Source organism: Virgibacillus oceani, assembly GCF_014638995.1.
Lineage (GTDB): Bacteria > Bacillota > Bacilli > Bacillales > Amphibacillaceae > Virgibacillus_E > Virgibacillus_E oceani.
On sequence record NZ_BMFR01000002.1, the window covers coordinates 1 to 44,128 of the forward strand.

The 44,128-nt window shown below is 37.2% G+C and carries 43 protein-coding genes, 2 riboswitches and 1 other annotated feature; of the genes, 20 read left to right on the top strand and 23 right to left on the bottom strand.

The window, feature by feature from the left end; all coding sequences use genetic code 11:
* Positions 1–490: 490 nt before the first annotated feature.
* Positions 491–892 (bottom strand): rhodanese-like domain-containing protein, encoded by a 402-nt coding sequence (locus IEV74_RS03500; RefSeq protein WP_308418966.1) that lies wholly within the window; start codon positions 890–892, stop codon positions 491–493.
* Between the two features lie 16 nt (positions 893–908).
* Between IEV74_RS03500 and IEV74_RS03505 the strand changes: the two genes are divergently transcribed.
* Positions 909–1,667, top strand: a complete 759-nt coding sequence (locus tag IEV74_RS03505) for an FG-GAP repeat domain-containing protein (protein WP_188453970.1) — start codon at positions 909–911, stop codon at positions 1,665–1,667.
* Between the two features lie 216 nt (positions 1,668–1,883).
* Here the strand turns inward: IEV74_RS03505 and leuS are convergent, their stop codons facing one another.
* Positions 1,884–4,298 carry a leucine--tRNA ligase gene (gene leuS, locus IEV74_RS03510; protein WP_188453971.1) on the bottom strand — a complete coding sequence of 805 codons (2,415 nt, stop codon included), beginning with the start codon at positions 4,296–4,298 and terminating at the stop codon, positions 1,884–1,886.
* Positions 4,299–4,375: 77 nt separating this feature from the next.
* Positions 4,376–4,591: a binding site (T-box leader), on the bottom strand.
* Between the two features lie 138 nt (positions 4,592–4,729).
* On the opposite strand from leuS, the gene mnmM reads away from it, so the two are divergent.
* From mnmM to IEV74_RS03530, 4 genes are all read left to right on the top strand, one after another.
* On the top strand, positions 4,730–5,296 hold the full coding sequence (gene mnmM / locus IEV74_RS03515) for a tRNA 5-(aminomethyl)-2-thiouridylate-methyltransferase MnmM (RefSeq protein ID WP_188453972.1): 567 nt from the start codon (positions 4,730–4,732) through the stop codon (positions 5,294–5,296).
* A 170-nt stretch (positions 5,297–5,466) separates the two neighbouring features.
* The gene (locus tag IEV74_RS03520) at positions 5,467–6,255 is read left to right on the top strand and encodes a transporter substrate-binding domain-containing protein (RefSeq protein WP_188453973.1); all 789 of its coding nucleotides are present in this window, start codon (positions 5,467–5,469) and stop codon (positions 6,253–6,255) included.
* 61 nt (positions 6,256–6,316) lie between these two features.
* Positions 6,317–6,961 (top strand): amino acid ABC transporter permease, encoded by a 645-nt coding sequence (locus IEV74_RS03525; protein ID WP_188453974.1) that lies wholly within the window; start codon positions 6,317–6,319, stop codon positions 6,959–6,961.
* Positions 6,958–7,686, top strand: coding sequence for an amino acid ABC transporter ATP-binding protein (locus IEV74_RS03530; RefSeq protein WP_308418967.1), 729 nt, complete (start codon positions 6,958–6,960; stop codon positions 7,684–7,686). The genes IEV74_RS03525 and IEV74_RS03530 overlap by 4 nt, the downstream gene beginning before the upstream one ends.
* Positions 7,687–7,729: 43 nt before the next feature.
* Here the strand turns inward: IEV74_RS03530 and IEV74_RS03535 are convergent, their stop codons facing one another.
* Positions 7,730–8,794 carry a tetraprenyl-beta-curcumene synthase family protein gene (locus IEV74_RS03535; protein WP_308418968.1) on the bottom strand — a complete coding sequence of 355 codons (1,065 nt, stop codon included), beginning with the start codon at positions 8,792–8,794 and terminating at the stop codon, positions 7,730–7,732.
* Positions 8,795–8,868: 74 nt separating this feature from the next.
* Here IEV74_RS03535 and IEV74_RS03540 point away from each other — a divergent pair, with 74 nt between their 5' ends.
* Complete coding sequence (locus IEV74_RS03540) at positions 8,869–9,396, top strand: gamma carbonic anhydrase (protein ID WP_188453975.1); 528 nt, start codon at positions 8,869–8,871, stop codon at positions 9,394–9,396.
* A 55-nt stretch (positions 9,397–9,451) separates the two neighbouring features.
* Here the strand turns inward: IEV74_RS03540 and IEV74_RS03545 are convergent, their stop codons facing one another.
* Both IEV74_RS03545 and metK read right to left on the bottom strand, forming a co-directional pair.
* The gene (locus IEV74_RS03545; RefSeq protein WP_188453976.1) at positions 9,452–9,616 is read right to left on the bottom strand and encodes a hypothetical protein; all 165 of its coding nucleotides are present in this window, start codon (positions 9,614–9,616) and stop codon (positions 9,452–9,454) included.
* A gap of 115 nt (positions 9,617–9,731) precedes the next feature.
* Entirely contained in the window at positions 9,732–10,931 is a 1,200-nt protein-coding gene (metK, locus tag IEV74_RS03550; protein ID WP_188453977.1) for a methionine adenosyltransferase, read from the bottom strand.
* A gap of 134 nt (positions 10,932–11,065) precedes the next feature.
* Positions 11,066–11,173, bottom strand: a riboswitch (SAM riboswitch).
* A 186-nt stretch (positions 11,174–11,359) separates the two neighbouring features.
* Between metK and pckA the strand changes: the two genes are divergently transcribed.
* The 4 genes from pckA (at position 11,360) to IEV74_RS03570 (ending at position 15,820) form a co-directional block, all read left to right on the top strand.
* Positions 11,360–12,952, top strand: a complete 1,593-nt coding sequence (pckA, locus tag IEV74_RS03555) for a phosphoenolpyruvate carboxykinase (ATP) (protein WP_188453978.1) — start codon at positions 11,360–11,362, stop codon at positions 12,950–12,952.
* A gap of 250 nt (positions 12,953–13,202) precedes the next feature.
* Entirely contained in the window at positions 13,203–14,201 is a 999-nt protein-coding gene (locus IEV74_RS03560; protein WP_188453979.1) for an ABC transporter substrate-binding protein, read from the top strand.
* 13 nt (positions 14,202–14,214) lie between these two features.
* On the top strand, positions 14,215–15,024 hold the full coding sequence (locus IEV74_RS03565; RefSeq protein WP_188453980.1) for an ABC transporter ATP-binding protein: 810 nt from the start codon (positions 14,215–14,217) through the stop codon (positions 15,022–15,024).
* Positions 15,014–15,820 carry an ABC transporter permease gene (locus IEV74_RS03570; RefSeq protein WP_188453981.1) on the top strand — a complete coding sequence of 269 codons (807 nt, stop codon included), beginning with the start codon at positions 15,014–15,016 and terminating at the stop codon, positions 15,818–15,820. Before IEV74_RS03565 ends, IEV74_RS03570 begins: the two co-directional genes overlap by 11 nt.
* A gap of 64 nt (positions 15,821–15,884) precedes the next feature.
* Here the strand turns inward: IEV74_RS03570 and ytkD are convergent, their stop codons facing one another.
* The 9 genes from ytkD to IEV74_RS03615 all read right to left on the bottom strand — a co-directional run bounded on the left by ytkD (position 15,885) and on the right by IEV74_RS03615 (position 25,130).
* Positions 15,885–16,370: an RNA deprotection pyrophosphohydrolase gene (ytkD, locus tag IEV74_RS03575; RefSeq protein ID WP_188453982.1), complete on the bottom strand. Its 486-nt coding sequence runs from the start codon at positions 16,368–16,370 to the stop codon at positions 15,885–15,887.
* A 29-nt stretch (positions 16,371–16,399) separates the two neighbouring features.
* Positions 16,400–16,936 (bottom strand): hypothetical protein, encoded by a 537-nt coding sequence (locus tag IEV74_RS03580; RefSeq protein ID WP_188453983.1) that lies wholly within the window; start codon positions 16,934–16,936, stop codon positions 16,400–16,402.
* Between the two features lie 285 nt (positions 16,937–17,221).
* Positions 17,222–17,548 carry a hydrolase gene (locus tag IEV74_RS03585; RefSeq protein ID WP_188453984.1) on the bottom strand — a complete coding sequence of 109 codons (327 nt, stop codon included), beginning with the start codon at positions 17,546–17,548 and terminating at the stop codon, positions 17,222–17,224.
* Between the two features lie 118 nt (positions 17,549–17,666).
* Positions 17,667–18,497 (bottom strand): ABC transporter ATP-binding protein, encoded by an 831-nt coding sequence (locus tag IEV74_RS03590; protein ID WP_188453985.1) that lies wholly within the window; start codon positions 18,495–18,497, stop codon positions 17,667–17,669.
* A gap of 247 nt (positions 18,498–18,744) precedes the next feature.
* Positions 18,745–20,205 (bottom strand): o-succinylbenzoate--CoA ligase, encoded by a 1,461-nt coding sequence (locus IEV74_RS03595; RefSeq protein WP_188453986.1) that lies wholly within the window; start codon positions 20,203–20,205, stop codon positions 18,745–18,747.
* 121 nt (positions 20,206–20,326) lie between these two features.
* Positions 20,327–21,145, bottom strand: coding sequence for a 1,4-dihydroxy-2-naphthoyl-CoA synthase (gene menB / locus IEV74_RS03600; protein ID WP_188453987.1), 819 nt, complete (start codon positions 21,143–21,145; stop codon positions 20,327–20,329).
* 46 nt (positions 21,146–21,191) lie between these two features.
* Positions 21,192–22,010 (bottom strand): 2-succinyl-6-hydroxy-2,4-cyclohexadiene-1-carboxylate synthase, encoded by an 819-nt coding sequence (gene menH / locus IEV74_RS03605; protein WP_229683048.1) that lies wholly within the window; start codon positions 22,008–22,010, stop codon positions 21,192–21,194.
* The gene (menD, locus tag IEV74_RS03610; protein ID WP_188453988.1) at positions 22,000–23,742 is read right to left on the bottom strand and encodes a 2-succinyl-5-enolpyruvyl-6-hydroxy-3-cyclohexene-1-carboxylic-acid synthase; all 1,743 of its coding nucleotides are present in this window, start codon (positions 23,740–23,742) and stop codon (positions 22,000–22,002) included. The genes menH and menD overlap by 11 nt, the downstream gene beginning before the upstream one ends.
* 2 nt (positions 23,743–23,744) lie before the next feature.
* Entirely contained in the window at positions 23,745–25,130 is a 1,386-nt protein-coding gene (locus IEV74_RS03615; RefSeq protein WP_188453989.1) for an isochorismate synthase, read from the bottom strand.
* 152 nt (positions 25,131–25,282) lie between these two features.
* Between IEV74_RS03615 and IEV74_RS03620 the strand changes: the two genes are divergently transcribed.
* Positions 25,283–26,209, top strand: coding sequence for a 1,4-dihydroxy-2-naphthoate polyprenyltransferase (locus IEV74_RS03620; RefSeq protein ID WP_188453990.1), 927 nt, complete (start codon positions 25,283–25,285; stop codon positions 26,207–26,209).
* 12 nt (positions 26,210–26,221) lie between these two features.
* Positions 26,222–26,605 (top strand): hotdog fold thioesterase, encoded by a 384-nt coding sequence (locus tag IEV74_RS03625; protein ID WP_188453991.1) that lies wholly within the window; start codon positions 26,222–26,224, stop codon positions 26,603–26,605.
* Positions 26,606–26,806: 201 nt separating this feature from the next.
* Here the strand turns inward: IEV74_RS03625 and IEV74_RS03630 are convergent, their stop codons facing one another.
* The 3 genes from IEV74_RS03630 to IEV74_RS03640 all read right to left on the bottom strand — a co-directional run bounded on the left by IEV74_RS03630 (position 26,807) and on the right by IEV74_RS03640 (position 34,135).
* Positions 26,807–27,394: an ECF transporter S component gene (locus IEV74_RS03630; protein WP_188454286.1), complete on the bottom strand. Its 588-nt coding sequence runs from the start codon at positions 27,392–27,394 to the stop codon at positions 26,807–26,809.
* Between the two features lie 181 nt (positions 27,395–27,575).
* A riboswitch (FMN riboswitch) is annotated at positions 27,576–27,719 on the bottom strand.
* A gap of 327 nt (positions 27,720–28,046) precedes the next feature.
* Entirely contained in the window at positions 28,047–32,375 is a 4,329-nt protein-coding gene (locus IEV74_RS03635) for a S8 family peptidase (RefSeq protein ID WP_188454287.1), read from the bottom strand.
* A gap of 701 nt (positions 32,376–33,076) precedes the next feature.
* Positions 33,077–34,135 (bottom strand): M20/M25/M40 family metallo-hydrolase, encoded by a 1,059-nt coding sequence (locus IEV74_RS03640; protein ID WP_188453992.1) that lies wholly within the window; start codon positions 34,133–34,135, stop codon positions 33,077–33,079.
* 156 nt (positions 34,136–34,291) lie between these two features.
* Between IEV74_RS03640 and IEV74_RS03645 the strand changes: the two genes are divergently transcribed.
* Both IEV74_RS03645 and IEV74_RS03650 read left to right on the top strand, forming a co-directional pair.
* A complete protein-coding gene (locus tag IEV74_RS03645; protein ID WP_188453993.1) occupies positions 34,292–34,846 on the top strand; it encodes a thioredoxin family protein in 555 nt (184 codons plus the stop codon).
* 103 nt (positions 34,847–34,949) lie between these two features.
* Positions 34,950–35,951 (top strand): potassium channel family protein, encoded by a 1,002-nt coding sequence (locus IEV74_RS03650; protein ID WP_188453994.1) that lies wholly within the window; start codon positions 34,950–34,952, stop codon positions 35,949–35,951.
* Here the strand turns inward: IEV74_RS03650 and IEV74_RS03655 are convergent.
* Complete coding sequence (locus IEV74_RS03655; RefSeq protein WP_188453995.1) at positions 35,940–36,344, bottom strand: YugN family protein; 405 nt, start codon at positions 36,342–36,344, stop codon at positions 35,940–35,942. The genes IEV74_RS03650 and IEV74_RS03655 overlap by 12 nt on opposite strands.
* A gap of 114 nt (positions 36,345–36,458) precedes the next feature.
* Here IEV74_RS03655 and yugI point away from each other — a divergent pair, with 114 nt between their 5' ends.
* Together yugI and IEV74_RS03665 are read left to right on the top strand one after the other, a co-directional pair.
* Positions 36,459–36,845: a S1 domain-containing post-transcriptional regulator GSP13 gene (yugI, locus tag IEV74_RS03660; RefSeq protein WP_188453996.1), complete on the top strand. Its 387-nt coding sequence runs from the start codon at positions 36,459–36,461 to the stop codon at positions 36,843–36,845.
* Between the two features lie 216 nt (positions 36,846–37,061).
* A complete protein-coding gene (locus IEV74_RS03665) occupies positions 37,062–38,231 on the top strand; it encodes a MalY/PatB family protein (protein WP_188453997.1) in 1,170 nt (389 codons plus the stop codon).
* A gap of 36 nt (positions 38,232–38,267) precedes the next feature.
* Here IEV74_RS03665 and IEV74_RS03670 read toward each other — a convergent pair whose 3' ends face one another.
* Positions 38,268–38,843 (bottom strand): superoxide dismutase family protein, encoded by a 576-nt coding sequence (locus IEV74_RS03670; RefSeq protein ID WP_188453998.1) that lies wholly within the window; start codon positions 38,841–38,843, stop codon positions 38,268–38,270.
* Positions 38,844–38,929: 86 nt separating this feature from the next.
* Positions 38,930–39,127, bottom strand: coding sequence for a hypothetical protein (locus tag IEV74_RS03675; RefSeq protein ID WP_188453999.1), 198 nt, complete (start codon positions 39,125–39,127; stop codon positions 38,930–38,932).
* A gap of 131 nt (positions 39,128–39,258) precedes the next feature.
* Here IEV74_RS03675 and kapB point away from each other — a divergent pair, with 131 nt between their 5' ends.
* Complete coding sequence (gene kapB, locus IEV74_RS03680) at positions 39,259–39,654, top strand: kinase-associated lipoprotein KapB (RefSeq protein ID WP_188454000.1); 396 nt, start codon at positions 39,259–39,261, stop codon at positions 39,652–39,654.
* Positions 39,655–39,681: 27 nt separating this feature from the next.
* Here kapB and IEV74_RS03685 read toward each other — a convergent pair whose 3' ends face one another.
* From IEV74_RS03685 to IEV74_RS03695, 3 genes are all read right to left on the bottom strand, one after another.
* Complete coding sequence (locus tag IEV74_RS03685; protein WP_188454001.1) at positions 39,682–40,863, bottom strand: cation:proton antiporter; 1,182 nt, start codon at positions 40,861–40,863, stop codon at positions 39,682–39,684.
* Positions 40,864–40,869: 6 nt separating this feature from the next.
* Positions 40,870–41,358, bottom strand: a complete 489-nt coding sequence (locus IEV74_RS03690; protein ID WP_188454002.1) for a cation:proton antiporter regulatory subunit — start codon at positions 41,356–41,358, stop codon at positions 40,870–40,872.
* 77 nt (positions 41,359–41,435) lie between these two features.
* Positions 41,436–41,699 (bottom strand): phosphocarrier protein HPr, encoded by a 264-nt coding sequence (locus IEV74_RS03695; protein ID WP_188454003.1) that lies wholly within the window; start codon positions 41,697–41,699, stop codon positions 41,436–41,438.
* Positions 41,700–41,947: 248 nt separating this feature from the next.
* Between IEV74_RS03695 and deoD the strand changes: the two genes are divergently transcribed.
* The 3 genes from deoD to IEV74_RS03710 all read left to right on the top strand — a co-directional run bounded on the left by deoD (position 41,948) and on the right by IEV74_RS03710 (position 44,013).
* A complete protein-coding gene (deoD, locus tag IEV74_RS03700; protein WP_188454004.1) occupies positions 41,948–42,655 on the top strand; it encodes a purine-nucleoside phosphorylase in 708 nt (235 codons plus the stop codon).
* Positions 42,656–42,771: 116 nt separating this feature from the next.
* On the top strand, positions 42,772–43,365 hold the full coding sequence (locus tag IEV74_RS03705) for a biotin transporter BioY (protein ID WP_188454005.1): 594 nt from the start codon (positions 42,772–42,774) through the stop codon (positions 43,363–43,365).
* Positions 43,366–43,539: 174 nt separating this feature from the next.
* The gene (locus IEV74_RS03710; RefSeq protein WP_188454006.1) at positions 43,540–44,013 is read left to right on the top strand and encodes a divergent PAP2 family protein; all 474 of its coding nucleotides are present in this window, start codon (positions 43,540–43,542) and stop codon (positions 44,011–44,013) included.
* Positions 44,014–44,128: the final 115 nt, after the last annotated feature.

Below are 44,128 nucleotides of genomic sequence, written 5' to 3' on the forward strand. Positions count from 1 at the left end.
CGTTCGTCCTGAGCCAAGATCAAACTCTCCAAAAAAGTTTGAAATAAGATTGACACCAATCAACCTTATCTTAGCTTCAAAAAATTTAAATCAGGGTTAAAAGGTTAACAATAGACAAAATCTATCATCTGCTTTTAATCTGTTTTATTCGAAAAACATGAATGTTTTTCTTGACATACTGGTTGTTTTGTTCAGTTTTCAAAGAGCAAATTTTATCATCAATTAAAGACAACTTAACTATCATACCAGCTTAAAGCATCAATTGTCAATAACTTTTTAAAAAAAGGAATAAATAGTGTGCTGCATATTTCGACAGCATAAATATTATATCATCCTTGATAATCATTGTCAATCACACAAAAAGCCATCAATTTTTCCAACTGCTTTTTTCGAACAGCAAGATACATATTACTATCTTATAAAATTAAAGTCAATAACATTTTTATAAAGACATGACTATCAGTACATTAAAAACAAAACAACCGATATATTAAAGAACGATCTCGTCATCCCAATTCAGCATACCCCCGGTCATGTTGGAAACCTTAAACCCATGTTCATCCATAAAAGTTGCTGCTTTCATACTTCTTCCACCAGATCTGCATACAAGAACATAGTGTTTATCCTTATCCAAATTGTTAATAGAATGTGGAATCTTATGTAAAGGGATATGTTTAGCATCTTTAATCATCCCCTGTGCTACTTCATCATCTTCTCTGACATCAACAATGACCACATTTTTATCTTCTTTCACTAATTGCTGTAATTCATTTGGCAGTATTTCATTAATTTGAGGCATTTCATTCATCCTTTCAATTCTAGTTTCTTCAAGTTTAATCATACGTACCTCAAGAATATCTTGCAAGTAAATGGCACATGATAACTGTACCATGATTGGAGGTTATTAAATGAGAGCCCTATTACTATTGCTTATATTTCTAACAACTATATATTGTAATATCACTGTTTTTGCAGAGGTGAAAGATAATCCTAATAAAAAGATACTTGCAGCATACAAAGAGGATGTAACAGGAGACGGTCTTAAAGAATTAATCGAATTATATGGCGTTTTATTTAGCAATGATAGTAATTATCTCCATAATACATGGGCCATCGTTAATGGACCAGGAAAATTGAAATGGAAGTTAACATATGAAGGCGGTTATGATCCCAAACTTCAATTCATCGATTTGGATCATGATGGTGTAAAAGATATTTTTTATCAAAGTGCAACTGGGGGAAGCGGAGGATTATATTACTATCATTTACACACATTAAAAAATGAAACGCTTAAAGAGCTCCCACTTCCTGAATCCAATAATGTGCATGGAGAATTTCAAAAAGATTTTAAAGCGGCATTAACAATTGAGTCTTTAAAGGAACCTATTCTAATAGATGTCAAAAGCCGGGCTAATGAATACATTCGTTTAAGTATTTATGATGATAATGGAAATCTTTTAAAGCAAACAAACTTAATGGTGGATCCAATCGCCTTTTTTGAGCCTGCCCTTATAAGTAAAAGTAAGGGATATGGATTAAAAAGCTATCAGCAAATCAGCGGTGCCTACCATGCAGATCAACTAGGTACAATTGAAAGCCTCTGGTATTTTGAAAACGGGAAATGGATCAAATTGAAAACACAGTGGGTTCCATCTGGACATTCATAATAGATAATAGAGGCAAGGGGTATAAATTGAATACTAATTGTTTTTAGTGTAAACCGTAAAAATAAAACCGCATGAAATCAATGTTTTTAAATTGACTTCATGCGGTCTATTGATTTTTGTCCTATCTTCTTTGATAAATATAATTTAGGTGGTTATTAAACAAGGAAACGTATTTCGAGTTCTGTATACATATATCGTGATTGACCAAATTATTATTTAATTAGCTACAATATTTACTAATTTACCAGGTACAACAATTACTTTTCTAACTGTTTTTCCTTCCAGCCATTCTTGGATTTTATCATCAGCAAGTGCCTTCTTCTCAAGATCTTCTTTAGAAATATCTTTAGCAACACTTATTTTTGAACGAACTTTGCCCATAACCTGAAGAACTATTTCTACCTTATCTTCTACTAATTTAGACTCATCATAAATTGGCCAAGGTTCATAGCTGATCGTATCTGAATGTCCCAGCATACGCCACAACTCTTCGCTAATATGCGGTACAACTGGTGAAAGCAGCTTAACAAACCCTTCTGCGTATTCTTTAGGGAGTGCATTTGCTTTATACCCTTCATTGATAAAAACCATCATCTGTGAAATTCCGGTATTAAAATGCAAATTTTCAAAATCCCCAGTTACCTTTTTCACAGTTTCGTTGTAGACTTTATCTAATGAATTATCCTTACTTCCTTCGACTATTTTCTCGGCAAGTACACCATCTTCATTAACGATAAGCCTCCATACACGATCCAGAAAACGACGTGCTCCATCCAGACCATTTGTTGACCATGCAACCGCTGCATCTAAAGGTCCCATAAACATTTCATATAAACGAAGTGTGTCTGCACCATGGGATCTAATAATATCGTCGGGATTTACAACGTTGCCCTTTGACTTACTCATCTTTTCGTTTCCTTCTCCTAAAATCATGCCCTGGTTAAACAATTTCATAAAAGGTTCTTTTGTTGGGACTACACCGATATCGTATAAAAATTTATGCCAAAAACGTGCATACAGCAGATGAAGTACTGCATGTTCGGCTCCGCCAATGTAAACATCTACTGGTAACCAATTACTTAACGCCTCTGGATCAGCAAGTTTTTCCGTATTATCTGGATCAATGTACCGCAGAAAATACCAGCAGCTTCCTGCCCATTGCGGCATTGTATTCGTCTCACGGCGCCCTTTCATTCCGGTTTCAGGGTCAACCACATTTACCCAATCACTATTTGCAAGCGGGGATTCGCCCGTTCCAGAAGGTTTAATTTCAGTCATTTTTGGCAATTCAAGCGGGAGATCCTTTTCCGGAATAGTGCTCATTGTCCCATCTTCCCAATGAATAACTGGAATCGGTTCACCCCAATAACGTTGTCTTGAAAAAAGCCAGTCACGAAGCCGAAAAGTGGTTTTTTTAATGCCTTTACCGTTTGTTTCGAGCCATTCAATCATCTTTGTAATTGCTTCATCTTTCTTCATACCATTTAGAAAATCAGAATTCACATGTTCCCCGTCACCTGTATATGCTTCCTTAGTGACATCGCCGCCTGCGACAACTTCTATAATAGGAATCTGAAATTTACGGGCAAATTCATAATCACGTTCATCGTGCCCTGGTACGGCCATAATTGATCCTGTTCCGTATGTGATCAGAACATAATCAGCTATCCAAATCGGCATTTTTTCATTATTTACCGGATTAATAACATAAGCACCTGTAAATACACCGGTTTTATCTTTTGCTAAATCTGTTCGTTCAAGATCAGATTTTGTCTGTACTTCATCAATATATGCTTTTACTGAATCCTTTTGCTCGTCAGTTACAATTTTTTCAACTAAGGTATGCTCTGGTGCTAGTACTGCATATGTTGCACCAAATAACGTATCGGGACGTGTTGTAAAAACAGTAATTTCCTCATCATGTCCATCTACTGCAAACGTTACTTCTGCACCTTCTGAACGACCAATCCAGTTGCGCTGCATATCTTTAATACTTTCGGTCCAGTCAAGCTCCTCAAGGTCTTCAAGCAAGCGATCCGCATACGCAGTAATTTTAAGCATCCATTGTTTCATTGGTTTTCGAACAACAGGGTGCCCCCCTCGTTCACTCTTTCCGTCAATTACTTCCTCGTTTGCAAGTACTGTTCCGAGCGCCGGGCACCAATTAACAGCTACCTCGTCAACATAAGCAAGACCCTTTTCATACAGTTTAGTAAAAATCCATTGTGTCCATTTATAATAATTCGGATCCGTTGTATTGATTTCACGATCCCAATCATAAGAAAATCCCAATTCCTGTATTTGACGCCGGAATGTATTAATGTTTTGCTCTGTGAATTCAGCTGGACTGTTCCCGGTATCAAGCGCGTACTGTTCAGCTGGTAAACCAAAAGCATCCCAGCCCATTGGATGCAGGACTTCATAACCTTGCATCCGCTTCATTCGCGAAATAATATCAGTTGCAGTATAGCCTTCCGGATGCCCAACATGGAGTCCAGCACCTGATGGATACGGAAACATATCTAATGCATATACCTTTTCTTTATTAGAATACGTGTCTGTTTTAAACGTTTTATTTTCTAACCAATACTGCTGCCATTTCTTTTCAATCGATTGATGATTGTAGCTCAATGTTTTTTCCTCCTTCTTGTTTCGCGGAAAATGATTCTTTAATACATTTAAATAAAAAAAGCCGCTCATCCCTGATAGAAAGGGACGAGAAGCTATATTTCCCGCGGTACCACCCAAATTAACGCTAAATTAACGTTCACTTGTACCCTTAACGCGGGATTACGGCAAGGGTTACTATAGTTTCACACTTGCGACTTAAAGGCGAGTTCATAACTATTCGGGAACAGTTTTCACCAGCCACTGTCTCGCTAAACCCGAAAAGATTTATTACTAATCCTTTTCATTGTCGATTTGTTATTATCTCGAATTTTAATCAATCAGAATTGCTTTGTCAAGGTTGTTGGCTATTTCAAAAGTGAATAATGTTTTTTGATCGGTTCCATTGCATGGTAAAATAAAAATAATAATTTATATAAAGGACTGGTAACAGCATGATTAAACGCATTCTAGAATTTTCACATTATCTTTTGACAGAATCAGTTTTGAAAGGTGAAACTGTGGTGGATGCAACCGCTGGAAATGGAAATGACACGATTTTTCTAAGTCAATTAACTGGTGAAACTGGACAAGTACTTGCTTTTGATGTTCAAGAAAAAGCTATAACAGCTGTAACCAAAAGACTTACCGAAAAGCAACTATCAAATACCCGTCTAATTCATGACGGCCATGAAAATATAGTGGCCTATTTAGAAGAAGGGGAACAGATCGGTGGTGCAATTTTCAACCTAGGTTACTTACCCGGTGGTGATAAATCAATTATTACAAAAGCCGACACAACAATTAAAGCTGTAAAGGCAATGCTTCCTTATTTAAAGTGTGGCGGAACAATCGTATTGGTTGTTTATCACGGGCATAATGGTGGTCAATTAGAAAAGGATGCACTTATGGAATACACTTCTACGTTAAGCCAACAATCCTTTCATGTTTTACAATATGGATTTATTAATCAGAAAAACCATCCCCCCTTTATCCTAGCTGTCGAAAAAAGAAATAACTAACAGGAAGACGATACAACATGTATGGTCTTTTTTTCTTCCCAACCCCATATAAATAACAAAAAAGCATTAATTTATGCATTTTAGATAATTTTGATATTTATTGACAAATTTCTTAATATATAGAATACTAATATAAATGCGTTTTCAAAAATAAAAAGGGGGCAAATCGCATGAAGAAAATAGGTTTATTTGGATTAATGCTTATGTTAATCCTTGTTCTCGCTGCGTGCGGCAGTGGTGATTCAGATGAAGCATCAGGAGAAGGCGGCACAGATAATGGAGATGCAAAAAAATATACTGTCGGTGTTGATACTACCTATCCACCGTTTGAATTCCAGGAAGATGGTGAAATGAAAGGTATTGATATTGATTTAATTAATGCAATCGCTGAGGATCAAGGCTTTGAAATTGAGATAGAGGCTATGGATTTCAGCGGTATCATTCCTGCTATGCAGGCTGGTCAGCTTGATATTGGTATGGGTGGAATGAGTATTACTGAGAAACGCAAGGAAACAGTTGATTTTTCGGATCCTTATTTTGAATCTGGTTTATCTCTGGTAGTTGCAAAAGATAATTCAGATATTACCAGTATCGGGGATTTAAAAGGGAAAACAATCGCAGTTAAAAAAGGTACAACAGGTGCAAATTATGCAACCGAAAATAAAGAAGAATACGGATATGAAATCATACAAGTAAATGACAGTACATCAATGTTTCAAGAAGTAGCAAATGGCAGTGCTGCTGCTTTATTGGAAGATTATCCTGTTATCCAATATGCCATAGCAAAGAGTGATCTGGATCTAAAAGTCGCAGGTGATAAATTAAACGGTGATAACTATGGAATCTCTGTATTAAAGGGAGAAAATGATGAACTGCTCAAGAAAATAAACGATGGGCTTGCAAATTTAAAAGAAAATGGAAATTACGATGAAATCATAAGTAAATACCTTGGTGAATAGGGTAATTTTCATGCCGAGCGCGCAATTATAGCGCGCTTTCTTTATTAAAGGAGTTGACTGGATGGATGTTATAATCGATGCCCTTCCATATCTTTGGGAAGGACTTAAGGTAACAGTATATATATTTGTGATAGCAATTATTTTAGGTTTTATCATTGGGCTTATAATGGCGTTATTACGCTTATCTCCTATAAAAATATTAAATTGGATTGCCAAAATATTTATCGATGCAATTCGTGGTACTCCGATATTAGTTCAATTATTCTTCATTTACTTTGGTCTAAATGCACTTGAATTCATTTCATTGGATCGGGAAACGGCGGGGATTATTACAGTCGCCGTGAATGCTGGTGCCTATTTTGCCGAAATTATTCGTGCAGGTATCCAGTCTATGGATAAAGGGCAAACAGAGGCTGCAAGGTCGCTGGGCTTAACCAGTACGCAAAATATGCGGTACATTATTCTTCCACAAGCATTTAGAAGAATGCTGCCTACTTTTACAAACCAAGCTATTATAAGTTTAAAGGATACGTCATTACTATCTGTTATTGGTATTGCTGATTTGACTCAACAAGGGCAAATCGCTATCGCGGCAACATTTAAGGCATTTGAAATATGGCTTGTAGTCGGTGTTATGTATTTTATTATGATTTATTTATTATCCTTATTATCTAGTTTCCTGGAAAGGAGATTTGAATTACGATGACTATGATTGATGTAAAGAACTTAAAAAAATCCTTCGGCAAGCTAGAGGTGCTAAAAGATATTACAGTAGAAATCAAAGAAAAAGAAGTAGTTTGTGTAATTGGTGCATCTGGTTCGGGAAAAAGTACGTTCCTTCGTTGTTTAAATAGGCTTGAGGATATAACAGATGGACACGTCATTATCGATGGTCAAGATATAACCGCTAATGACGCAAATATAAATATAATACGCCAAGAGGTGGGCATGGTTTTTCAACAATTCAACCTTTTCCCCCATAAAACGGTAATAGAAAATATAATACTAGCACCTATGAAGGCACGCGGAATCACTAAAGATGAAGCCACTAAAACTGCTAGGGAACTGCTTGCAAAGGTTGGTTTGGCAGAAAAGGCTGATAGCTATCCAGGTTCACTGTCTGGTGGTCAGAAACAGCGTGTTGCAATTGCAAGAGCACTTGCAATGAACCCTAAAGTGATGTTATTTGACGAACCAACTTCTGCCTTGGATCCTGAAATGGTAGGCGATGTATTAGAGGTAATGAAGCAGCTTGCCAAAGAAGGTATGACAATGGTTGTTGTTACACACGAGATGGGCTTTGCACGAGAGGTTAGTGATCGTGTTCTGTTTATCGATGAGGGATTAATCGCAGAACAGAACGTACCAGATGAATTATTCAACAACCCGCAGAACGAACGTACACAGGCATTTTTAAGCAAAGTACTATAACTCTAAACTGATGGTTCAAAGCAATCCGTTGCTTTGAACCATTTTAATTTGAAATCTTATGATATACTCTTATATTCCTGTAAAAGAACCTTCCATTCCTGCCGCTTGCTTGCAACAAGCTTCTTATAATTTTATTACCACCTTTAAGGTTTTGAACCTTTTCATCAGCTAAGTAAAGTCCCACTAATCCGCTGACAACCATTTTGTGGAACTCCTGGTCAGGCAAATATTGTACAAATTTATTAGCATTATTAATAAAATAAACTAATCGTTTTTCCATGTGATTGTAATCTGTATAATAACTGCAGAAGTTTAAATCCCCTTCATCAATGTCTTCTTGCTGATCAATAAAATAATCCAGCAGAATATGCAAGCCTTGCATATAGGGGAAATAGCAACCACATATCTGTTGTGCTAATTCTTCTGACATCCTTCCACCAAGCGTGTATGATAAAAGGCAAAATATACCAAGTGTTGATCCGCTCGCTGCAGAAAATTCATACCATTCTAATTTAGATGATTTCTTATTATGGTTATCAAACCAGCCCCGTAACCGCGGTACTCTTTCCGCTGCATTTACATGCTTATGTACTTGTAAGTCATTATATAGTGCGTTTAATGACACAATATGGTCTTGTATATAAGATAATCCATGTAAATATCTTAACGTATGCTGTGCAGTTTTCACTAATTCAACTAAATAGCCATCGTCATCCTGGTCTTCGCGTAAGGCATAATAATTTCCCACCCCATTTTCGGGTGACAGCGCATCGACCATTGATTGGTGAAGCAAGCGAAAATCACTCGGATCTAGTGAAGTACTGCGGTCACACAGATTATCTAAGTAATCACTTATCGTTTGAAATGCAACGATAAACCGAACCGCATCCCTCCATCTTTTACCAGCAAGCAATGCATAAACCGCCCCACCCTGACAATGAAAGCGTTTCGCATTAATACTTGCTAATGCTTGTGTTCGTAATTCCCGATTTGGAATTTGCTCCGCCATTTTAGTCCAATAATGCAATTCCCTATTTACCTCTGGAAAAATTTTTCTATATACATGTGTCATTAATGGTAATGCTGAATTCGGTACGCCGGTTGACAAAGCGTTTCCTCCATTCCAACCCTACATTTTTTTGCTATACTAATTATATCATCATATTTACTAGGAGGAAGCAAATGATACACCATTATAAAAATGTGACACCACAAATTGACAGTACTGTTTTCGTGGCAAAGGACGCATCTATTATAGGTGATGTAACAATTGGAGAATATTCAAGTGTCTGGTTCAACACAGTTATCCGAGGGGATGTTGCCCCAACAAGAATTGGGAAACGCGTTAGCATACAAGACCTTACTATGATCCACCAAAGTCCTGATCAGCCTGCGATAGTGGAGGATGATGTCACAATCGGCCATCAAGTTACATTGCACGGTGCAACAGTAAGAACAAACGCGCTAATTGGCATGGGCTCCATTATCCTGGACGGTGCAGAAATTGGAGAGAATGCATTTATCGGTGCGGGCAGTCTGGTTCCTCCAGGCAAAAAGATACCTGCCCATACGTTAGCATTAGGTAGACCAGCAAAAGTTGTACGTAATTTAACAGAAAAAGATTATGAAGAGATGGACCGAGTTCGTAAATCTTATGTTGATAAAGGACAATACTATAAAAACAATACAGATTTAAGTATTGAATTTTAAGCTTTCCAAAAAAACGCCAGGGTTTAATTTATCTGTAAACCCCGGTGTTTTTTGTTTATATAGCTTCCAGATTATACTTATTTTCCACAAAAATTTGATGCCAAAGCATATCTGGTCCTCGAGGATTGCACTGCTGTTTAAACACATTTAATTGATCCGCAGTAATATTCTTTGGCAGATTTCGAACCTCACCAATAAATCCACACCATACATTCCACATCCACTCTTTTATTCACAACAATTTATGCTGCCGAATATGTGGTGTGACCTATTATTCCAATTTTGCCCATTAAAAAAACACGGATACTATAACTGTAGCCGTGTTTTTAATCGTTTTATTTTTCTGCTAGTGCTATTAATTCTTCAACCTTATCTGTTTTCTCCCATGGGAACAATATATCGGTTCTGCCAAAATGGCCATAGGCAGCCGTATTTCTAAATATTGGTCTTTGTAAATCAAGCATACGGATAATTCCAGCCGGTCTTAAATCAAACAGTTCCCGAACAGCATCAACCAATTTTTCTTCACTGACTGTACCAGTGTTGAATGTATTAATTGCAATCGATACCGGTTCAGCAACACCAATCGCATAAGCTAATTGTACTTCACATGTCTTTGCCAAATTAGCCGCAACAATATTTTTAGCAACATATCGTGCCGCATATGCTGCAGAGCGGTCAACCTTTGTAGAATCCTTCCCACTAAACGCTCCCCCGCCATGACGAGCATATCCGCCATATGTGTCAACAATTATTTTACGGCCAGTTAGTCCTGCATCCCCCTGTGGTCCGCCAATAACGAAACGGCCAGTTGGGTTAATAAAATACTTAGTTGATTCATCTAATAAATTTGCAGGCACCACCGGACGAATAACATGTTCAATCAAGTCTTTTTCAATTTGCTCTGTTGTAATGTCCTGATGATGCTGGGTCGAAATAACAATTGTATCTACTTTAACAGGTTGATCATTTTCATCATATTCAACCGTTACTTGTGTTTTCCCGTCTGGACGCAAATATGCAAGCGTTTCATCTTTTCTTACATCAGTCAAACGTTTCGCTAATTTGTGTGCCAGTGATATCGGTAATGGCATTAATTCTTCCGTCTCATCGCAAGCGAAGCCAAACATTAACCCTTGATCCCCAGCACCTATAGAAGCGATTTCTTCATCTGACATTTTACCTTGTCTTTTTTCCAGTGCAGTATCTACACCTCCAGCTATGTCAGCAGACTGTTCATCAATTGCTGTTAAAACAGCACATGTTTCAGCATCAAAACCAAATTTTGCACGAGTATAACCGATATCTTTAATTGTTTGTCTAACAATTGCAGGAATATCTACATATGTTGTAGTAGAAATTTCCCCTGAAACTAATACTAAGCCAGTAGTTACGGTAGTTTCACATGCAACACGAGCATTTGGATCTTTCGATAAAATTTCATCTAAAATTGCATCCGAAATCTGGTCACATATTTTATCCGGGTGCCCCTCCGTTACAGACTCGGAAGTAAATAAACGACGATTTGAAGCCATATGGCTAAATCCTCCCCTTAATTTTGGTACGGAACTCTATTTATCATTTTCAGTATATTTTACAATTAACAAGGTCCTAGTGAAACAAAAAAAGCCCTTCCTGCATTACTGAGGAAAGGAGTTGTGGCCTTTCGCTCTTATTGTTCAAGGAAATATCCTTGCGTCAGGTTAGCACCTTTTCACATCGTGTGACGGTTGCTGGGCTTCATTGGGTCTGTCCCTCCACCAACTCTGAATAAGAGAATCCGTTCGAAATTTATCGTAACGAAATAGCAGTTGTATGTCAACTATTTAAAGAAAACAGGTACAAAATATTAGTTTTTAAATAAAATACTATATTAGTATGGATTATTAAAATTAATGTGTTATACTAATAATCAGATTTAGCAGTTGGACATAACAAATCCATCACAAAGGAAGGTATCATAATGAAATCGGTGGAAGAAACTTTATTATTGCAAGATCTTATAACACACAAAAACATTCAGAATAACTTATCCGTACCACAATTAGTCGAAAAGATATTATCCAGGAACGAGGGTATGCTGACGGCCACCGGTGCAGTTCAGGCAACTACCGGTAAATATACCGGCCGATCACCTAAAGATAAATTTATTGTCAAAGATGAGATTTGTGAAAATTTCATTGACTGGGGACATGTTAACCAAGCAATTGATGAGAACAAATTTGAACAGCTTTATGAAAAGGTAATCGCGTATTTAAAGGATAAAAACGAGCTATACTCATTTAAAGGGTTTGCAGGAGCAGATAAAAAACACCGTTTACCAATACAAGTTATCAATGAATATGCATGGCATAATTTATTCGCGCGTCAATTATTCATTACACCAACGGAAGAAGAATTAAATACACATAGATCCGAATTTACCGTGGTCTCTGCGCCAACATATAAGGCAGATCCTAAAGTTGATGGAACAAATTCAGAAACATTTATTCTAGTCTCATTCAAACGACGGGTCGTCTTAATAGGTGGAACAGAATATGCTGGTGAAATTAAAAAATCTATTTTCTCTGTCATGAATTATTTACTTCCGCAAAAAGAGGTGCTTCCAATGCATTGCTCAGCAAATGTAGGTCAGGAAGGTGATGTCGCCTTATTTTTCGGTCTATCTGGAACTGGTAAAACAACGTTATCCGCAGACCCATATCGTCGTTTAATTGGTGATGATGAACATGGATGGAGTCCAAACGGCGTATTTAATATAGAAGGCGGCTGTTACGCAAAATGCATCAGCCTGTCTCAAGAAAAAGAACCACAAATTTTTAATGCAATTCGTTTCGGCAGTGTATTAGAAAACGTAATAATTAATACCAAATCACGCCTGCCTGATTATGATGATACTTCATTAACCGAAAATACACGGGCTGCCTATCCTTTGGAAAATATTGATAACATCGTTTCACCGAGTGTTGCTGGTCATCCGAATACGATTATCTTTTTAACTGCTGATGCATCCGGTACATTGCCACCAATCAGCAAATTGACAAAAGAACAAGCAATGTACCACTTTTTAAGTGGATATACAAGTAAGCTAGCAGGTACGGAGCGTGGGGTCACTGAGCCACAGGCAACTTTTTCAGCATGTTTTGGTTCACCGTTTTTACCACTGGCTCCATCAGCATATGCAAAAATGCTGGGTGAGAAGATTGATCAATTTAATACAAATGTCTTCTTAGTAAATACCGGCTGGACTGGTGGATCTTACGGTGTAGGTAGACGTATGAAGCTTTCCTACACAAGGGCAATGGTCCATTCAGCCTTAGAAGGTGAACTTAATACTGTTGAAACAGTAAAAGATGACGTTTTTGGGCTGGAAATACCAATGCATGTACCTGGTGTTCCAGATGAAGTTTTGGTACCGAAAAACACATGGGCTAATAAAAGCGCCTATGATGAAGCAGCAAAATCACTTGCAATCAAATTTCATAACAACTTTAAAAAGTTTACACAAGCAAGTGATGATATTGTTCAAGCCGGCCCGCTGTATAAGCCGGAATAAATAGTGTTTCCTCATCCTAAATGGATTTTAAATATGATGGAAAAGCGTATAGCCAGTATCATGCCGGCAACCGATCTCTAAATATGGAGATCGGTTTTTTTATGTATATTTTGCTGATTACTGCACAGTATTCGTAAAATGCGACGTAATTAATGCTTAGACTACCGTTCCATAGGCGTTCACACATTTTCTATAAAAACATACACTATTTTGAAATAACCTATTTGAACATTGGAAAGGAACGAATGGCATGAGAAAATTTAAGTATTTATTACTTTTTTCAAGCATACTGCTGATTTTCCTATCTGCTTGTAATGCAAATAAAACGACTGAAAAAACTCCGATTAAAATAGCTGAAGTAACGCGTTCATTATTTTATGCACCACAATATGTTGCAATAGAACAAGGATTTTTTGAAGAGGAAGGATTGGATGTTGAACTCCAAACAACATGGGGTGGAGACAAAACAATGACTGCATTACTGTCAGATGGAGCCGATGTTGCACTTGTTGGTTCTGAAACCTCCATTTACGTTTATGCACAGGATTCTAAGGACTATGCAATCAACTTTGCACAATTGACTCAAACAGACGGTACATTCTTAGTTGCAAAAGAACCTAAACCAGATTTTAAGTGGGATGATTTAAAGGGAAGCACATTTCTAGGTCAACGCAAAGGGGGCATGCCGCAAATGGTTGGAGAATTTGTACTTAAAAAACATGATATTGATCCCCATGCTGACTTAAATTTGCTTCAAAATGTTGATTTCGCTAATATTCCCGGTGCCTTCGTATCTGGGGATGCGGAATATGTTCAATTATTCGAACCAACCGCCAGCATTTTTGAAAAAGAAGGAAAAGGTCATATTATCGCTTCTTTCGGTGAAGAATCCGGTCACGTACCATACACGGTATTTATGGCCAAACAAAGTTTCATAGATGATAACGAAGGAGCTATAAAAAGTTTTACAAAAGCAGTTTATAAAGCACAACAGTGGGTTCAGGAACAATCAGCAGAAAAGATTGCTGAAGTCATTCAGCCCTATTTTGAGGATACGGAGTTAGATATGTTAGCTGCATCTATTGATCGATATAAAAACCAAGGTTCATTTGCTACAGACCCTATTCTTGATGAGGAAGAATGGAATAACCTAAAAAATATCATGAATGAAGCTGGTGAATTACCGGCAGATGTTCCATACGCAGAACTTGTTAATACAAAGTTTGCAGAGGAAGTAATCAACAACTAAGGAGGGGAAGTCATTGTCATTTCTTACCTTAGATCATGTTTCACATCACTATTTTTCTAGAAATAATTATACAAAGGCTTTAGATAATATTTCTTTTGTGGTAAAGGATGGCGAATTTATTGCATTACTTGGTCCTAGTGGCTGTGGCAAATCAACAATTCTATCCATAATCGCCGGAATTCTGAAACAAACAACAGGTGAAGTACTGCTTGAAGGAAAGCCAATTAATGACTCCGATCTCGCAATTGGTTATATGCTGCAGCAGGACTATCTATTCCCCTGGAAGACGATTAAAGATAATAGTTTAATTGGTCCTAAAATTTGTCATTCAAAAACGCCTGAAGTTGAAAATGAAGCATTAAAGCTTCTAAAGGAAGTTGGTTTAGCTAATGTAGCAGATTCATACCCTAATGCACTATCAGGCGGAATGCGGCAGCGTGCAGCCTTAGTAAGGACACTTATAACAGATCCTAAAATATTACTGTTGGATGAACCGTTTTCTGCCCTTGATTATCAAACTAAACTCAAATTGGAGGATTTAGTTTCGAAACTTCTTCGTGCATATCATAAAACAGCTATCCTAGTCACGCACGACATTGGCGAGGCAATTTCAATGAGTGATCGAATTCTTTTAATGAATGCCAATCCCGGCTCAATTGCGAAAATATTTGAAGTACCAATTGAATTAAGAAATGAAACCCCATTTTTAGTGCGCAAACATCCAAAATATCAGCTTCTGTTTGATAGAATTTGGGAAGAATTAAACAAAAATGAAATAAACCCTGAGCAAGCAAAGGGGGCGGCGAATCAAGATGAGTCCTGAATCTGATCGTCATCTATTGATAAACCATAAATACAAATTAAAACGAGAGAAGAAAATAGTTTTTACCTGGCAAATTGCGATATTAATAAGCTTCTTTGCCATCTGGGAAATTGCCAGCAGACTGTATTGGATTGACCCCCTATTGTTCAGTTCTCCGTCAAAGATTGTTGAATTATTGATGAATAAGTTTTCCGACGGATCAATCCTTCCCCATGTTCAGGTTACAGTTTTCGAAACGATACTTGGGTTTCTATTAGGTACGATTATCGGCATTATTATTGCGACGTTGCTATGGTCTTCAAATAGACTTTCTAAGATTATGGATCCTTATTTGGTTATCATGAACGCTATGCCTAAGGTTGCATTAGGACCAATTATTATTGTAGCCCTTGGACCCGGATATATTTCAATTATTGCAATGGGGGCGATTATTTCAGTAGTCATTACGACCCTTGTTGTATATTCGGGATTTAAGGAAGTGGATCCCAATTATGAGAAGGTGTTAAAAAGTTTCGGAGCAAGCCGCTTTCAATGCTTTAAAGAGGTTATTTTTCCAGCAACACTTCCGACAATGATTTCTACATTAAAAGTAAACGTTGGGCTCTCATGGGTTGGAGTAATTGTTGGAGAATTTCTTGTATCAAAAGAAGGGTTAGGCTATCTGATTGTTTACGGATTCCAAGTATTTGATTTTACATTAGTGATGTCAAGCTTAATCGTCATTGCCGTTGTTGCGGGTATCATGTACAAAATCGTTGAAAAAATCGAAAGCTGGTTAATTAAGCATACAGGGTGAACAACTGGTAGATGCCATGGTTGAAATCAGGAAATTCTGCTAAAAAACAAAGAATCACTTTTAATCAGGAGTGATTCTTTGTTTGTAATTTCTTTTCAATTTTCTCCATACAATTTGTTAAAACCCCGTCCTTCATAATAAAACTATATAATCTGTCTTGTTTTACATTTTCCGGGATTGATTTTAACAGTACAGGCCCCTCTGTTTCATAATATGTCTGCTGTTTAATTAGATATTTAATTTCTGCAAAATAAACATTTTTAATAATGGTACTGCCTTTTCCAGCAACGAAATATTGCCCGATATAATCAAGATTTTGGACAATGCCACCCGTCTCCTCTTTAACTTCCCGTATTGCTGCTTCCTCTGCGGTTTCACCTTTTTCGACCTTACCACCGGGAAATTCCAATCCACGGTCCCTATGTTTTGTTAACAACCATTCATTACGAAAATAACATATTACCCAAACATGCTTAGGCTGCTTCGAAAATGGATGGTCAGTAAACGAAAGCGTTACTTCGTTGTTATAATAATCTTTAAACGTAATCATTGTTTCAGCTGCCTCTTTGTTAAAATTAGTCAGTAGTATACAATGCTTGTGATTTTCCATTTAGAATCAAATGTAAATTCAATTGCCACAGTATAATCACCGTAAAAGTTCGATTTATTCGTTTGAACTACCTTCACTTTATTTTTTTCCAATTGTATCATATCATAGTTATTCTCTTCATTTAACCATGGTGGTAATTCTGTAGGAACAACATACAAACCATCTTGTTTTTCATTGAAATAAAAATCTACATATTTTGCTGCAACATCCCTTGATGCTATTTCCGCAAAGGAATCTAATAAATCTTTTTTAGTGCGATAATTAATTACTTTAAAATTATTGTCGGCTTTCTGAACCAACAGATCTTCAAATTCGTTTGAAATAGCTATTACCTCATTTTGGCTGGGTTTTCTATCTGTTTGATTCTCACCTGCCTGTTGATTTTCTGAAACATGCTTATAATCAACTGCAGAGGCTTTTTGTAGCCCGGTTGTTTGTATTAAAAAAGATAAAGGTAAGATAATTGCAATTAATGCACTAAGCTTTAGGCTATATTTTTTCCTCATATTCATCTCTCCTCAGGATGTATATATACGTTCAACTTTATAATACTATTCCTTTTCACATAGAAAGATAAACTCATTTTAGACACGTAATTAAATGGTTGTTTTTGTTTTTTATATAATTGTCGTAAAATTCAATGTAAGTGCTATGTAAATTTCGCATTTTATTATAATTGCAATGGGATTATAATGCTGTCGGATTTTATATTCTTCTCAAGTAAAGATAAAGCTAATGAAATAAACAGGAATTTGATAACGATATATATCAAATTCCCCTTTCCTTTGCAATTATAAATGCTTGTCTGGTAACACGCCCATGGTATCAATATGTGATTTTGTCTGTTCATCTCCAAGGTCATAAATCATTTGATATGCCTCGGTAATGCCTATATCATAGTCGTCATTTGATTCATCATTATGATAGGACATGATTGGTACATGTGACCGGAAAAATGCCCGATAATCAGCATCGTGCATGTTCTGCATTCTTTCCCTTAAAAATCTTACCTCGTCGTCTGTTGCATAAATAATAAACTCTTCGTTATTACCAAATTTTATTTGAGAAATTTCCTGGCTCCCCATATTAATATAATATTTCTTCTTATCTTGATCCATCCATTCAACACCTCCTATTTATTAATGTGGCTAAAATAGCAGGAATCATACGAATGCAATATAGTCAAGATAAACAAAACCCATCAGTACACAATGGCATTGATGGGTCAAAATAAATTTATGATGTTTGTAATGCTGATTGCTCGGTTCTATTCGCGAATATACAGCGACCCTTTCCATGTGGAATACACATTGGGGTTCCGAACATAGGGTCGAATGTTACATCACATTTCATTTGGAAAACCTCATGGACTAAATTGCAAGTAACAATTTCTTCCGGTTTCCCCTGTGCAAATACCTTTTTATCTTTTATCGCAACAATGTGATGCGCATAGCGGCATGCAAGGTTTAAGTCATGTAAAACCATGACCACAGTACGGCCATCTTTTTCATTTAATTCAAATAAAAGATCAAGGACATCAATTTGATGAGTCATATCTAAGTAAGTAGTTGGTTCATCCAAAAGAATGGTATCTGTTTCCTGTGCCAACGTCATCGCAATCCAAGCGCGCTGCCGTTGCCCTCCGGATAATGAGTCAACTGAACGGTCCTTTAAATCAAGCATATTTGTAGCTTCAAGTGCATGATGAACAGCATTTTCATCTTCTTTTGACCAGGATTTCAAGAATCCACGATATGGATGTCTTCCCTGTTTAACCAATTCCATTACAGTAAGTCCTTCTGGAGTGACGGGACTTTGAGGTAAAATAGACAGTTTCTTAGCAACTTCCTTCGTACCCATTTTTGCAATATCGGCCCCATCTAATACAACATCACCGCCCTTTGGCTTAAGCAGGCGTGCAAGCGAGCGCAGTAATGTTGATTTTCCACAGCCATTTCCTCCAATGAATACAGTAATCTCACCTTTTGGAATTGTTATATTTAAATCATCAATTATAATATCTTCACCATAGCCAAGCGTTAAATCGTTCGCCGTTAACGTTTGCATTGGACTCTCTCCCCTAAACGCATTAAAAAACACCTGCACTGTTACATATGTACGGTCGTTTTTTAATAAGTATTGTACCTATAGTTTATTGGGTTTTGAATCATTAGTCAATGATTTTGAGAATCATTTTCAATGAATTTTTTTTTAAATGTAAATGAAGTATAAATTTAGCGCTATTTACTAGCGGCATGGTAAGCGACGTCCAACTCCAGTGGACAAGGTACGATGTGAAGCACAGTATCATATATTAATTATTCTGTATCCATTTTGCCAGTTCGCCCCTTACGAGTTTATTTGAGGCATTTCTTGGCAATTTATCAACAAAGAATACTTGTTTTGGAACCTTATATTTTGCTAAGTAATTATTGGAATATTTAATGACATCACTTTCGGAAATGGTTTGATCAATTGCTACCACGAATGCTACAGGAACCTGTCCCCACGTTTCATCAGCTTTGCCGACAACTCCGACCTCTGATACCTGTTCTATACCGGAAAGGACACTTTCTACTTCTGACGGATAAATATTCTCGCCGCCGGAAATAATTAAATCTTTTCTGCGGTCAACGACATACAAAAAACCTTCATGATCCAGATAACCAAGATCCCCCGTTGCAAGCCACCCATTTTGAAACGCACTATTGGTTGCTTCTTTTTTGTTAAAGTACCCTCTGGTTACCATAGGGCCTTTGACAAAAATTTCACCAACAGAATCCTCTTTTGTATGATCAATTTTTAGTTGTGCCGGAAATAAAGGCTTACCGGCTGAACCTATCTTATTCAAGGCATTTAATGGACTTAATGTCACGATTTGCGAAGACGTTTCTGTCATGCCATAAGACTGAAAAACTGGAATATGTTTTGCTTTTGCTTTTTCCAATAATGGTCTTGGAGCCGGTCCGCCACCAAGCAGCATACAGCGAAACGTATCCGGATATGTATTGTTTCCCAGTAAATCCACTAGTCTTTTCAGCATAACAGTAACAACAGAGACCATGGTAACACCGCGTTCCATAATAGCATCTTGGACAACTTGTTGATCAAACTTTTCCATTAAATAAACGGGCATACCATAAATGACACTTTTAATGAATATAGATAAACCACTTACATGAAAAATTGGTAAAGCAGCAAGCCATTTGTCATTGGAATCCAGCCCTATATTTAACGCTGACCCCATGGCACTCCACCAGTGATTTCCGTATGTATGAATGACCCCTTTTGGAAATCCGGTTGTTCCAGATGTGTAAATAATCGTAAATACATCATCCAAAATAATTTCCGTTTGAAGGTCGGTTTCCATTTCGGGAAGATGGCTGATTTCAGAGAACGTTTTTACTGGTACAGGGAGATCCATTACCATAACTTCCTTTTCAAGACTATCACACGTTAAAACAACCATCATTTCCGCATCATTTATCTGATAGGTTAATTCTTCTTTTGTTAGACGTGTATTTAATAGTACGGAGACTGCACCAATATAGCTAAGGGCATGAATGGCAATCACCATGGAAGCATTATTGGTAGATAAAACACCTACATGGGTGCCTTTTCCTACACCATAATTTGCTAACTTTTTGGCAAATTGCTGGCTATTTGTTTTCAATTTTGAAAAAGTAATCGTTTTTCCATTTATATGTTCGATTGCTATTTGATCAGGCGCTATATCTGCTTGTTTTGTTAACCAATGCGGAATTACTTCAGGCATTATAATTACCCCTATCTACTTTTAGTTATATCTTGATGTTTTACACTTTATCTAGTTAGTATAAGAAAAAAAGCCTTTGCCAATTCCGGCAAAGGTTTTTTTCCTGCTAATGAGCAAAATATCAAGGAAAACGCGGAAACTGATCCCAGTCTGGCTTTCTTTTCTCTTTAAACGCGTCTCTTCCTTCTTTTGCTTCATCAGTCGTGTAGTAAAGAAGTGTAGCGTCCCCGCCCATTTGCTGTAATCCTGCAAGACCGTCTGTCGCAGCATTGAATGATGCTTTCAAGAAGCGTAATGCAGTTGGTGATTTTTCTAAGATTTCTTTACACCATTGCAATGTTTCTTCCTCTAGCTTTTCAAGTGGAACCACTTTGTTAACCATGCCCATTTCATAAGCTTCTTCAGCATTATATTGACGGCATAAGTACCAAATTTCTCTTGCGCGTTTTTGTCCTATCATACTAGCTAAATAGCCAGCACCGTAGCCCGCATCAAAGCTTCCGACTTTAGGTCCAGTTTGTCCAAAAATAGCGTTGTCAGCAGCAATTGTTAAGTCGCAAACAACATGCAGTACATGTCCCCCGCCAATAGCATAGCCTGATACCATTGCAATTACAGGCTTTGGAATTGTCCGCATTAAACGCTGTAAATCAAGTACATTTAGACGTGGAACTTGGTCATCACCAACATACCCGCCATGCCCTCTTACAGTTTGATCTCCACCAGAACAAAATGCTTTATCTCCTGCACCAGCCAAAACAATAACACCGATTGATGAGTCATCACGCGCGTCGGCGAAAGCATCAATCATCTCGTTTACAGTTAACGGTGTAAATGCATTATGCTTTTCCGGACGGTTCATTGTTACCTTTGCAACACCGTTATACTTTTCATAAATAATTTCTTTGTATTCTTTTACTTGTTCCCATTGTACTGTCATTTTTCTTCCTCCTTCTGAAATTAATGCTATGTAATTTGCAACAGTCTTACGTTGTCGCAAAAACAAACTCACTTACTATTCTACCAAAAAACTCCGCTTGTTCCACGTGAATTGCATGACCTGCATTTTCAGCAACTACCAAACGACTTGATTGCAGGCTATATTTCATCTTTTTATTTAGTTGAACAAACTTTGTATCCCTTTCACCTGCAATTAATAAAATAGGAATATGAAGCTGGTCTAACCTGGACCACCAAGACGGCTGGGTGCCTGTCCCCATATACCGCAGCGATTGCACTAGCCCTTCCTCTGTTTGTGCTAAACGTTCATTACGAATTGTTTGTCTAATTTCTTCAGGTAACGCTTTTTGTGTTTCAAAAAGCGGAATAGACTCCCAAAAATCAATAAACTTTGCTAATCCCTCATTTTCAATTTTTTGAGCGAGTTTTTCATCATGCCTCATTCGATTATTTCGTTCTCTAACCAACTCTAATCCAGGGGAAGCACTCTCCAAAATTAACGATTTTATAAGTCGGGGATAGGTCATCGCGAATGACAATGCAGTCCTTCCCCCCATTGAATAGCCCGCTAAGTGGATATCCTTTAGTTTCAGATGGTTGAACAGTTCCACTAGGTCGTCACAACACATTTCCATTGTTCTTGGACTTTCAGTTTTGGTTCTGCCATGACCAGGCAAATCAATTGTTACAATTTGAAAATCCGACTGCCACCTCTCAACAAATTTATCCCATGTTAAAGAGCTACCCGTAAATCCATGCAATAAAACTATTGTTTGCCCCTTGCCGCTTATTTTATACCAATACGACGCATCATTTATTGTATAAAACAATCTATCAAACCTCATTCGCTAGAATTTCATTTTCGATGGATCTCCATTTTCCTTTATGCCACTCCATATTTGTTTGACGATCCGTTTTCACTTCAATAACAGAAAGTCCTTTTCTATCATAGCTGGAATAAAGCGCACTTTTTAGGTCTTGCGCATTACTTACATTGCTGTATATTCCATCGTACATGTCAATAGCCTTCTCAAATTCAATATCCGAAGGGGTACCAAACAGGCTTTCAAAATGCTTTTCTGAGTTTGCCTGAGGTAAGAAGGAGAAAATTCCACCACCATTATTGTTGATTAGCAAAATCGTTATATTTAGGCTGTAATGCTTAGCAGCGAGAAGACCATTTAAATCATGAAAAAACGATAGGTCTCCAAGCAATAATGTCACATGCTGACCCAAAGCTGCTGCACCAAGACCACTGGAAACCATTCCATCAATTCCATTTGCCCCACGATTAGCAAGTACAGTGATATCTTTTGGCGTTGTCATAAAAAACGTATCGACATCTCTTACGGCCATGCTATTTCCGACATACAGGCTGCTTTTTTCAGGTATAACGTCCAGTAAATACCGGACTGCATTTCCTTCTGTAAGATCTTCTTTTTCACTTTTTGCTAAAAGGTGTTTTTTTGCAATAAGATTCATTCCCTGCCATTTCTTCAACCACGAGTCATTAAAAGATAAATCATTTGCAATACGAACTAAATCATCACAAAGCATTACCGGATTGGCATAAATGAATTGTGTTGCATTTCCAGCAGGTTCGCGATACCCAGCATTCTCTTCTACTATAAATTGCGGAATGTCTTTATGTTCCTTTACATAAAAAAGATAAGCTTTCGATACAGGCATGGCACCAAATCGAATGATAAAATCAGGCTTTAATTGTTTGCGAATTGATTTATTACGTAAAAATGCATCAAAGCCCTCGATTACATGATCTTTATGGTGTTCGCCTGATCTTAGCTGCGATAATGGATCTGCCAAAATAGGCAAATTCCATGCGGAAGCAAAATGGACAACTGCTTGTACCAAATTCTCATCAGTTTGTGGTCCGCAAACAATTAATCCTTTCCGTCCACTTTTAAGCTTATCTGCCAATTGATTTATTTGATTAGCCTGTAATTTGCGATCACCATCAAGTGTTGGATAATATCCTGGTTTGACATTTTCCCCCCACAAATTCGCCAAAGAAAAATCCGGTATAAGCGGTTCCCGTACTGGAAAATTTATGTGAACTGGTCCAGCGTTTCCTTCTTTTGCAGTATGAACAGCCCGAGAAGCTTTACTCCTTACATAAGATAGCATTTTTGTATCACCCTCAGGTAACGCCAGTTCATGGAACCATTTAACATAGTCCCCATATAATTTTATTTGTTCGATTGCTTGTGGTGCTCCAACATCTCTTAACTCATGCGGACGATCAGCCGTTATAACCACTAACGGAACCCTGCTGTAATGCGCTTCAACAATTGCTGGAAAATAATTAGCCGCTGCTGTTCCTGAAGTGCAGACTAATGCAACCGGTCTTTTGTTTTGATTTGCCATCCCTAAAGCAAAAAAAGCCGCAGACCGTTCATCAATAATTACCCATTGTTTTATTTCAGGGTGTTCTGACACTGTCATAGCGATTGGCGTCGACCTTGATCCTGGCGATATGACTACTTCGGATAAACCACTTTTCACAAGCTCATCAACAAAATTTGCCGTATATCGTGATAATGTTTCTGTATGTTCCATATTTATCCCCCTAAAACAGTTAGCATTGGTAAGAATTTGATTGTAGTCTCCTCGTATTCTGCTTCAGGGTCGGAGTCTTTCACAACACCACATCCAGCAAATAAAGATGCCTCGTCACCTTGAATAAGTCCTGAACGAATTGCGACGGCAAACTCACCATTCTGATTACGATCCAGCCACCCTATAGGTGCACCATACCAGCCTCTGTCCATCTGTTCATGCTCCCTGATAAAAGCTAACGATGTTTCTTTTGGAACGCCCCCTAAGGCAGGTGTAGGGTGCAATTGTTTGATTATATCAAATATGCTATACCCGTTTTGAAGTGTTGCCTTAACAGGAGTAAACAAATGCTGTAAATTTTTTAATGGATAGATAATTGGTTCGTTAGGAATTTGAATATCTGTACAATAGTTCTTAATTGCCTCTTTAATCATTTTTACTACAAAATCATGTTCTTCACGATTTTTCGAATCATGCAATAATGCCTGACTAATTTTTACATCTTCGGATTTAGTTTTCCCTCTGGGTGCAGTTCCAGCCAAACACGTAGATAGCAGCTGTTTATTTTCTAGCTTTACAAGTCTTTCAGGTGTAGCACCAACAAAGCAATCGTTCCCATGTTCAAATGCGAAAATATAACAATTGGTTTGGGATGTTATGAAATTTGACAAAATTGCCGTAATCTCTGCCTTTTTTGATAGCTTTAATCGCATCTCACGTGCTAATACTATTTTTTCTGCTTCATTTTGCTTAATTTCCTCTGTTGCTAGCCGAACAATATTTTTCCATTGCTCTGGTGCAAATTCCTTTCTTTCCTTAATTGTTGCACCTTCAGGAAGATTTCCTGAATAGTTTAATAGTAGTGATTCTGACCGCTGTAGTTCTTCAGCCAGCTGTACAGAATGATCATCTTTTGTTACGTATAGATTTATCGTTAAAAAGTGATCTGATTTATTCTTAGTTAAAATAAACTGCGGAATAATAAATTCACTATCTTCAAAATTTCTCCAAAGATTGTTTTTTTCTTTCATTGGATCAAATGACATACCGCCCATCGCCACCATTCCTGTACCTGGTGCATGGGATGGATTATGAACAATAGCATCTTCGGTAATTTTTCTCCACTGCTCTTCTGTTGCTTGAAAGCGATCATTTCTTCCTTTTATATGAAAAGCAGACCCTATACCAACCAAATAGAATTGATCTGAAGTGCTTGTCCAAAATGTTCGATCCAATTTCAAATCTTTTGCGGCTTCAAAAAAATGAAGTGGTTCAATGTTATCTATTTCTTTTGTCATACTTACAAATTGATTCTTACTACTGTATTTTGCTTTTTCAATAGCCTGTTCTAGTAATGATTCTAACAAGCCTTGCTTCGTTTCAATCATCTATATAAACCTCCGTTGCACTAACAAATCATAAAACATCCATATCTATTTTATTCTCTTTTTCTTTGTTTCTCAAGAAATCATAATTGACACCCCATGACGATTTGCCTAAACTTAATGTGATATTGTAGAAAAACAGGGGAGAGAACTACATGCAAAATCCATCTATCAAACATGCCTTAAATGAAAAAGGCGGCTTTCAAATATGGTGGCGTTTAATGCGTCCACATACATTAACAGCATCTTTTGTACCTGTTTTTGTTGGTACAATGCTTGCATTAGTTGATGGTTCAATTGATATATTCTTATTTTTAGCCATGTTGCTAGCATCTATGCTCATCCAAGCAGCAACAAATATGTTTAATGAATATTACGATTATGTACGTGGATTAGACAACGAAGAATCTGTTGGAATCGGTGGCACAATTGTCCGCGATGGAATTTCAGCAAATACCGTTTTACGACTTGCACTAGCTTTCTTTGGAATCTCCATTTTACTTGGTATATACATTTGTATGGTATCAAGCTGGTGGATTGCACTTATTGGTTTAGTATGTATGTTATTTGGCTATCTTTATACGGGCGGTCCTTTTCCAATTGCTTATACCCCGTTTGGCGAAGTTTCTGCTGGATTTTTTATGGGTACCGTAATTATTGGTATAAGCTATTTTATTCAAACTACTGAGATTACAGGCGAAATTATTTGGATTTCAATACCGGTAGCTATTTTTATTGGCACTATTATGCTGTCCAATAATATCCGCGATTTAGATGGCGATAAAGAAAATGGTCGTAAAACAATCGCTATTTTGATTGGCAGGGAAAATGCCATAAGATTTTTAGCATTTTTGTTTATTGCAGCATACACATTAACTATTATCTATATCATCAGCAATATGCTGCCGTTTTGGTCATTGTTAACCATGCTGAGTATTGTGAAGGCAATTGACGTAATTAGAAAATTCCAAGGAAAAACAAAACCACTTGAAATGCTTCCAGCCATGGTTGCAACAGGAAAAACAAATACTGTCTATGGATTTTTATTAGGATTATCATTATTAATCAGTAAATTCTTTTAGGGAGCTATTAAGATGGATCTAAAAAATACGTTAATGGAATCATTAGGGATTGAAGTTAAAACAATCGAGAAAGATCTAGTAATCATGACAATGCCAGTTGACAAAAGAACACATCAACCAGCTGGATATTTGCACGGCGGCGCAAATGCTGCACTTGCTGAAACCGCGGCAAGCGTTGGTGCTTACGTAAATGCAGATCCCGAGAAATTTAATATATTCGGCATTGAAATAAATGCAAATCATGTTAAAAGTAAACGTGAGGGCATTGTTACGGCTAAAGCAATACCACTCCACAGAGGGAAAACAACAATGGTATGGGAGATTAAAATAGTAGATGAAAGCAATAATCTTATCTGTGTTTCATGTTGTACGATAGGTATTGTAGCTAAAAAATAATATCCTTAAATAGGATGTTCTACCTGATATAAAGTATCAACAGCTCAGATTCTGAAAAAGCAAAGACCTAGCCCTTATATAAAGGAACTAGGTCTTTTTCGTGGATTTAGAAAACTAAAAACCGAGCGCTGTTACGTACATGAATCATTTTGCGGTGGAAGCCGTTTATATATTTCCAAACCAATTGAACATCCCCATCATTTACAGGACATCCGCCTGTTTCTGCTCAATCCACCTGCGCATCTTAATAAATACTGGAACAAATAACGCCCCTACAATAATACCTTTTATTACGTTAAATGGCAGAATTCCAGCCATTACTGTATACCATTTAACACTCTCAATTTTCATTTGTTCCATTCCCATAAACCAAGCATATATGGGTAAAAAAACAAGATAGTTTAATATACTCATTCCAATAGTCATGATAATTGTTCCAATAATTAGACCAAATACAATGCTTTTCATATTTTTATGTTTATGGTACAAAAAGGCTGCGGGTACGATAAACATGACACCTGCAAGGAAATTTGACGTTACACCTACAGGCTCCCCACCGCCGATTGCCAGGTAGAGAAGATTTTTAATTGCCTCTACAATTACCCCGGCAAGCGGAGAAAAAATTAACGCTGCAACTAATGCCGGAATATCACTAAAATCAATCTTTAAATATCCAAACCCAGGTAAAACAGGAAAATTCAAAATAAATAATAAAAGTGAAATAGTCCCCATTAATGCTAAAATAATTACTTTAAATAACTTTGATGATTGCACATTTGTATGTTGCATCATCGATCTCCTCCTTCATCTATTATCGATTCACATCTCGTGATGAAGGATAAGCCTACTTTCCCATGACATAACGGTGTATCAATTTAATGCATACAAAAAACCCTAAAACCTAATCGGGGCTTTAGGGTGTTAAAATCCACAGGAAAAATAAAGGCGCAATAAGCACCAATTTTCGGCTCGACATCTTCTCCCATCCAGACTGTAACTGTCGGTCCTGGACTCACACCAGGTCAGCCGCTAGCGTAATGCTTTGCGGGTCACGGACTTAGAACAATAGCTCCTTACCGTCGGTCGGGAATTGCACCCTGCCCCGAAGATGGAATCGATATTTTGTTGTTAGATGTATTATACACCGGATTTATTTTTTTGAAAAGAGATGTGTTTGAGTCTTTTGTATATCTAACCCAATTTAAGGTTTCATTGTAATTTCATAGCTATTTTTTAGTAATTAAAACTATTCTTCGTGAGGTCAGTTGAATTAATAAATGACTTATTCATATATTTCCTACGCGTTATTTCACTTGTTAAATTAGATTATTAAAGCATTTGCATCACATTTACTGATTTTGTTAACAATGGTAATTTTTTATTTATATAAAGAAAAGGGTACGGAAGAATATAACTTCCGTACCCCTTAGGTTAGTATAGATTACTCACCATTGACGTTGATGAATAATTTCCCTTCTGCCTCTGTACGAGTTTCATTATTATAATCATCAACGACTTTAACTTCGATAACAGCTCCCTCTGCCTTAACACTGCTGGTTGCTGTCCAGTAGCCAACATAGTGTCCATCAGAAGTTTCCATCATTGGTAATTCAGTCGCATTCGTAACCTGTGCACGGGCATTTGTTAGTGGCATATGGATAAAGAATGTTGCATCTAATCCAGGCTCACTATCAAATTCAATTTTAACACTTTCACCAGCTTGAAGGTGTTTATCCTCAGTTGGCGTTAAGTTTTCAATCTCCGGTGCATTGTATTTAACATCCAAGGTTACCTTTTTAACAGTCTTATTTCCTGCTTCATCCCTTGCCACAACTCTAATTTCATTCTCACCATTTTCAAGTAAAATTCGTTTAGAATATTCACCATCAGAGATTCTGGCTTTTTGACCGTTTACTTTTACCCAGTCAATATTTGCATCTGAAACAGTTCCTTCTACAGTTACTGTCTCTCGATTCGATTTGTCACCATCTTTAGGGTTATCAATCGCAAGTTCTGGTTTTTGAGTATCTAATGTTACCGTTACTGGGTCTGACACACCAGTTTCAGCTCCATCAAGCAGGGATACAGCTTTAAATTCATTTTCGCCCTCGTTTAGCTCAGTAGGTATAGAGAATTTACCATCATCGCCAACTTCTGCAGTACCTGCCTCTTCTCCATTGTTTAACAACTGAATGGTTGTTGTTGGAGAAGCGGTACCTTCAACCGTTAAACTCTTTTCATTAGTAGTGAAGTTTTCTTCAGGTGATGTAATGATTGGTGCACTTACCTCGTAGCTCACACGTGCACGAATCATATAATTCCCTTCAACTGCTGGAGATGGCGACCATGCTCCACTCACATATTGATAGCTTCGTTCTGCATTCGTACCGTTCTCATCAGTAGCTAAACCAGGTGTATTTGGATTAGGATGCGTTTGGATATAGACCATGTAGAAATCTCCATCAACAATAATATTATGCTCACTAAGATCAACTACAGTCCATTCGCCATTACGCAATGCTTCGGCATCAATCGGTCCAGCCAGCTTCTTACCTGGCATTCCATTGTCACCGGAAGCATCCCAAACCTCTACCGAAAACTCAGTCCCACCTGGTACAGGCCATTCCGTATCCCAGAATCGGAATACACCATCGGTAACGACAGCTGAATCTTTTCCTTCTGGTAAGGACATTTTAACTGCCCATCCATTACCTGCATCATAGAATGCACGAGCATTTTCCGCAGTTCCATCATCATATCCGATTTCTCCACCAGGATAAGTGTAGAAAGGCTCAAGTTCAACGTCTACCTCAAGACTCTCATCATCTACCGTAATTTCAACCTCTTTACTATGATAATCACGTGCCATTACTTTAAGGGTGTACGTGCCTTCATAGGCTGTAATGGAATAATTACCTTCTGCATCAGTTTCAACAGGGGTAACATTGGCATCTTCTACAAGAAGTATTGTCGCACCTTCAATAGGTTCACCTGTATTTTGATCTGTAATTGTACCGGTTATTGTTCCCTGTGGAATCTCATCTAACGTAAAGTTTGCTTCTGCAACTCCATCGTCTTCAACTGTTACTGTTTGTTGTTCAGAGATAAAACCATAAGCACCAGCTTGAACTGTAAATGTTCCTGCAGGGTGAGTTAATGAATACGTCCCATCTTCAGGATTCGTATAAACCGTTCTTCCACTCTCAAGGACGCTTACTTGCGCACCAATCGGAAGTAATGTAGGATTAATTACATCCTCTACCACAGGAGGATTTCCTTTTTTAGGTAATTCCGGCTGAATTTTGGCTGGATTTACCTTTTCTTTAAGTCCTGCTTTTTCATTTGACTTAATTACCCCTAGACTGTTACTGCCAAGGCTAATTCCTTTGTGCAGACCTTTTTTGGCTTTATTATTTTTTCCTTTTTGTTTACCTAATGATGCTTTACTGCTTTGTGAAGTATCAGATAATGCTACATCGTCAATATACCAGCCTTCTCTAGTAACACTTCCATCTGTAGTTACATTGAATCCAATGTAGATTCGTTGACCACTATATTCTGATAAATCAACTTCTGCACTTTCCCAGTCGGTGGTTGTACCTTCGATTCGCATCAGCTGTGTCCACTCTTCCTGGTCGGTTGATACAAACACATGACCGAAATCATATGCTCTTCCTGAGTCATATTTTTCTAAATCATACCATTGATTAAATTGTAAATAAGCATTTCCTTCAGGCAAATCAATTGGCGGCATAACTAGTGTTGCATTCATGCTACTTTCATAATCGCCTGCCAGATTTGTTGCATAGACGTTTTCACCTGATGCTGCACTTCCAGGACCAGAGGTTGGTGCACCCCATTCCCAGCTGTTAGCTTGTCCGAAAGATGTCCAGCCTACCGGGTTGGTTTCAAAGTCTTCCGAATAACCAACTGAAATACCAGGTTTCACTTCAACCACATATTCTTCACTAACTACTTCATTATTACCAAAATCGTTTATCGTCCATTTATATGTTAGTGAATCTCCAGCGATTTGTTCCCCAGGAATTGTCGCAATATATTCACCTGATTTATAATCACCAGATGCACGAACAGCTTCTACTGTTTGCCAGTCTCCGTTTTGATCTTGGAAAACTAATTCAACCGATGACACGCTGATATTATCACTAACTTGTACAGTTAGATCTAAATCCATTCCAGCATACGTTTCTGTCGGTGAAGAATGTTCGAAAGTAGGTGCTTCGTTATCTTCACCCTCTTTAGTAACTTGACCTTGTAACGTTCCAAGTCCATTTTCAATAGAAGAAACAGCGTTATATGCATTAACTAATCCATATCCAAAACCATTGTTCGGTGACTCTGGATATTCTTCATCTGTTAATGGTGTAGCTGTATTTAATAAAATTTCTTCCATTTCATCGACGGTCAAACTAGCATCAACTTGTCTAAGCAAGGCAGCTACACCCGATACTGCTGGACCTGCCATTGATGTTCCATTCCAGCCACCTTCATAAGCACTTCCTGGTACGGAAGAACGAATATTTACACCAGGTGCTGAAATATCTGGTTTAATTTCGTCATACGGTGAAGGTCCTTCTAATGAAAAGCTTGCTAAATTATCATTAACATCTGTTGCTCCAGTTGCAAATGACTCTGGATAGTTTGCAGGTGTCGCAATTGACCCAGGTCCACCTGGGTTAAATAAATCAGTATTACCAGCAGAAAACTCTGGGAAAATTCCTGCTGCTCTCCAGTTAATAACAACATCACGATACCATTCATCAAGACCTGGTCCGCCACCCCATGAGTTGTTAACAACATCTGGTGCCATATCAACCCTGGTATTTCCATCTGAGTCGGTTGGTGCTAAAATCCATTCAGCGGCTGCAAGTAGATCAGTATCTGTTCCGCCAGCTGCTGTAAATGCTTTTACGGAAATAAACTTAGCACCAGGAGCAACACCAATTTGGTTAGACCCATCTGGTTCACTACCTACCATAGTACCCGTAACATGTGTACCATGACCTAAATCATCATATGGTTCTGCTTGTCCGGCGGTAGCATCAAACCAGTTAAAGTCATGGCTCACTTCACCGGTTGCAGCATCATATCCACGGTACTTTTCTTTAAGTGCCGGGTGATCCCACTGAACACCCGTATCAATACTAGCTACAACTGTTCCAGATCCGTCAATCCCCATTTCCCAAACTTGTGGAGCACCAACACGTTCAACGTTCCACTCTACATTAGCAATTTCTGACTTTGGAGCTTTAGCATCTTTTGTTACTGTGGTAAACAATTCCCGTGTTTCGTTCGGTAAGATTTTTTCTACTTCCGGAAACGCTGCAATTTTTTGTGCTACCTCTTTTGTAGCGGTAACCGCCATACCGTTTACGATATAGTATGATTTAATATTTTTAGCGTTTCCTTTTTCGGATTGCTGTTCAAGATAGTTTTTTACATTTTGCTGTGATGTTAAAGAAGCAGATTTTAACTCAGATACGACTGCAGAACGCTGAATAAGCTCTGCCTTTTGTGCGGTGACATTCGCCTTTGCTGCATTAGCTTTAGCTTCTTTAGCAGCTTTTTTCGTGTCTGCCTTTTCTTTGAACTTGATTAGAAAAGTAACTTTGTCATCTGTTTTAAAATCATCCAGCAGTCGATTACTAACTTTTTCTTTTGCAATAGCCTGGGAGTCATTTAACGAACGATACAATTTCTTATTTGCCTCAGCACTTGTCATACTAGGTGCAATTAATGAAAAAACCATAAGTAATGACGCTGCGATGCTAAATAAGCGAATTTGACGTTGTTTCTTTTTCCCCAATTTGTTTCCTCCTCCCGAATTTTGAAAACGATGCCTGTATAAACATGATGACCGTTGTCTTTGGTTAAAATATATTCATGCCAAAGTCAACAAAAAAAGACACCCTTCGCTCCCCCCCCTTTACTAAATAATAGTGTAGTAGGTCCCAGCTGTTAGCGTGCCGCAAGTTGTTTTCATGTTGTTAATGTGACTATATAATATTACAATCAAAAAATGTGTCGAATTTTGTCGCATTCCATCAGAATTTTCAAAATTGATAGTTAAGTACTGCTTCCTTTTGTACTTTTCTAGTCAAAAGTCCCGTCAATACTATCAACGATTCCATTACAAATTTCACTAAAAACGGTACTCTATATGGATATTGTTGTATTCTATGACTATTAATCTATTATTCAGTATTTTACTTCTATCGATTAAAATGCATAAATAAACCTATATTTTCAGCTTCCACATCGTTTAAACTGAGTAATTCAAATTGGAAAATGGTTCCTTTTGACCTTTTTCGATATAAAATTCGTCTATGCAAGCATTAAATAGTCATATATGAAAAAGCCTTCACAAAACTATATACCTAAATAAACGAAAAGCCTTAAATCCCGTCAAAAGGATTAAGGCTCTTCATATTAGTTTAAAAACAAACTATTTTAATCTTCTAAAGGATTTAAACTTTCCTCTCCAGATAAATCTGCAATCATCGTAACAAGTAATTCGATCTCTTCTTCAATATCCTTCAAACTAGCTGTTTCAACTGGTGAATGCATATATCGTAATGGCAGTGACACTAATGATACAGGAACACCCTTCCCGGTTAACCGCATTTTGTCCGCGTCAGTACCTGTCATTCTAGGTGTCAGCTCATATTGGACATTCATTTTAAGCTTTCTTGCCGTTTTTTCTAATAATTTATTAATTTTAATGTTGATTGGTGCACCCTTTGCAAAAACAGGTCCTTTTTCTAATTTTACATCCCCATATTTATTCTTGTTAACACCAGGGTAGTCTGTAGCAAACGTAACATCACAGGCAATTGCCATTGTTGGTTCAATCCCAGCAGCTGCAAAATATGCCCCGCCCATATTGGTTTCCTCATTTACAGTACTTGCTGCATATACACCAACATTACACCCTGTTTCGTTTAATCTTCTAAGGACCTCTGCTACAATAAATGATCCAGTCCGATTATCTAATCCTCGGCCGGAAACATAGCGATCCATCAATATCTCAGGTTCTGTTTTATAAACAGCAAGATCACCAATTTGCACATACTTTTCAGCTTCCTCTTTTGATTTCCAGCCACAGTCAATAAACAAATCCAAAAGACCAAAATCGTCCTTCAAGCCGCCATGATGCTGTGCGTTAACTCCAATTACACCTGTAACCGTTTTGTTATTTCCAAGTACTGTAGTCTTCATACCTATCGCTGCTTTTGGATTAATCCCGCCCATTTTGTCAAAATGTAAAAATCCGTTATCATCAATACGATTAATTACGAGGGCAATTTCGTCACAGTGACCTGCTAATAACACTTTAAAGGGTGCATTGGGATTTAACACTCCAATTGCATTGCCAGCATTATCCGTCCTTATTTCATCCGCAAACTTCTCTACATAGTTGATCCATTTTTTTTGAATCTCCATTTCATTACTTGATGGTGATGGAGTATGTAATAATTCCAATAAAAACTCTTGGTTAGCTTGTTGCATGTTTAATTCCTCCTTAGGCGGTAATTCATATTTTAAATACCATTTAAAGTACCTCCATACTATCATAGCAAATTAAACGAAGGAGAGCACATTTGTTTACGTGATGCTATTTATTAGATAAACTTTTATCTAATATAAATTAGGAGTGATTTGGAAATGACATTAAATGAATGGTTCGAGAAAGGAATGTCCCCTGATACATATATTGAATCCATGGAAAAACACAAAAAGAATCTGCTTCACATATATGATAACTTCACCCCGCCAGATGATGAAAAATTTTCACAAGAAACAAAGGCAAAAATGCTTCGTGTAATCGTATTAACTGAGGACTGGTGCGGAGATGCCATGCTGAATGTTCCAATCCTTCTTCGTTTGGCAGAACAAACTGATATGAATGTGCGAATGCTTTTGCGCGACCAGAATTTAGAGCTGATGGACGCTTACTTAACAAATGGAAAGTCAAGATCGATTCCGATTTTTATTTTTATTGATGAAAATGGAAATGAAGCAGCACAATGGGGACCGCGTGCCGAAAAAATCCAGCAATTTACAGACTCATCTAAATCAGAACTGCCTGCCAAAGACGACAAGGATTATGAAGAGAAATTCAAAGAAATGCTGCTATTCATGACAAAGGCATTTCGTGACAACACTGACTTTTGGGATGAAGTATACGAGAGTCTAAAACAAACAATAACAAAAATATGACGAACTGGGGCAACTGAATTTTTATCGGTTGCCCCTTTTCTGTATAAGTAAATATTATGTTTGTCTATACTAATTAAAAAGTTCTTAGATATAAGGTGAAAAAATGGGCATTGAATTATTTAAACATATATATTTTCGACTTCCAGTTGTTGTTAGACTATTGTTAACGATTTTTATAATAATGGTTTTATTTGGGATAATTATCCACTTTATTGAGCCTGCCGAATTCCCTTCTATCTTTGATGGGATTTGGTGGGCATTCGTTACAGGGGCAACCGTTGGCTATGGTGATTATGTTCCGTTGTCAATTCCTGGTAGAGTTGTCGGTATATTATTAATTTTGTCTGGAGGAGGACTGTTAACGTTCTATATCACGACTATATCTGCAGCGACAATTAAACATGAACAGGATTTATCAAAAGGCAAAGTTGCGTTTAAAGGGATTAACCATGTTATTTTTATTGGTTGGAATGAACGAACGAGACATTTGCTTAATATGACCTTAAAAAAAAATAATAAAATTGAAATTGTATTAATCGACCGTACCTTATCCCATTTGCCATATCAGCAATTCCCTGTACATTTCATTCATGGTGATCCCAGTGAAGATAGTACGTTAAAACAGGCACGTATTGATATGGCGGAAAGTGTCATTATTACAGCGGATATCACCAAAAAAGAACGCCAGGCAGACATTAATACTATCTTAACAACAGTTGCTATCAGAGGGAACAATAAAAACGTACGTATTATTGCGGAAATTCTCTCTACCGCACAGGTTGACAACGCAATACGTGCGGGTGCAGATACGACAATAGGATCGAATGATTTTATGAGTACGCTATTTTACCATGAGCTTTTTAATCCCAAAACAACTAAACCGGTTGAAACCATTTTGGAACTTTTATCAAATCAGCACTTTTCTCATTCACGATTGCCTGAAGAACTTGAAAACAGGTCTTATATGGAAGGAATTCATTTTTTTCTCAAAAATAATCATCTTCTTTTAGGTATTATCCGGGATGAAAAATGGAAGATCAATCCGTCCCACAATTTTATTATGAGAAAAGGTGATATCCTCCTTACGCTATCGTCATGGAATTAAAAGCCGCTCCACTTTTTGGATTAGGTCTTTCCCAATTTCAATATATTCACTTGGCATTTCAGCATCGGGATTAACTGGCGACTGAAATTGATCAAATGCCCCGCGTACAGCACCTCCTATCCCTGTTTCATCGTACCCTTTTTGGTATTCATGGGCCAGGAGGAATGGTTTTTCTACCCGAACAGTTACACCAGGATAGTCAAGTGATCCTGCTACAGCATAAAAAGGAATTCTTAAGTAATAATACACATCTTTATCATCTATTTTGTAATCAAAATGACCTTTCTCATAATCCCAGTTTGATCCAATTACAAATCCCTCTGGTTTTAACAAATCTTCCAGTACGTATAATGGATAAATGGTTTGTTCAATTTTTGATTCTAAAGGAACCATTTGCCTCTTCCTTTCGTTTCTAATTTATTCATTATTTTTTGCCTGAAATCGTAATTTATGCTAAAATGTTTTATTGTGTAAAAAGAATCGAATAAGTTATAGGAGTTGTTCAGCATGACAGACAAGTTTGAAACTGGTCAAGTTATTGAAGGAAAGGTTACCGGGATACAACCATATGGTGCATTTGTTGCCATTGACGATGAAATTCAAGGTTTAGTTCATATTTCTGAGGTAACACATGGTTATGTAAAAGATATTAATGATCATTTAACTGTTGGAGAAGAAGTTAAAGTTAAAATCTTGAACATAGACGAAGAAAAAAATAAGGTTTCTCTATCTATTCGCGCAACTGAGGAAGCACCAAAGAAAAGTCCAAAAGCTCCAAAATCACAACCAGTAAAACAACAAGATAATTCATCTGCAGGGTTTAATACGCTAAAAGACAAGTTAGAAGAATGGATTGAACAATCAGAAGAACGCGAAGGCACTTTTAAAAAATAATTCTTTTCCATTGATAATGCCTCTTTTTAACAGCAAAACCTAAAGTTGTAATTTTTTTTGATAAAATGGGTTTATCTTTCTTTCTAAGGGGTAATACTATGAATGTAAGACTTTCTCGTATTCCCCCTGTAAGCAAGGCGTATAAGCGCTTTGCTTTTTTTTGTGTACTTTTACGTTATAATTGAATTCAAATATAGAAATTGAGGAGGATTACCTATGGGTTTATTTGATACGCTTTATGACCGAAAAAATACACGATCCGTAAAATGGGACATGCTAGAGCCAGTTTTCCAAACGGATGATGTTTTACCAATGTGGGTAGCAGATATGGACTTTAAAGCACCGCAGGCAGTCAATGACGCGTTAATCAAACGTGCAGAACATGGTATTTTTGGTTACACAGTTACCGATAACGCTATAAAAGATTCAATTGTTAATTGGATTTCCAAACGTCATAATTGGAGCATTAAACAAGAATTTTTATCGTTCAGTCCCGGAGTTGTTGCAAGTTTACATATGGCAATTCAGGCTTTTACAGAACCGAATGACAATGTTCTTATTCAAACACCAGTTTACACTCCTTTTTACAGTGTAATTAAACAACATAACAGAAACGTTGTTAAAAATCCTTTAGTATTAAAAGATAATTATTATCAAATCGATTTTACTGACTTTGAGGAAAAATTAAAACAAGGTGTAAAAGCCTTTATACTATGCTCGCCACACAATCCTGTTGGCAGGGTATGGACGAAGCAGGAATTGATGGAAATCGCCCGTCTATGCCTAAAATATGATGTGTTAATTTTATCTGATGAAATTCATGCAGACCTTATTTATCCAGGTCAGGAACACATTCCAATCGCATCTATTTCAAATGAAATCGCTGAACAGACAGTCACCTGTATGTCACCTTCTAAAACGTTTAATTTAGCTGGATTGCAGGCTTCCTATATCATCACATCAAATAAAGAGAAGCGGAACCTCTTAAACGAATACCTAGGGAAGCAAGGTCACCATATGTTAAATACAATGGCGAACGCAGCTATGGAAGCAGCCTACCTGCATGGGGAGGCATGGCTTGAAGAATTAAGAGGCATTTTAAAAGAACATCGAGATTATGTCATTGAAATGTTTGAATCGTTTACTGATGAACTTAAAGTTACCCGATCAGAAGGTACTTATTTACTCTGGGTTGATTGCAGCGCATTACAAATGGATAGTAAATCGTTAAAGCAATTCATGATAGAACAAGCTAAGGTTGGTCTAAATGCCGGATTTGAATACGGTGTAGAAGGAGATCAGTTTATGCGGATTAATATTGCCTGCCCAAAGGATACACTTGAAGAAGGTGTAAAACGAATTATAAGTGCTGTAAATAACAGATGACCATTACAAGCTGACCCCGACGAAGGTCAGCTTGTTTTACTCTTCCTGCTTTTCATTAAACTTCGTCGGATCTGTAGGTGAACTTTCTGCGTCACTTTTCGGATTCGTTTTTAACTCACCACAAGCAATGCGTGGACCTGAATCACCACCAGGCTGGCTTACTCCATCATCTTGGCCCTCATCAATGACAAGTGACGTACCTTCACCTCGTAATATAGACTTTTTGCCATCTAAGAGCGTTGCACCTGGAAGCATTAATTCAGCATCAACAAGTCCGCCTGCATCCGCCTCGATATTAGGTAAATCACCTAAATGAGGTCCCTCAGGATGCATTAATCCATGTTCTTTACCCTCAGGATTAAAATGATTACCAGCGCTTTTGAAATCTGGTCCTAAACAGCTTGGATATTCATGTACATGAATCCCATGAAATCCAGGTGCCAGACCCTCCAATTTTAATTTCACCTGTACACCATCCGGTTTTTCTGTTAAAGCAGCAGTTCCGATCATATCACCTGATGGATTATACATATCAATTGTACGTGTCGTTCGGTCCCCATTACTTTGACATGAGGATAATAATAGTAATCCTATTATAAGCAAAAAACGCATCTGTTCTGCTCCTTTTTGTGTATGCTATTATACTATTATCCACAAAAGAAGCTAAAATATGAACTGTAATAAAAAACCCTCTAATTTTAGAGGGTTTCTTTGTCAGAGTCACTGTTCTTACTCGCATTTAAATTATACTGCTTTTCAACTAATTGTGCTTCTTTCTTTGACTTTTTTATAAATATATACATGGTTACAGCAGCACCAATCATAAATATGATTAATGAAATGACACCTGGAATGTATTCTGTTTTATCCTCTGGAAAATAAAGGAATTCCATCATATTTATTCACGTCCTTCAACTAGATTATAGCAGAATTCACACAATCCCTAAACCAATTCTAACTTAATTATTAGCCAATTGAACATTTTTTTGTCAAAATAGAAGTAGATAAAAAAAGGAGGTCCATTGATATGGTCGATATTCTAATTGGGGACCATGTACGTGCGCATTATAATTCCGGAGTTTACATAGGAGAAGTTTTAGAGGACAGGGGTGATAAATATTTGGTTAAAGTTCTTGCTGTAAAAAAGCATCCTATGCAAGGAGATCTGCATCATCCTGGTAAAGTCGATGGAGTGTTCTTCCATGAGAGAAAGGCTTTAGCACATTATGAGAAAATGAATGTAGCAAAAGCAGTCGTGTACCCCTTTGATGAAGAAATACCTAATTACAATGATTCCCTCAAAGAATCTATTGCAATAATGAAAGAAAGACTAGCCATTAAAAATACGGAATTTAATAAATTGGCACTTATAAAACTGCAGGAATTAGAAGAAAAATATTACCATAAAAGTTATTATTATTAAAATAGGGAGGCAATACGCCTCACTACTTTAATAATAAGTTGGAACTTTTAAATCCTTCTTTTTCTTTTCTGGTTGTCCATAAATTTTTCTTGTAATTTTTGGAGCATAGCTAAACAATATCATTCCAATAAATGCGGTTACAACGATATAAATCCCACTAAACACTTTTACCGAACCAACCGCTACTGCAGCAATAACAACGGAAAATTCACCCCTCGCACATAACGAGAGCCCTGCGCGCAATGCAACACGTTTTGTAAGTCCATAAAGCTTTCCGCCAACAGTCCCAACTAGAACTTTCGCAATTACAGACCATAGTACAAGTACCATTAATAGAACCGGCAATGGAATTCCTTCGCCTAAATCAATCGTTGTCCCAAAATATACAAAGAATGTCGGCAGCATAAGATTTTTAATCGGTGTTACCGTTCCCTCAACACGCTCAATTTTTCCAATTTCCGCCAACATTACACCGGCTAAGAATGCACCTAATACTTCGGAAAGCCCTAGGAATAAGGCAAGTCCACCAAATGATACTGCAAGTCCAACTAACAATACGATCTTGAAATCCTCGTCTTCAATTTTAATTATAAAAGCTTCAAAACGTTTAAACAGCGTTTTGCCAAGTACAATTGCAATTAAAGCAAGACCGACTATTTTTCCTATTAAGATAACTAAATCCAATCCTGTAAAAGTGTTACCAGAGCTTAATGCAATTAAGATGGCTACAATAATTGGCGCAATCAAATCTTCAAAAATCAAAATCCCTAATATATATTCTGTTTCAGCATTTGCCATTCTTCCTTTATCATCAAGCAATTTAGCTGTGATGGAAGAGCTTGTAGCATAGGTAATCCCACCAATTAAAAACGATGTAAACAAGTCCATACCAAACCCTAAGGCAATCAGCATAGATACTCCGAGGCTAAGGCCAACATCAAGCAGCCCCGAACTCCAAATCTTTTTTGCGATTCCCCCTAAACGCTTGGTATTAAACTCAATACCTAATAAAAAGAACAATAGGACAATTGCAACTTCACTTGAAAAGTGCAATATTGAATTATGATCAAGAAGTCCTGCTAATGCGATTCCAAAAAGAATATATAATATAACATTCGGAAATTTAACTTTTAATCCAATATAACCAAGCAGAAAAATTCCTAATAAAACTAAACCGGCACCTAATAAACTGGGAAAATCACTTAACAAGCTTCATCATCCCTCACCTTGGCATAGATCTGTAAGGGTAGCAATTTGTTCATCTTTACCAACAGACATTAAAACATCTCCAGATTTTAATGTCGTATCAGCTTCTGGGATAGCAATCACATCATCCCCATGGACGATCCCTATAATTGTTGCACCGGTTTTGTTGCGAATATCAGATTCCTCAATTGTTTTATTAACAAGTGGCGAGTTTTCCTTCAACGTTATATAATCAACAATAATCTGTTTTTTAAACATACGCATTTTCTCTACATCAACTGGCTGATAAGTCGCACCTAATAACTGTGCTGCAAGTTCTCTCGTTTCATCAGGTGTTAAGTCCATTGCAAAATCCGCTTCATCATTATCTGCATCATCAAAAAAATAAAGCTCTCGTTTTCCAGTGTGATGTACAATTATTACAAGCATATTGTCTTCCGAAGTTTTTAACGTTATTTTCTGCCCGATTCCTGGCAGCTGTGATACAGAAACATTCATTCGTCTTCACCTCAAATTCATACCTGTCAAACAGAAATTAAAAAGCTAGAGGATCAAATTATCTCTAGCTTACTTTACTATTCACCTAAATGTTCTTTAATAACTTCTTCGATACCTTTTAGCGCTTCTTCCTCGTCATTCCCTTGGGCAATTACCTTAATCTCAGCACCTTTAGGAACCCCTAAAGACATAACACCCATGATCGATTTCAAATTAACCGTCTTGCCATTATATGCTACCTCAACCTCTGATTCGAACTGCCCCGCTTTATTAACTAGTAATGTTGCCGGACGTGCATGTACTCCAGTATCAGCAGTAATCGTAAATGTTTTCTCCTGCATTTAATATCATCCTTCCATGTTAATTAACTTACTATGTACTGTTAAAAAACATACTTATATGTTTCCCACTAATTTACAGATAAACCGTTCCATGTGTTTATTTGTAAAAACGTACTAGTATTATTATATACAATTATACACGTTTGTGAAACTAAAAAAAAGCAATCGTTCTTCGATAATTTGTCTTTAATTTGGTGTTATGATAACGTTATTTTGTAAGAAAATGAATTTACTTAGGAGGTACATAAATGAGTGTACATATAGAAGCGAAAAAAGGGGAAATTGCTGATAAAATTTTATTGCCTGGTGACCCCTTACGAGCAAAATTTATTGCAGAAACATTTTTGGACAATGTAACCCAATATAACCAAGTACGGGGTATGTATGGGTATACCGGGACATACAAAGGTGAAAAGGTTTCTGTACAAGGTACGGGTATGGGTGTTCCTTCCATTTCGATTTATGTGAATGAATTGATTCAAAGCTATGATGTTCAAAAGTTAATTCGGGTAGGTACTTGCGGAGCAATCCAAAAGGATGTTAAGGTCCGGGATGTCATTTTAGCACAAGGATCAACAACAGATTCCCAAATTAACAGAATGGTCTTTAATGGAATTGATTATGCACCATTAGCTGATTTTGATTTACTTAAAAATGCTTATGATGTTGGTGCAGAAAAAGGAATGAACCTTCGTGTTGGAAATGTTTTCACAAGTGATACTTTCTATCGCGAGAATGCAAAAGAAATAAACGAATTACTGGCAAAATATAAAGTACTAGCTATCGAAATGGAAACTTCAGCACTTTATACGTTAGCAGCAAAGTTTGACCGTCAAGCATTATCAGTATTAACAGTTTCTGATCATATTTTAACAGGAGAAGAAACAACATCCGAAGAACGACAAACAACATTTAACGAAATGATGGAAATTGCGTTAGACGCAGTAATTAAATAAATTCTTTAAACAGTTTTTCAGATATGAAAAGCTGTTTTTTTATTATAAACTATAATATAAATCAGTTGACAATAACCAAATGTTTCCCTATTATTAATTTGAAGGGAGAGATACAAATGAAAGGGTTGCGGCCAATTGATTTAACGTTTGGTGCAGTATTTGTTTGCTTAATGGCAATCGGTGCTAATATAGCGGTTTGGTTTCCAATGCTTGCAGTTCCTATTGGCGGGGCTTCTGTGCCATTATCACTTCAAACATTTTTCGCGATCTTGGCAGGATTAATGCTTGGGAAAAAATTAGGAAGTATTTCTATGATTACATATATTCTTGTTGGCATAGCTGGTGTGCCAGTATTTGCCGAAATGTCTGCTGGGCCAATGGCATTAATAAGCCCTACAGGTGGTTTTATCATTTCGTTTGTCTTTATTGCATTTATTGTAGGAGCTATTGCTGAACTCAGCAGCAAACCTTCTATACCAATTTATTCAATCGCTTCAATTGCTGGTTTACTTGTTAATTATGGAATTGGGATAAGTTACATGTACTTAGCAATGAATACATGGTTGGAACTCGATATTTCATACCTAATTGCCTGGTCGAGTATGATTCCATTTTTAATTAAAGATACAGCTTTAGCATGCCTATCCGCAGTCTTTATGGTCAATATAGCAAAAAGAATTCCCTCAAGGTGGATGACCGTTAAAGCTTGACTATAAGCTAAAAAGGATACTTCACAAATGAAGTATCCTTTTTTAGTATGCTCTTTTAGTTTGATATGATAACATCAATTTAACAAATTAGTCATTAAAATCGTATCTGCATAAACACATTACATATAATAGGAGTTATATCATATTTCAGCTAGAAAGGATGTTCAGCCTTACATGCATATATTTTCAAATTTTCCATTATGTGCTGCTCTTTTGGCGATAGTGTTTGCACAGGTAATTAAAATCCCAATTCGGTTGATTGTGACAAGAGAATTTAAACCTGGGTTGGCCTTTAGTACCGGTGGAATGCCGAGCAGTCATTCAGCGGCTGTTGCGGCATTAACAACAGGTATCGGAATTGTTGAAGGAATCGCCTCCTCTGTATTTGCCGTTGCTTTTGTTTTTAGTGTGATTACAATGTTTGATGCTTCAGGGGTTCGCAGACAAGCTGGAGAGCAAGCCGTTGTATTAAACAAATTAATTAAAGACTTCCAATACTTTGTTGATGGTGCGAAAGGTTGGAACAGAAAAGAAGAATATGAAAAACGTGAAGAATTGAAGGAACTATTAGGTCATCAACCAATTGAAGTTTTTTTCGGGGGAGTTTCCGGCATATGTATTGCTTTTTTACTGTATAACCTTTATTGAAGAAAGACTTTTTCGTAGTATCCGTAGACTGCGACGTAAATACTTGTGGTGATTTTGCATTATTTTGGACGCTCTTTGGTCCCGCAGCCCGTATACACTTCGCTTTCCGTGGGCG

What these genes read in the sequence shown, in the direction of transcription:
- IEV74_RS03655 (WP_188453995.1), bottom strand. Translation starts at nt 36,344, where the DNA reads ATGGTTCCTTTAGAATCAAAAATTGAACAAACCATTTATCCATTATAC.
- IEV74_RS03545 (WP_188453976.1), bottom strand. Translation starts at nt 9,616, where the DNA reads ATGTGGAATGTATGGTGTGGATTTATTGGTGAGGTTCGAAATCTGCCA.
- pckA (WP_188453978.1), top strand. Translation starts at nt 11,360, where the DNA reads ATGAAATCGGTGGAAGAAACTTTATTATTGCAAGATCTTATAACACAC.
- IEV74_RS03635 (WP_188454287.1), bottom strand. Translation starts at nt 32,375, where the DNA reads ATGGTTTTTTCATTAATTGCACCTAGTATGACAAGTGCTGAGGCAAAT.
- IEV74_RS03675 (WP_188453999.1), bottom strand. Translation starts at nt 39,127, where the DNA reads ATGATGGAATTCCTTTATTTTCCAGAGGATAAAACAGAATACATTCCA.
- IEV74_RS03530 (WP_308418967.1), top strand. Translation starts at nt 6,958, where the DNA reads ATGACTATGATTGATGTAAAGAACTTAAAAAAATCCTTCGGCAAGCTA.
- IEV74_RS03625 (WP_188453991.1), top strand. Translation starts at nt 26,222, where the DNA reads ATGGATCTAAAAAATACGTTAATGGAATCATTAGGGATTGAAGTTAAA.
- IEV74_RS03540 (WP_188453975.1), top strand. Translation starts at nt 8,869, where the DNA reads ATGATACACCATTATAAAAATGTGACACCACAAATTGACAGTACTGTT.
- IEV74_RS03650 (WP_188453994.1), top strand. Translation starts at nt 34,950, where the DNA reads ATGGGCATTGAATTATTTAAACATATATATTTTCGACTTCCAGTTGTT.
- IEV74_RS03505 (WP_188453970.1), top strand. Translation starts at nt 909, where the DNA reads ATGAGAGCCCTATTACTATTGCTTATATTTCTAACAACTATATATTGT.
- IEV74_RS03630 (WP_188454286.1), bottom strand. Translation starts at nt 27,394, where the DNA reads ATGCAACATACAAATGTGCAATCATCAAAGTTATTTAAAGTAATTATT.
- IEV74_RS03525 (WP_188453974.1), top strand. Translation starts at nt 6,317, where the DNA reads ATGGATGTTATAATCGATGCCCTTCCATATCTTTGGGAAGGACTTAAG.
- IEV74_RS03500 (WP_308418966.1), bottom strand. Translation starts at nt 892, where the DNA reads ATGGTACAGTTATCATGTGCCATTTACTTGCAAGATATTCTTGAGGTA.
- IEV74_RS03590 (WP_188453985.1), bottom strand. Translation starts at nt 18,497, where the DNA reads ATGCAAACGTTAACGGCGAACGATTTAACGCTTGGCTATGGTGAAGAT.
- IEV74_RS03570 (WP_188453981.1), top strand. Translation starts at nt 15,014, where the DNA reads ATGAGTCCTGAATCTGATCGTCATCTATTGATAAACCATAAATACAAA.
- IEV74_RS03595 (WP_188453986.1), bottom strand. Translation starts at nt 20,205, where the DNA reads ATGCCTGAAGTAATTCCGCATTGGTTAACAAAACAAGCAGATATAGCG.
- IEV74_RS03645 (WP_188453993.1), top strand. Translation starts at nt 34,292, where the DNA reads ATGACATTAAATGAATGGTTCGAGAAAGGAATGTCCCCTGATACATAT.
- yugI (WP_188453996.1), top strand. Translation starts at nt 36,459, where the DNA reads ATGACAGACAAGTTTGAAACTGGTCAAGTTATTGAAGGAAAGGTTACC.
- ytkD (WP_188453982.1), bottom strand. Translation starts at nt 16,370, where the DNA reads ATGATTACGTTTAAAGATTATTATAACAACGAAGTAACGCTTTCGTTT.
- IEV74_RS03520 (WP_188453973.1), top strand. Translation starts at nt 5,467, where the DNA reads ATGAAGAAAATAGGTTTATTTGGATTAATGCTTATGTTAATCCTTGTT.
- menH (WP_229683048.1), bottom strand. Translation starts at nt 22,010, where the DNA reads ATGAGGTTTGATAGATTGTTTTATACAATAAATGATGCGTCGTATTGG.
- mnmM (WP_188453972.1), top strand. Translation starts at nt 4,730, where the DNA reads ATGATTAAACGCATTCTAGAATTTTCACATTATCTTTTGACAGAATCA.
- IEV74_RS03640 (WP_188453992.1), bottom strand. Translation starts at nt 34,135, where the DNA reads ATGCAACAAGCTAACCAAGAGTTTTTATTGGAATTATTACATACTCCA.
- IEV74_RS03710 (WP_188454006.1), top strand. Translation starts at nt 43,540, where the DNA reads ATGCATATATTTTCAAATTTTCCATTATGTGCTGCTCTTTTGGCGATA.
- IEV74_RS03690 (WP_188454002.1), bottom strand. Translation starts at nt 41,358, where the DNA reads ATGAATGTTTCTGTATCACAGCTGCCAGGAATCGGGCAGAAAATAACG.
- IEV74_RS03620 (WP_188453990.1), top strand. Translation starts at nt 25,283, where the DNA reads ATGCAAAATCCATCTATCAAACATGCCTTAAATGAAAAAGGCGGCTTT.
- IEV74_RS03665 (WP_188453997.1), top strand. Translation starts at nt 37,062, where the DNA reads ATGGGTTTATTTGATACGCTTTATGACCGAAAAAATACACGATCCGTA.
- metK (WP_188453977.1), bottom strand. Translation starts at nt 10,931, where the DNA reads ATGGCTTCAAATCGTCGTTTATTTACTTCCGAGTCTGTAACGGAGGGG.
- menB (WP_188453987.1), bottom strand. Translation starts at nt 21,145, where the DNA reads ATGACAGTACAATGGGAACAAGTAAAAGAATACAAAGAAATTATTTAT.
- kapB (WP_188454000.1), top strand. Translation starts at nt 39,259, where the DNA reads ATGGTCGATATTCTAATTGGGGACCATGTACGTGCGCATTATAATTCC.
- IEV74_RS03615 (WP_188453989.1), bottom strand. Translation starts at nt 25,130, where the DNA reads ATGATTGAAACGAAGCAAGGCTTGTTAGAATCATTACTAGAACAGGCT.
- IEV74_RS03705 (WP_188454005.1), top strand. Translation starts at nt 42,772, where the DNA reads ATGAAAGGGTTGCGGCCAATTGATTTAACGTTTGGTGCAGTATTTGTT.
- IEV74_RS03695 (WP_188454003.1), bottom strand. Translation starts at nt 41,699, where the DNA reads ATGCAGGAGAAAACATTTACGATTACTGCTGATACTGGAGTACATGCA.
- IEV74_RS03670 (WP_188453998.1), bottom strand. Translation starts at nt 38,843, where the DNA reads ATGCGTTTTTTGCTTATAATAGGATTACTATTATTATCCTCATGTCAA.
- IEV74_RS03580 (WP_188453983.1), bottom strand. Translation starts at nt 16,936, where the DNA reads ATGAGGAAAAAATATAGCCTAAAGCTTAGTGCATTAATTGCAATTATC.
- menD (WP_188453988.1), bottom strand. Translation starts at nt 23,742, where the DNA reads ATGGAACATACAGAAACATTATCACGATATACGGCAAATTTTGTTGAT.
- IEV74_RS03560 (WP_188453979.1), top strand. Translation starts at nt 13,203, where the DNA reads ATGAGAAAATTTAAGTATTTATTACTTTTTTCAAGCATACTGCTGATT.
- deoD (WP_188454004.1), top strand. Translation starts at nt 41,948, where the DNA reads ATGAGTGTACATATAGAAGCGAAAAAAGGGGAAATTGCTGATAAAATT.
- IEV74_RS03585 (WP_188453984.1), bottom strand. Translation starts at nt 17,548, where the DNA reads ATGGATCAAGATAAGAAGAAATATTATATTAATATGGGGAGCCAGGAA.